This window comes from Pseudomonas sp. S37, from assembly GCF_016658545.1.
Lineage (GTDB): Bacteria > Pseudomonadota > Gammaproteobacteria > Pseudomonadales > Pseudomonadaceae > Aquipseudomonas.
Map to the genome: position 1 here is coordinate 1 of NZ_JACVZC010000018.1, position 57,159 is coordinate 57,159.

The 57,159-nt window shown below is 60.7% G+C and carries 54 protein-coding genes and 1 pseudogene (1 of these 55 only partly in view); 38 read left to right on the forward strand and 17 right to left on the reverse strand.

The annotated features are described in order from the left end of the window. Positions 1–135 precede the first annotated feature (135 nt). Entirely contained in the window at positions 136–750 is a 615-nt protein-coding gene (locus tag IAE39_RS08935; RefSeq protein ID WP_201201388.1) for a LysE family translocator, read from the forward strand. Here the strand turns inward: IAE39_RS08935 and IAE39_RS08940 are convergent. Further along, a complete protein-coding gene (locus tag IAE39_RS08940; protein WP_201201389.1) occupies positions 698–1,429 on the reverse strand; it encodes a metallophosphoesterase in 732 nt (243 codons plus the stop codon). The genes IAE39_RS08935 and IAE39_RS08940 overlap by 53 nt on opposite strands. Positions 1,430–1,504: 75 nt before the next feature. Here IAE39_RS08940 and IAE39_RS08945 point away from each other — a divergent pair, with 75 nt between their 5' ends. The 3 genes from IAE39_RS08945 to IAE39_RS08955 all read left to right on the forward strand — a co-directional run bounded on the left by IAE39_RS08945 (position 1,505) and on the right by IAE39_RS08955 (position 3,072). Further along, the gene (locus IAE39_RS08945; protein ID WP_201201390.1) at positions 1,505–2,020 is read left to right on the forward strand and encodes a DUF3016 domain-containing protein; all 516 of its coding nucleotides are present in this window, start codon (positions 1,505–1,507) and stop codon (positions 2,018–2,020) included. A 75-nt stretch (positions 2,021–2,095) separates the two neighbouring features. Next, positions 2,096–2,833: a carbon-nitrogen hydrolase family protein gene (locus IAE39_RS08950; RefSeq protein WP_201201391.1), complete on the forward strand. Its 738-nt coding sequence runs from the start codon at positions 2,096–2,098 to the stop codon at positions 2,831–2,833. Then, a complete protein-coding gene (locus IAE39_RS08955) occupies positions 2,830–3,072 on the forward strand; it encodes a hypothetical protein (RefSeq protein ID WP_201201392.1) in 243 nt (80 codons plus the stop codon). Before IAE39_RS08950 ends, IAE39_RS08955 begins: the two co-directional genes overlap by 4 nt. A gap of 4 nt (positions 3,073–3,076) precedes the next feature. Here IAE39_RS08955 and IAE39_RS08960 read toward each other — a convergent pair whose 3' ends face one another. From IAE39_RS08960 to IAE39_RS08970, 3 genes are all read right to left on the reverse strand, one after another. Beyond that, positions 3,077–3,577 carry a methylated-DNA--[protein]-cysteine S-methyltransferase gene (locus IAE39_RS08960; protein ID WP_201201393.1) on the reverse strand — a complete coding sequence of 167 codons (501 nt, stop codon included), beginning with the start codon at positions 3,575–3,577 and terminating at the stop codon, positions 3,077–3,079. 71 nt (positions 3,578–3,648) lie between these two features. Then, positions 3,649–4,449, reverse strand: a complete 801-nt coding sequence (locus tag IAE39_RS08965; protein ID WP_201201394.1) for a lipopolysaccharide biosynthesis protein — start codon at positions 4,447–4,449, stop codon at positions 3,649–3,651. A 324-nt stretch (positions 4,450–4,773) separates the two neighbouring features. Continuing rightward, positions 4,774–5,199: a MerR family transcriptional regulator gene (locus IAE39_RS08970; RefSeq protein WP_201201396.1), complete on the reverse strand. Its 426-nt coding sequence runs from the start codon at positions 5,197–5,199 to the stop codon at positions 4,774–4,776. Positions 5,200–5,311: 112 nt separating this feature from the next. Here IAE39_RS08970 and IAE39_RS08975 point away from each other — a divergent pair, with 112 nt between their 5' ends. Both IAE39_RS08975 and osmE read left to right on the forward strand, forming a co-directional pair. Further along, the gene (locus tag IAE39_RS08975; protein ID WP_201201398.1) at positions 5,312–6,547 is read left to right on the forward strand and encodes an NADH:flavin oxidoreductase/NADH oxidase family protein; all 1,236 of its coding nucleotides are present in this window, start codon (positions 5,312–5,314) and stop codon (positions 6,545–6,547) included. Positions 6,548–6,695: 148 nt separating this feature from the next. Next, complete coding sequence (osmE, locus tag IAE39_RS08980) at positions 6,696–7,052, forward strand: osmotically-inducible lipoprotein OsmE (RefSeq protein WP_201201400.1); 357 nt, start codon at positions 6,696–6,698, stop codon at positions 7,050–7,052. A gap of 1 nt (position 7,053) precedes the next feature. Here osmE and IAE39_RS08985 read toward each other — a convergent pair whose 3' ends face one another. Further along, positions 7,054–7,413 carry a hypothetical protein gene (locus tag IAE39_RS08985; RefSeq protein WP_201201402.1) on the reverse strand — a complete coding sequence of 120 codons (360 nt, stop codon included), beginning with the start codon at positions 7,411–7,413 and terminating at the stop codon, positions 7,054–7,056. A 261-nt stretch (positions 7,414–7,674) separates the two neighbouring features. Here IAE39_RS08985 and IAE39_RS08990 point away from each other — a divergent pair, with 261 nt between their 5' ends. From IAE39_RS08990 to IAE39_RS09000, 3 genes are all read left to right on the forward strand, one after another. Next, on the forward strand, positions 7,675–7,989 hold the full coding sequence (locus IAE39_RS08990) for a hypothetical protein (RefSeq protein WP_201201404.1): 315 nt from the start codon (positions 7,675–7,677) through the stop codon (positions 7,987–7,989). Between the two features lie 113 nt (positions 7,990–8,102). Further along, the gene (locus IAE39_RS08995) at positions 8,103–8,294 is read left to right on the forward strand and encodes a hypothetical protein (RefSeq protein WP_201201406.1); all 192 of its coding nucleotides are present in this window, start codon (positions 8,103–8,105) and stop codon (positions 8,292–8,294) included. Between the two features lie 143 nt (positions 8,295–8,437). After that, the gene (locus tag IAE39_RS09000) at positions 8,438–8,656 is read left to right on the forward strand and encodes a hypothetical protein (RefSeq protein WP_201201408.1); all 219 of its coding nucleotides are present in this window, start codon (positions 8,438–8,440) and stop codon (positions 8,654–8,656) included. A 61-nt stretch (positions 8,657–8,717) separates the two neighbouring features. Here the strand turns inward: IAE39_RS09000 and IAE39_RS09005 are convergent, their stop codons facing one another. The 4 genes from IAE39_RS09005 to IAE39_RS09020 form a co-directional block, all read right to left on the reverse strand. Next, positions 8,718–9,026, reverse strand: coding sequence for a hypothetical protein (locus IAE39_RS09005; protein WP_201201502.1), 309 nt, complete (start codon positions 9,024–9,026; stop codon positions 8,718–8,720). A 153-nt stretch (positions 9,027–9,179) separates the two neighbouring features. After that, a complete protein-coding gene (locus tag IAE39_RS09010) occupies positions 9,180–9,548 on the reverse strand; it encodes a hypothetical protein (protein ID WP_201201410.1) in 369 nt (122 codons plus the stop codon). 143 nt (positions 9,549–9,691) lie between these two features. Beyond that, the gene (locus IAE39_RS09015) at positions 9,692–9,832 is read right to left on the reverse strand and encodes a hypothetical protein (protein ID WP_201201412.1); all 141 of its coding nucleotides are present in this window, start codon (positions 9,830–9,832) and stop codon (positions 9,692–9,694) included. Positions 9,833–10,207: 375 nt separating this feature from the next. Beyond that, positions 10,208–10,375 carry a hypothetical protein gene (locus IAE39_RS09020; protein ID WP_201201414.1) on the reverse strand — a complete coding sequence of 56 codons (168 nt, stop codon included), beginning with the start codon at positions 10,373–10,375 and terminating at the stop codon, positions 10,208–10,210. 446 nt (positions 10,376–10,821) lie between these two features. Between IAE39_RS09020 and IAE39_RS09025 the strand changes: the two genes are divergently transcribed. Then, positions 10,822–11,142, forward strand: a complete 321-nt coding sequence (locus tag IAE39_RS09025; RefSeq protein WP_201201415.1) for a hypothetical protein — start codon at positions 10,822–10,824, stop codon at positions 11,140–11,142. Positions 11,143–11,552: 410 nt separating this feature from the next. On the opposite strand, the gene trbK is transcribed toward IAE39_RS09025, so the two are convergent. Then, positions 11,553–11,813 (reverse strand): entry exclusion lipoprotein TrbK, encoded by a 261-nt coding sequence (gene trbK / locus IAE39_RS09030; RefSeq protein ID WP_201201416.1) that lies wholly within the window; start codon positions 11,811–11,813, stop codon positions 11,553–11,555. Between the two features lie 234 nt (positions 11,814–12,047). Between trbK and IAE39_RS29630 the strand changes: the two are divergent. The 3 genes and pseudogenes from IAE39_RS29630 to IAE39_RS09040 all read left to right on the forward strand — a co-directional run. Next, positions 12,048–12,293: pseudogene (locus IAE39_RS29630) on the forward strand (site-specific integrase); the annotation flags it as partial. Positions 12,294–12,328: 35 nt separating this feature from the next. Further along, positions 12,329–13,915 (forward strand): ABC-F family ATPase, encoded by a 1,587-nt coding sequence (locus IAE39_RS09035; protein WP_201201417.1) that lies wholly within the window; start codon positions 12,329–12,331, stop codon positions 13,913–13,915. Between the two features lie 265 nt (positions 13,916–14,180). After that, positions 14,181–15,374 carry an MFS transporter gene (locus IAE39_RS09040; RefSeq protein WP_201201418.1) on the forward strand — a complete coding sequence of 398 codons (1,194 nt, stop codon included), beginning with the start codon at positions 14,181–14,183 and terminating at the stop codon, positions 15,372–15,374. On the opposite strand, the gene IAE39_RS09045 is transcribed toward IAE39_RS09040, so the two are convergent. Further along, the gene (locus IAE39_RS09045; protein ID WP_201201419.1) at positions 15,345–16,382 is read right to left on the reverse strand and encodes an alpha/beta hydrolase family protein; all 1,038 of its coding nucleotides are present in this window, start codon (positions 16,380–16,382) and stop codon (positions 15,345–15,347) included. The genes IAE39_RS09040 and IAE39_RS09045 overlap by 30 nt on opposite strands. A gap of 201 nt (positions 16,383–16,583) precedes the next feature. On the opposite strand from IAE39_RS09045, the gene yghU reads away from it, so the two are divergent. Then, on the forward strand, positions 16,584–17,423 hold the full coding sequence (yghU, locus tag IAE39_RS09050; protein WP_201201420.1) for a glutathione-dependent disulfide-bond oxidoreductase: 840 nt from the start codon (positions 16,584–16,586) through the stop codon (positions 17,421–17,423). Positions 17,424–17,482: 59 nt separating this feature from the next. Here yghU and tssM read toward each other — a convergent pair whose 3' ends face one another. Continuing rightward, positions 17,483–21,085, reverse strand: coding sequence for a type VI secretion system membrane subunit TssM (tssM, locus tag IAE39_RS09055; protein WP_201201428.1), 3,603 nt, complete (start codon positions 21,083–21,085; stop codon positions 17,483–17,485). A gap of 376 nt (positions 21,086–21,461) precedes the next feature. On the opposite strand from tssM, the gene IAE39_RS09060 reads away from it, so the two are divergent. The 16 genes from IAE39_RS09060 (at position 21,462) to IAE39_RS09135 (ending at position 41,793) form a co-directional block, all read left to right on the forward strand. Then, positions 21,462–23,624 carry a type VI secretion system Vgr family protein gene (locus IAE39_RS09060; protein WP_201201434.1) on the forward strand — a complete coding sequence of 721 codons (2,163 nt, stop codon included), beginning with the start codon at positions 21,462–21,464 and terminating at the stop codon, positions 23,622–23,624. Next, a complete protein-coding gene (locus IAE39_RS09065) occupies positions 23,621–24,550 on the forward strand; it encodes a DUF4123 domain-containing protein (protein WP_201201435.1) in 930 nt (309 codons plus the stop codon). Before IAE39_RS09060 ends, IAE39_RS09065 begins: the two co-directional genes overlap by 4 nt. A gap of 48 nt (positions 24,551–24,598) precedes the next feature. Next, positions 24,599–27,367, forward strand: a complete 2,769-nt coding sequence (locus tag IAE39_RS09070; RefSeq protein ID WP_328825601.1) for a toxin VasX — start codon at positions 24,599–24,601, stop codon at positions 27,365–27,367. A gap of 2 nt (positions 27,368–27,369) precedes the next feature. Continuing rightward, positions 27,370–28,308: a DUF6708 domain-containing protein gene (locus tag IAE39_RS09075; protein WP_201201439.1), complete on the forward strand. Its 939-nt coding sequence runs from the start codon at positions 27,370–27,372 to the stop codon at positions 28,306–28,308. 490 nt (positions 28,309–28,798) lie between these two features. Then, positions 28,799–29,338 (forward strand): hypothetical protein, encoded by a 540-nt coding sequence (locus tag IAE39_RS09080; RefSeq protein ID WP_201201440.1) that lies wholly within the window; start codon positions 28,799–28,801, stop codon positions 29,336–29,338. Positions 29,339–29,433: 95 nt separating this feature from the next. Beyond that, complete coding sequence (gene icmH, locus IAE39_RS09085) at positions 29,434–30,255, forward strand: type IVB secretion system protein IcmH/DotU (RefSeq protein ID WP_201201445.1); 822 nt, start codon at positions 29,434–29,436, stop codon at positions 30,253–30,255. Positions 30,256–30,504: 249 nt separating this feature from the next. Continuing rightward, positions 30,505–32,208: an amidase gene (locus IAE39_RS09090; protein ID WP_201201451.1), complete on the forward strand. Its 1,704-nt coding sequence runs from the start codon at positions 30,505–30,507 to the stop codon at positions 32,206–32,208. Between the two features lie 183 nt (positions 32,209–32,391). Continuing rightward, positions 32,392–33,066, forward strand: a complete 675-nt coding sequence (locus IAE39_RS09095; protein ID WP_201201454.1) for a helix-turn-helix transcriptional regulator — start codon at positions 32,392–32,394, stop codon at positions 33,064–33,066. Beyond that, positions 33,063–33,980, forward strand: coding sequence for a pyridoxal-phosphate dependent enzyme (locus IAE39_RS09100; RefSeq protein ID WP_201201456.1), 918 nt, complete (start codon positions 33,063–33,065; stop codon positions 33,978–33,980). Before IAE39_RS09095 ends, IAE39_RS09100 begins: the two co-directional genes overlap by 4 nt. Positions 33,981–34,304: 324 nt before the next feature. Continuing rightward, a complete protein-coding gene (locus IAE39_RS09105) occupies positions 34,305–35,402 on the forward strand; it encodes a carboxynorspermidine decarboxylase (protein WP_060493713.1) in 1,098 nt (365 codons plus the stop codon). A 33-nt stretch (positions 35,403–35,435) separates the two neighbouring features. Next, positions 35,436–36,680 carry a saccharopine dehydrogenase family protein gene (locus IAE39_RS09110; protein WP_016394970.1) on the forward strand — a complete coding sequence of 415 codons (1,245 nt, stop codon included), beginning with the start codon at positions 35,436–35,438 and terminating at the stop codon, positions 36,678–36,680. A gap of 229 nt (positions 36,681–36,909) precedes the next feature. After that, complete coding sequence (locus tag IAE39_RS09115) at positions 36,910–38,247, forward strand: UDP-glucose dehydrogenase family protein (RefSeq protein ID WP_201201458.1); 1,338 nt, start codon at positions 36,910–36,912, stop codon at positions 38,245–38,247. After that, positions 38,235–39,209 (forward strand): NAD-dependent epimerase/dehydratase family protein, encoded by a 975-nt coding sequence (locus tag IAE39_RS09120; protein ID WP_201201460.1) that lies wholly within the window; start codon positions 38,235–38,237, stop codon positions 39,207–39,209. Before IAE39_RS09115 ends, IAE39_RS09120 begins: the two co-directional genes overlap by 13 nt. 34 nt (positions 39,210–39,243) lie before the next feature. Further along, positions 39,244–39,987: a glycosyltransferase family 2 protein gene (locus tag IAE39_RS09125; protein WP_201201462.1), complete on the forward strand. Its 744-nt coding sequence runs from the start codon at positions 39,244–39,246 to the stop codon at positions 39,985–39,987. Further along, on the forward strand, positions 39,984–40,256 hold the full coding sequence (locus IAE39_RS09130; protein WP_201201464.1) for a lipid-A-disaccharide synthase N-terminal domain-containing protein: 273 nt from the start codon (positions 39,984–39,986) through the stop codon (positions 40,254–40,256). Before IAE39_RS09125 ends, IAE39_RS09130 begins: the two co-directional genes overlap by 4 nt. Before the next feature lie 4 nt (positions 40,257–40,260). Then, positions 40,261–41,793: an ArnT family glycosyltransferase gene (locus tag IAE39_RS09135; protein WP_201201466.1), complete on the forward strand. Its 1,533-nt coding sequence runs from the start codon at positions 40,261–40,263 to the stop codon at positions 41,791–41,793. A 101-nt stretch (positions 41,794–41,894) separates the two neighbouring features. On the opposite strand, the gene mqo is transcribed toward IAE39_RS09135, so the two are convergent. After that, positions 41,895–43,460, reverse strand: coding sequence for a malate dehydrogenase (quinone) (mqo, locus tag IAE39_RS09140; protein ID WP_201201467.1), 1,566 nt, complete (start codon positions 43,458–43,460; stop codon positions 41,895–41,897). A gap of 145 nt (positions 43,461–43,605) precedes the next feature. Between mqo and IAE39_RS09145 the strand changes: the two genes are divergently transcribed. Both IAE39_RS09145 and IAE39_RS09150 read left to right on the forward strand, forming a co-directional pair. Next, positions 43,606–44,826 (forward strand): putative DNA modification/repair radical SAM protein, encoded by a 1,221-nt coding sequence (locus tag IAE39_RS09145; RefSeq protein WP_201201468.1) that lies wholly within the window; start codon positions 43,606–43,608, stop codon positions 44,824–44,826. Beyond that, positions 44,817–45,665 (forward strand): TIGR03915 family putative DNA repair protein, encoded by an 849-nt coding sequence (locus tag IAE39_RS09150; RefSeq protein WP_201201469.1) that lies wholly within the window; start codon positions 44,817–44,819, stop codon positions 45,663–45,665. The genes IAE39_RS09145 and IAE39_RS09150 overlap by 10 nt, the downstream gene beginning before the upstream one ends. A 91-nt stretch (positions 45,666–45,756) precedes the next feature. Here IAE39_RS09150 and IAE39_RS09155 read toward each other — a convergent pair whose 3' ends face one another. Next, positions 45,757–46,344 (reverse strand): TetR/AcrR family transcriptional regulator, encoded by a 588-nt coding sequence (locus IAE39_RS09155; protein WP_201201470.1) that lies wholly within the window; start codon positions 46,342–46,344, stop codon positions 45,757–45,759. A gap of 131 nt (positions 46,345–46,475) precedes the next feature. Between IAE39_RS09155 and IAE39_RS09160 the strand changes: the two genes are divergently transcribed. Both IAE39_RS09160 and IAE39_RS09165 read left to right on the forward strand, forming a co-directional pair. Next, entirely contained in the window at positions 46,476–47,531 is a 1,056-nt protein-coding gene (locus IAE39_RS09160; RefSeq protein WP_201201471.1) for a tetratricopeptide repeat protein, read from the forward strand. Positions 47,532–47,610: 79 nt separating this feature from the next. Next, positions 47,611–49,227, forward strand: coding sequence for a response regulator (locus tag IAE39_RS09165; protein ID WP_201201473.1), 1,617 nt, complete (start codon positions 47,611–47,613; stop codon positions 49,225–49,227). Positions 49,228–49,233: 6 nt separating this feature from the next. Here the strand turns inward: IAE39_RS09165 and IAE39_RS09170 are convergent, their stop codons facing one another. Continuing rightward, positions 49,234–51,300, reverse strand: coding sequence for an ATP-binding protein (locus tag IAE39_RS09170; protein ID WP_201201475.1), 2,067 nt, complete (start codon positions 51,298–51,300; stop codon positions 49,234–49,236). Positions 51,301–51,494: 194 nt separating this feature from the next. Between IAE39_RS09170 and IAE39_RS09175 the strand changes: the two genes are divergently transcribed. Next, on the forward strand, positions 51,495–52,181 hold the full coding sequence (locus tag IAE39_RS09175; RefSeq protein ID WP_201201477.1) for a type 1 glutamine amidotransferase domain-containing protein: 687 nt from the start codon (positions 51,495–51,497) through the stop codon (positions 52,179–52,181). A gap of 132 nt (positions 52,182–52,313) precedes the next feature. Next, the gene (locus IAE39_RS09180; RefSeq protein ID WP_201201479.1) at positions 52,314–53,120 is read left to right on the forward strand and encodes a CSS-motif domain-containing protein; all 807 of its coding nucleotides are present in this window, start codon (positions 52,314–52,316) and stop codon (positions 53,118–53,120) included. Positions 53,121–53,142: 22 nt separating this feature from the next. On the opposite strand, the gene hppD is transcribed toward IAE39_RS09180, so the two are convergent. Next, a complete protein-coding gene (gene hppD, locus IAE39_RS09185; RefSeq protein WP_201201481.1) occupies positions 53,143–54,219 on the reverse strand; it encodes a 4-hydroxyphenylpyruvate dioxygenase in 1,077 nt (358 codons plus the stop codon). Positions 54,220–54,517: 298 nt separating this feature from the next. Here hppD and IAE39_RS09190 point away from each other — a divergent pair, with 298 nt between their 5' ends. Together IAE39_RS09190 and rarD are read left to right on the forward strand one after the other, a co-directional pair. Next, positions 54,518–56,104, forward strand: a complete 1,587-nt coding sequence (locus tag IAE39_RS09190) for an EAL domain-containing protein (RefSeq protein ID WP_201201484.1) — start codon at positions 54,518–54,520, stop codon at positions 56,102–56,104. A gap of 33 nt (positions 56,105–56,137) precedes the next feature. Next, entirely contained in the window at positions 56,138–57,025 is an 888-nt protein-coding gene (rarD, locus tag IAE39_RS09195; protein WP_201201486.1) for an EamA family transporter RarD, read from the forward strand. Here rarD and IAE39_RS09200 read toward each other — a convergent pair. Further along, positions 56,988–57,159 carry the final stretch of a TerC family protein gene (locus IAE39_RS09200; RefSeq protein ID WP_201201487.1) on the reverse strand. 1,400 nt of this gene lie beyond the right edge of the window, so only the last 172 of its 1,572 coding nucleotides appear in the window; the start codon falls outside the window, past its right edge; its stop codon occupies positions 56,988–56,990. The two genes, rarD and IAE39_RS09200, sit on opposite strands and share 38 nt — an antisense overlap.

The following is a 57,159-nucleotide window of genomic DNA, read 5'->3' on the forward strand; positions in this document are numbered from 1 at the left end:
CTGCTTCGCAGCCCATCGCGACGCAAGGCCGCTCCTACAAGGGACCGCGTCAGCTTCTGGCATTTGCAATATTGTTCAATACGCCCAACCGGCCCGCCAGCAGACTGCGGTTTTCCCCGCAGAGCCGCCCGCACCATGCAACAGTTCCTGATCATCGCCCTCGCCCACTTTCTTGCCCTGCTCTCGCCCGGCCCGGACTTCTTCCTGGTCGCGCGCACCTCGGTCAACAGCGGCTGGCGCATCGCCAGCGGCGCGTGCCTGGGCATTGCGCTGGCCAATGGCGCGTTCATTGCCATGGCCTTCACCGGGCTGTCGGTTCTGCAGGAAGGCAGCCCGCTGTTCACCGGCCTGCAACTGGCCGGTGCCGGCTACCTGCTGTACATCGGCACGCTGTTCCTGCGCCACGCCGGGCAGACCCGCTTGGGAGCCGTCGCTGGCGAGCAGGCCGTAGACGGATGGTGGAGAGGTTTGGCCATGGGTTTCCTGTCCGGCATCCTCAACCCCAAGAACGCGCTGTTCTACGCCAGCCTGGCCAGCATGGTCGCCAGTGCCAGCATCGGCTGGAAAGCCACCTACGCGCTGTGGATGTTCAGTGCCGTGCTGCTTTGGGACCTGCTGGTGGCCATGGCCATCGGCAACCAACAGGTATTGCGACGTTTCGCCCGCAGCCTGCCATGGCTGGAACGGGCCTCCGGGCTCATGCTGGTGCTGCTGGCGGCGGCATTGCTGCTTCACCTGGCCCGGGGCTGAGCAGCTTCAGGCTGCGCATGTCCATCAAGGTAAAGTGGCCGCTGGCCCAGCCCCCGGTGTCCAGGTGCCAGACATTGCCCAGCAGCTTGGCCTCCAGCACGGGCGTGTGGCCGACCAGCAAGGCACGCAAGCCTTGCACCGGCTCGGTATCGCCCACTTTCAGCCTCCGCCGCGACCACTGGCACACTTCCCGTACCTTGGGGTCGTGGTCCAGCTCCAACTCAAGCCAGTCGCGCAATACCGCCCAATCGGCAAACGGGCTGTCGGCATGCAGCAGGCCAACCAGCCCTGCTGCACTTTCAACCTCTATTGCAATCGGCAACTGCTCGAAGCGCTCCACATAACGCAATTGCTCGTCCCGTGGCAGGTCGAGAAACCAGCTGCCCCCGGCGGCGCGGTACATGTCCAGATCAAGCCGCCCGCCACGTACACGGGTAATTGCCAGCGCTTCATGATTACCTTGCACGGCATGGAACCAGGGCTGCGCCAGCCATTGCAGCGCCGCTTCGCTGTCCGGCCCACGGTCGACCAGGTCACCCACGCTGAACAGCCGGTCCACGGCCGGATCGAACCCCACCGCATCCAGGCATTGCTGCAGGCGCTGGAAGTGCCCATGGATATCGCCCACGGCCAAGTCCCGCCCCCGCAGGTTGGCCATCAGACGCCGAAACCGTCCCATTACAATCTTCCTCTGCTGGTAGCGCCTTGCCAGGGGTAAAATGAAAGCACACGCAATCCGCCCCGGAGGTGCATCATGCGTACCGCCCTCGTGTGTGCCGTGCTCATGGCGCTGTCACTGGACAGCATGGCACAAGCTACCCCACCCGCGCAGGTCGAGGTGCGTTTCGACCACCCGGAAAAATTCCGCGATGCCAGCCTCGACAGCCACGGTTATGAACGTGGCGCCGACGCCTATGTGATGAAAACCCTCACCCAGTACCTGCAGAAGCTCGGCCAGCGCTACCTGCCAGCCGACGAGCAACTGCTCATCGTGATTCGCGACATCGACCTGGCCGGGCGCTTCGAGCCGTGGCACAGCCAGGCCTACGATGTACGCTTCATGCGTGAGATTACCTGGCCAACGATTGACCTCAGCTATACCCTCAGCCAGCCCGGCAAGCCCGAGCAGCAGGCGCAGGAACGGGTCAGCGACAAGATGTACCTGAGCCGCCCGGGCCGGGTCGCCAGCAGCAGTGACCGCCTGTATGCGGAAAAAGCCATGCTCGACGACTGGTTCCGCCAGCGCTTCGCCGCCCACCCGGCGTCCTGAAAAAACCTTCACTGGTACGGGTGTTGGTGCCGATAGTATGCTCGGCCCTTCAACCTGTACCAGGGAATGGTTCACATGAAGCTTTGCGCCGTACAACTGGCGTCGCTCAAGGGCGATGTGCCAGGCAACCTGCAGCGCCACCTGGCGTTTATCGAACAGGCAGCAGCCTTGGGCGCCGAACTGGTGGTGTTCCCCGAACTGTCGCTGACCGGTTATGAGCCCAGCGTGGCACGCCAGGCCGCCCTGCCCGTCACCTCCACACGGCTTGACCCGCTGCAGGCCGCCTGTGACCGGCTGGGTATCACCGTGGCCGCAGGCCTGCCACTGCCAACGCCAGATGGCATACGCATCGGCATGCCGATTTTCAGCCCTGGGGCACCGCGCCAGGCCTATGCCAAGCGGCGCCTGCACGAAGATGAGCTGCCATGGTTCACCTCCGGTGACCAGGCCTTGCTTTTGCCGTTGGGCGAACACCGTATAGCACCCGCCATCTGCTACGAGTCGATGTTCATGGCACATGCCGCTGCAGCCCGGGAGCATGGCGCCGACCTGTACCTGGTCAGCGTGGCGAAAACCGCCAAAGGCATTCATGAGGGCTACACGCACTACCCCGAGGTAGCGCGCGAGCTGGGCATGCCGGTACTGATGGCCAACTGTGTGGGGCCGGCAGACACGTTCATCGGCGCTGGTGGCTCTGCTGCCTGGGACAGCCAGGGCCGCTTGCTGGCCAGCCTGGATGACCACAGCGAGGGGCTGATCCTGCTGGACACTGGCAATGCCAGTGCCAAGGCCTTCCCCCTGGCCACGGCATGACTTATCTGGTCCTGGCACTGCTCAGTTATGCCTGCACCTACTACGTGGTCGGCCTGCTCATCCGTGGCCAGTTGGCGGATGTGGCCGAAGGCCTGCGTCATCGACCCGATGCGCCGACGCCCGGCGAGTACCTGCGCGAGGTCACACACCTTGCACGGCGGGCTCAGCGGCACTACACCCTGATGGCCGGCTCGGTGTTGGCCATTGTGGTTTGCCTGGTCGTCAGCTGGTTCGGCTGACGCCTTACAAGTCCAGCGCCAGGCTCTGCCGGCCTTCCAGCGCCAGCAGGTACTGCTTGGCCGCCAGCCCCCCGGCAAACCCGGTCAGGTTGCCCGAAGCGCCGATGACCCGGTGGCATGGGGCAATGATCGAGATCGGGTTGCGGCCATTGGCGGCGCCCACCGCACGCACGGCACTGGGGTTGCCGATCTGCCGGGCGATGTCGCCGTAACTGCGGGTTTCGCCAAACGGTATCGCCAACAGCGCGGCCCACACCTGGCGCTGGAACCCGGTACCGGAAAAGTCCAGCGCCAGCTCGAAACGCTGGCGCTTGCCGGCGAAGTACTCACCCAGTTGCCGAGCGGTTTCCAGCAATACCGGGCACTGGTCGTCGCGGTGCAGCGCGCCCAGGCGTACACGGTTCTCCCGCTCCTCTTCCCACAGTACGGCGGCCAGGCAATCGCCACGGGCCACCAGGGTCAGCGTGCCGACGGGCGATTGCATGAAAGTGAATGCGCTGGACATCAGCGGGCTCCTGCAGTTGGCGATAAAGCCACTGTACGCATCCACAGTCTTGCCTGCATCCGCTTTCTTGCTCAGTTAATTGCGCAGCCAGCAATGCGTCGTGCCTGGCTGAGGTTGACCTTGGGTATCAGCTCGATCGGGATGCGCGAGGTCGCCGACAGGTTGTAGACATGGAAGTGCTCATTGACCACTTCGCGTGCCATCAGCGTCAGCGATGGCAGTATACGGCTGTCCCAGTGCTGGTCGAGCCCGCACGGCGAACACTGGCCTTGGCCATTTTCATAGAACCGCCCGACACTCTGGTCGAGGTCTACCCCTACCAGCAGCACTTCTTCGAAACCTAGGTGATAGGCCAGCTGCAGCGCCACATACGCGACCGTGCGGGCATCGAAAAAGCCATGGGCCAGGTCTTTGCTGAAGGCAATCGAGCGGCTGCGCTTGCTCCACAACGCGCGGTTGCACACGCAACTTTCACCATGGCCGCGCAAACCGTCGAGCAGGTTCGGTGTGTCGGCCTTGTGCAAGGCATACCGCTCGGTACCGGCCGGCACATCGGCACCAGCATACTGCTCGGGCCACAATGCCAGGCGTTCGCTGTCGCGCACGGCGGTGGCGAAAAAGCCCGGCTGTTGCTGGCGGAAGCTCTTGTCGGTACACACGTAGAAAAACGGTTTGATGCCGTGTTCGGCAGTCATGGCGACCGAGCCGTTCATGGCGATGACGGGCAGATGGGCAAACTCTGCCAACGGGAAATGCCTGGCAGAGGCGCCGGAGGCAAGAATCACTACCGGGCCCTGCTGGGTGTTGCGACACGCCTCGAAACTGGAGAACGCCCCGCGTTCAGCACTCGGCTGCGACGAAAGTGTGTTCATCAATGGCTTCTTTGGACTGGACAGTTCAAGCCACAATACTGATCCGTGTATACCTCGCGGCCGCTTTTACCTAACTTTACTTATCTGAACTTTAGTCAATCGCCAGTCCTTTATCTGGCGGGTTATCAGGGCTGCTGCGCAGCCCATCAGCGCCCAGATACCGGTTTATCCAACTGCACGCCATCACAGCAGACCAGCAGGGCCAGAGGTTGTTCCCCCACTTTTGGGCCGGGAGACCGATCTGCGCCACCGAGGCGACGGACGGGTGCTGGCGGTCAAGGATCCTCCCCAGCCCCGTAGGCACGCAATGGTTCACTTTCAACGTCAAGTCGTCGTGGCGTCGACCTCGCCCTCCTGCCAACCGGCAACCAACCGCTGCGCGTTCTCCGCGCAATCCATCCCCTGCGGCTTGTCTTCAATACCGGCAATCACCGCCAGCAACTGCGCGCGGTTCTGTACCAGCCGCTGCTGCATCGCCTCAATCTCCGCCACCTTGCGCTTCAGGCTCGCCAGCAACAAACCGTGCCCTCCCTTCGTTGCCCCGGACGCGCCCGTAAGCTTGCGCATTTCTTCCAGGCTGAAGCCCGCCTGCTGGCCACAGGTAATGATCTCCAGTGCCCGCACCACCTGCTCCGGGTAATCCCGGTAACCATTACCCAGGCGTCGGGCAGCAATCAGCCCGCTGGCTTCATAAAAGCGGATTCGCGATGCGCTGAGCCCTGTACGTCGTGCCAGTTCACCAATTTTCATTCCGGTTGCATTCCCCTATTGACCTTCAAGTTGACTTTAACCTTAGCCTTCTCGCGAACCTAGCCCACGCGTGCAGCAACCGATGCGTGGTAGCCCTTATTCGGAGATCGCCATGACGCCGTTTCAGCCCTTGACCCTGCCCAATGGCAGTGTCATTCCCAACCGCATCGCCAAGGCGGCGATGGAAGAGAACCTGGCCAACCCGGACCAGACCCCGTCCGACCAGTTGCTGCGCCTGTACCAGGCCTGGGCCGAGGGTGGCGCCGGCCTGTTGTTGACCGGCAACGTGATGATCGACCCCAGTGCCATGACCGGCCCGGGCGGCGTGATGCTCGACGCCAGCCAGCCGCTGCAACGCTTTCGCGACTGGGCACGTGCCGGCCGTGCCCACGGCGCGCAGTTCTGGATGCAGATCAACCACCCTGGGCGGCAGATGCAGGCCAACCTGGGCCAGCCCACCGTCGCACCTTCGGCCGTCGCCCTGGACATGGGCGGTTTGTCCAGGCTGTTTGCGCTGCCCAAGGCGCTGGACGAAGCCGAGATCACGGCCCTGATCCAGCGCTTCGCGCGTACGGCAGCACTCGCCGAAGAAGCAGGCTTCAGTGGCGTGCAGATCCATGCCGCCCATGGCTATCTGCTGAGCCAGTTCCTGTCGCCGTTGAGCAATCAGCGCCAGGACCGCTGGGGTGGCAGCCTGGCAAACCGCGCCCGGCTGTTACTGGAGGTGGTCAAGGCCGTACGCGAGGTGGTTTCGCCAGGTTTTGCCGTGGCAGTGAAACTGAACTCGGCGGACTTCCAGCGCGGCGGCTTCGAGCCTGAGCAGGCCCGCCAGGTGGTGCTGTGGCTGAACGAGTTGCCAGTAGACCTGGTGGAACTGTCGGGTGGCAGCTATGAGGCGCCGGCCATGCAGGGCGATGCCCGCGATGGCCGTACCCTTGCCCGTGAGGCCTACTTCCTGGAGTTTGCCCAGGACATTGCGGCCATCGCGAAGATGCCGGTGATGGTCACCGGCGGCATTCGCCGCCTGCCCGTGGTCGAGCAGGTACTCGCCAGTGGCGTGGCCATGGCCGGGATCGCCACGGCACTGGCTGTCGAGCCTGCCCTGCCCCGACGCTGGCACAACGGCGAAGCGGCCGCCACAGCCGAGCTGCAACCGATACGCTGGAAGCGCAAGGCGTTTGCCGCGCTGGCCTACATGGCGCTGGTCAAGTTGCAGATGCGTCGGCTGGCGGCGGGCAACCGGCCCAAGGCGCATGCGTCGCCGTTGCGCGCCTTGGTGCTGGAGCAAGGCTGCACGTTACTGCGGGTGAGGCAGTACAGGCGTATGATGAAACGCCGGGCGGGTTGAAAGACTGTTCGATCACTGTGGGTGTGGGCTTGGCGGCGCGGTGGATGGCACCGGCTGCGCCGGTGTTCGCGGCTAAAGCCGCTCCTACAGGGAGCCGGGCATTGCACATGCACCTGCCTTCATCGGCGTCCTCTATCGGAGCACTGCCATGAACAAACCCCTTCACGCACTGCTGTTCATCCTCGCAGCGCTTTCTGCCTGCTCAACGAATACCGCGCAATACCAGGACCAACCGCTGGTGGCCAAGGTCGTGAACGGCATGAGCCAGGACCAGGTCATGCAAATTGCCGGTAAGCCAGATGCCGAGTCCGACCGCACCGTTGTACCCGGCAGTTGCTACGACTACATGCTGAACAAGGCTGGCAACCGGCAACCCTACAGCGTCAGCTTCGACGGCAACGGCAAGGTGGACAAGACGGCCTTCATGACCTGCGCCGAATGGAGCAATGCCCAGCACAAGGCGCGCCTGCCTAGCATGGGTGGTTCAAGCGGCTCGGGCTACTGATTCAGTCCAGGCATTCCTTGGCAGCCTGGCGCAATTTGTCGCCAGACAGAAAGCTGCCCTTGTAGAACGTTGCGCGGCTGCCCTCGCGAGAGTCGACCACGTCCAGCACATCATCACTGGCCACGGCACTGGATGCTGTCAACCGGTAACCGTGAGCAATCGATTTTTGCGTAGCCTGTGGTGCCACCGCCTGCCATTTGGGCAGAACGCAGGCCGCGTACTCCTGCGGCGTTTTTTGGGTCAGTTTGCTGGCTGTGGGGTTGCCGGGGGTTGCGCAACCGGCAAGGCTGGCGACTAAGGCAGAAACGATCAAGATACGAAAAGTAGGCATTTGCAATTGGCCAGTAAGGATACGCTGCATTCTAGCGAAGCCCATTCCGAGTGACTAATCAACCAAGGTCTTGATGCAAGTGCCTGGCGCGATTGACACACTGCCAACATACCTACGACAACAAAATGACAAGCTGTCAGATTTACTACTGCAGTGCAACGGTAATTATTTGTCAGCACTCAGGGAACGAATGCAATCTGCCCTGCTTCTGATGAGCAACAGGCCGCAACAACAGGCGGCTTGCCCCACTCACTTACATCGATCAGTGCACGCTTCGCTCAGGAGAATCCTATGCTCTGGTGGTTGGAACTACTCGCCCAATATGCAACCGCAACCGGCCTGGCCGTGCTCTGCATTTTCGTGTTCTGGGCCTTTAGCCTGGCATTCGGCAGGGCCTACATGAAGCTGCTTTCTGGCCTGCTGGCCGCCGCGCTGCTGTTGATCGCCGCGTTGCCACATGGCGTGGACTTCGCCTTGGGCAACCACCTGGCGCCTGGTGATACCAGCGCGTTGCTGTTGTTCATTGCCGATGCATGCGGCGTGATCACGGCAGTGTTGGTGGCTTCGTTCTTTTTCAACCCCGAACGCTTGCTGGATGAGGCCTGAGCGGCATTGAAGAGGCGCACCTGATATTTCTGCCAGTAGCCCGCACGCCTGGAGGCTGGGAAAGTGTAAATGCCAAAGGCCTTACACCACCACTCATCAAGGGGTTACACAGTATGCAACAGAAAGCTGGCAATACGCGGATCTTCTATCAGAACGGTAAGCCCGTCACTCTCATTGACCCGGAAAAGAGCACAAGCATCTGCCGCACCGCCGATGTGGCGCTGGCCGAACATCAAGCAGACGGTAGCAAGTTGCTGGTAACGGATGACAAGGGTTCCGTACTGCAGGTGCACGAGAAAGACTGAGATCTGCGCCCTCAACGGTGATTACCCAGGCTCTTCGGAGCCTGGACGAAAATGCCCCCTTCACAAACCTGTTGCGCTCCAGCCGTCTCAGCAGCGATGCTCAGAAGCTCGCAGCAGCAACAGACAAGGAAGGCCCCATCACCATGGAAACGCTCCACACCATCAAGTCAGACCTGGTCAGAACGGCCGACCACCTGGATCAGCTCAGCCAGGCCATGAGCGGCCACGCCAGGTTCATGGAAGCGCGCGGCAGCTCGCAGGGCGATATCGATGTGGCGGCGCACATCAAATCCATCGATGGGGTAGCGGACGAGTTGCGTATTGTCGCTGCGCGAATCGACGATAGCGAAGGCGCTCGCTGATTGACGGCAACCGCTGCACCCAAACATAAGGTCAGAGCAGTTACCGTTGCTGCGTGCCGGTTCAGCGGAACTTGAGCTTCACCACTTTACTCAGCGCCCAGCCACTGAACACGTAAAACGCATCCAGATAGAAGCGCCCGGCATAGTTGGGCAGCGGCGCGTGATTCAGTAATACGTCCGGATCGGGCGCCGGCGGGAACACGGCATAAATGCCATTGGGCAGCACAGCCAATGCCAGCAGCAACAGGTACGTCGAGGCATGCAGCAACGTTGCGCGGTGACTGGACCTGGCAGACCACTTCAGGCCGTAATACGCCACCAGCCCGGCAACCGGCAACACCCAGAAATGCGTCGGGATCCCGATGAACATTTCGGCGACAACGCTTCTTGCTTCCACCCGCTGTTCTCCATCCAAATGCGCGGATTATTGCGGGCGAAGCCAGCAAATGCAAAATTCGGTTTCGCAACCCGAACAAAAAGCCCGCTCTCGACGGCGGGCTTTTAGTGTTCCAGGGTTAGACAATTATGCTTTTGAACACATCAGTGCGGCATCCAGCAGCCTGCCATGATCATACCAGGCATCACGTTGATAGGCAGTAAACTGATGTTGCGTGCCCGTACCCCGAAATTCGACAAGCCCTTCTGCCTTGTCGGGGTCGGTACTTTCGATGAACAGCTTGATCGAGTTATCACCCTCAACTTCGTAGGTTTTAACATTGCCCTGTAGTTCACCTTTGACACACCCCAGATAGGCGGGTGGGCTTTTGGCCGTAGTGCCAGAGGTATAGTCATGGCTGTCACGCACATCAGGGTCATGTGCACAGCCCGCCAGGAACACAGTGGCAAACCCCGACACCAGTATTGCGCCTGCTAGCGATCTTGAGCTCTTCACGCGACACGCTCCTGCGGCCCCCTCGAAAACAGGGAAAGTAGCCAGGTAACCTGCCCTTTTTAGTTTTCATGGGCCTATGTTACTGCCCAATGACAACCAGGCATTAGCTTAGTTTGCTATATGCCCTTTAGCGTGGCCGTGAATCAATAACGGCGGTATTCCTGCCCGCCACGGTCACCGTCATAGTAATGCCGGTGATGCCTGCCGTCGTGCCAGTAAGGCCAGCAGCCGCTGAGCAACAACAACCCGGACAACACCAAAACCCATGCAGTCTTGCGTTTCATGTGCGTACCTCCGGCCGGGCGAAGCCAGGCCATGCTTACGTTGGACCGCACAGGGTCAAGGCGTTCCTGGTATAGAAGGCCGCTGGTCATCTTCCATGCAAGATTTCATTTGCCAGCTTGCGGGGCTTAAGGGCTTTCTGGCAAATGGCCCGATACCGAGGATGGTTAGCCCCAGAGTCGGGGTCAGCCGATGAAGTTGAGGAACACCAAGGTGGCGGCCAAATCCAGTGCCAGTACGGCAACCACGCTGAAAATCATGTAGTAGCGGTCATCCTGAGTCATTTCTGCGTACTCCGCATGGTCAATGTCTCAGGACCACAGCAATTACCGTTCCAGCATGTGGGTGCCAGGAAACGCCAGGCGATCAAACGAGCATCAGGAAGCCAGAAGGTAAGCCGCCACACCCTTGATCAAATGCCAGGGCTTGCCAAAAGACACCTGTTCAAGCAGCCGGTTGGAGTTGCCCGCAACCCCGGCAATAGCGAAATAGACAAACCATTTCCGTAAAATTCTGGAGCGTTTCTTTTTGGTGAGTCGCAACAATCGGTACATCGTGAATAATGGCTCTGCCAAACGATAATAAAAAAACCCGACAGCGCGTCGGGCTTTGGGGACATCATATTTACGAAATCCGGCTGCCAGCGCGTCAACGCTTGTCGTGAAGCTCGGGCGGCCAAGCGCTGAAGAGCATGTACACGCCAGGCCCACCTATCCAGGTCCAGTTGGTGCCTGGCCAGATTAACGTCGCAGTGATCCAGGCGACGATCAGCGTCAGCCCCGTGCGGCGTCGGCGCCTTGGCGTTAACCACTCCTGTAATGCCCTATGCCTTTCCCGCAATCCCATTACCGCTTTCCTTGTCTGGTAAGGCGTGCAGGATACCACCGCTGCGAAACAATGACCGCCTGCCGGGCGTTTTACGTCGATGCACAACGCAATCATCAAGGTCAGCTAGTATTTTGATGAATACAAACACCGCGAGATGGCGATCATGCTAAAACAAGAAGCGGACGACGTGATTGAGCGTATTAGAGACGACCTGAAAAGGCACGGCGTGCTGATCGGCTACGATCCAGAGCTTACCAATGCTGAATTCGGGTGCGACCTGGACTACCAAGAGGCTCAGGTCAGAGACGATCCGAACAACCGTGTGTTGCGTATCGCGATACATGACGAAGGCCTGTGGGCCCAGCTGCGGCAGGGAACGATACATCGCTGTGTCGTCAGTGATTGTCGAGGGAAGCTTTTCGGTATTCCTATCACCATAGAACCGAGGACCGATGCGTCCTACACCATTCAGTACAAGGTCTAGAACCATGGCAGAGGGCGGCCACCTCCGTCCTCTGTAATCATAAGCGGATCATCATCAGGGTACTGCAGCCTGCCCCTCCGGTGCTGCCAGCCAGCACCGCGAAAATTGCTACCGCTCTGTCAGATGAACGCCGATGGCAAAGGCAACGACAACCAGAACAACCTCAGCTACCACGTATGCGACGTAGAACTCATCCGAAAACATGACCCGATCTCTGAGAGGCCGCTTAGCCCTGTGCTTCGCGGGAGTCGATCAGAGCCATCAGGTAGATCGAAAGTTCAACACAGGCCTGCAGACTTCAGGTCACCGGCATCGAAGCGACATCACATTGCCACCATTGACCGACATGAGGTCGCCGACCACCCCTCAAACGAAAACGCCGCCTGGTGAAGCCGGCGTCTGGGCGGTGCTTACCAGGTCTTCGGCTCTGGCTTCTTGTACGAGCCGCCGGACATGCATTTCTCGATCAGCTCATCACGGGCCTGGTTGTCCGGGAGGGTTCTCCGGTACTCTGGCTGACAGTGAAAGGTGCTCGGCTCGTAAGCGGCAGGGTCGATATCGCTGACTTCTTTCTGTTTCTTGGGTTTCTGTTCGGCCTCTGCTTCGAAGCAGCCGCTGAGGGACAGCGCGGCAACAGCTACGACAATTGCTCCAATAATACTGCGTTTCATGAGGTTCCTTCCTGTGAAATGGCTCGGCGTTATATCAAAGATCAACCCCCTCCCGCAAAACGTGGCGCCGGGCCATCAGGCAACGTCGCCCTATACAACGATAACGCCTCCCCATGAGGTCGAGGGCAACGCGTCAGCGTGATCGCTGATCGTATAGAAGCACACACCACCATCCAAATGCCGAAAGAGCTGTCGACATGATCGCTGCCTTGATGCCTACGATGGTGGCTCTTCGATCCGCATTTGCAGTGGGTACCAGCGCTGAATGAATTGGGGATCAGGCGTCGCCCCCCATACAACTGACGTCACACCTATGCGACAATGTGCTCAATGTACGGCCTCAACCCCCGCATTTATCGCCCAACAGCTGGGTCACAGCGTTCAGATGCTGCTGTCGACGTATGCCCGTTGGCTCAACTCAAGCTCCGACGGAGCGAGCTGGAAAAGCTCAAGATTGGTATCAAATCGGTACCAGATTGAAAACCGGCTCTGTAAGTGACTGATAGGTAAGCTCCTTGATCTCCACCGCTAACATCACCATGCAGTTCGGCTCCAAGCCGCTGTTCGAAAACGTTTCCGTCAAATTCAACAACGGCAACCGCTACGGCCTGATCGGCGCCAACGGCTGTGGCAAGTCGACCTTCATGAAAATCCTCGGCGGTGACCTTGAGCCGTCCGGCGGCCAGGTCATGCTCGAGCCGAACACCCGCCTGGGCAAGCTGCGCCAGGACCAGTTCGCCTACGAGGAATTCACCGTGATCGACACGGTGATCATGGGCCACGGTCAGCTGTGGAAGGTCAAGGCCGCGCGTGACCGTATCTACTCGCTGCCGGAAATGACCGAAGAAGACGGCATGGCCGTCGCCGAGCTGGAAACAGAATTCGCCGAGATGGACGGCTACACCGCCGAGTCCCGCGCCGGCGAACTGCTGCTGGGCCTGGGTATTCCGCTGGAACAGCACTTCGGCCCGATGAGCGAAGTGGCGCCAGGCTGGAAGCTGCGTGTGCTGCTGGCCCAGGCGCTGTTCTCCGACCCGGACGTGCTGCTGCTCGACGAACCGACCAACCACCTGGACATCAACACCATCCGCTGGCTGGAAACGATCCTCACGGCGCGCAACAGCACCATGATCATCATTTCCCACGACCGCCACTTCCTCAACAGCGTCTGCACCCACATGGCTGACCTGGACTACGGCGAACTGCGCCTGTTCCCGGGCAACTACGACGAGTACATGACGGCCGCCACCCAGTCGCGCGAGCAGCTGCTGTCGGACAACGCCAAGAAGAAAGCCCAGATCGCCGAGCTGCAGACCTTTGTCAGCCGCTTCTCGGCCAACGCCTCGAAAGCCAAGCAGGCCACGTCGCGCGCCAAGCAGATCGACAAGATCCAGCTGGCCGAGGTCAAGCCGTCCAGCCGTGTCAGCCCGTTCATCCGCTTCGAGCAGACCAAAAAGCTGCACCGTCAGGCCGTGGTCGTCGAGAAAATGGCTAAAGCCTTCGACGACAAGGTGCTGTTCAAGAACTTCGACATTACCGTCGAAGCGGGCGAGCGCGTGGCGATCATCGGCCCCAACGGTATCGGCAAGACCACCCTGCTGCGCACCCTGGTCGGCGAAATGACCCCGGATGCCGGCTCGGTGAAGTGGACCGACAGCGCCGAGGTGGGCTACTACGCCCAGGACCACGCCCACGACTTCGAAGACGACGTGAGCCTGTTCGACTGGATGGGCCAGTGGACCTCCGGCGAACAGGTGATCCGCGGCACCCTGGGGCGCATGCTGTTCTCCAACGACGAGATCCTCAAGTCGGTGAAGGTGATTTCCGGTGGTGAGCAAGGCCGCATGCTGTTTGGCAAGCTGATCCTGCAGAAGCCGAACGTGCTGGTGATGGACGAACCGACCAACCACCTGGACATGGAGTCGATCGAAGCGCTGAACCTGGCGCTGGAAAACTACCCGGGTACCCTGCTGTTCGTCAGCCACGACCGCGAGTTCGTGTCGTCGCTGGCAACGCGCATCATCGAGCTGTCGCCGGATGGTGTGGTGGACTTCAGCGGTACTTACGATGACTACCTGCGTAGCCAGGGTGTGTTGGTCTGATTGAAAGGTAAGGCCTGGCCATCTTGGGTGGCTGGGCCGGCCTCTTCGCGGCGGTTCGACGCCTCGATAAACCCGCTCCCACAGGAATCACCATGGGCCTTCGGACATGGGGAGATCCCAGTGGGAGCGGGTTTACCCGCGAAGAATCCACCGCCAATCCCACAGGCTGGCACTACCCGACGAATAATTCGTTAGCCTGCTTTCATTTCCTGCACGCAACGGCCATGATGGGACCACGCCCAACCGCCTGCCCGCGAACGAGCCCATGACCGCGCAACAACCTGCCCCCACCAGCAACACCCTGCACATTACCCTGCAGATCCTGTCGATCGTCTTCTACACCTTCATTGCCTTCCTCTGCATCGGCCTGCCGATTGCGGTGCTGCCCAGCTATGTGCACGACCAGCTCGGCTTTGGCGCAGTGATCGCCGGGGTGACGATTGGCCTGCAATACCTGGCCACGCTGCTCAGCCGACCGTTTGCCGGCAAGGTGGCAGACACCTTGGGTGGCAAGCAGGCCATCCGCTTTGGCCTGTTGGGCATTGCCGGCTGCGGGGTATTGACGCTGCTGTCGGCCTGGACCCTGAACCTGCCGCTGCTCAGCCTGGCACTGTTGCTGGGCGGGCGTCTGCTGCTGGGCATCGCCCAAGGGCTGATTGGGGTGGCCACTCTGAGCTGGGGTATCAGCCAGGTCGGCCCTGAGCACACCGCCCGGGTAATTTCATGGAACGGAATCGCCTCATACGGCGCGATTGCCATCGGCGCGCCACTGGGTGTGCTGGCCGTGGACGGGCTGGACTTCAGCGTACTGGGGCCAGCGTTGCTGGTGCTGGCAACCGTTGCCCTGCTGGTACTGCGCAAGCGCCCCGATGTGGTGGTGGTGCGCGGCGAGCGCCTGCCGTTCTGGTCTGCGTTCGGCCGAGTGGCGCCGTGCGGCCTGGGCCTGACCCTGGCCTCGATTGGCTACGGCACGCTGACCACCTTTGTCACGCTGTATTACCTTGAGCGGGGCTGGGCCGGTGCGGCCTGGTGCCTGAGTGCCTTTGGCGTGTGCTTCATCATTTCGCGGCTGTTGTTCGTCAATGCGGTCAACCGCTTTGGTGGCTACAACGTGGCGGTTGCCTGCATGGCCACCGAAGTGCTCGGCCTGGGCCTGCTGTGGCTGGCCCCCTCGCCGCCGTGGGCACTGGTGGGTGCGGGTCTGACCGGTTTCGGGTTGTCGCTGGTGTACCCGGCATTGGGCGTCGAGGCGATCAAGCAGGTGCCTAGCAGCAGCCGCGGTGCAGGGTTGGGCGCGTATGCGGTGTTCTTCGATCTGGCACTGGCCATTGCCGGGCCAGTGATGGGGGCTGTTGCCGTGCACCTGGGCTATGCCTCGATCTTCTGCGTGGCCGCCCTGCTCGCCCTGGCCGGCGTTGGCCTGACGCTGCTACTGGCGCGACGCGCCCGTCGCAACTGAACCTGCAGCCAGTTCCGGCGCGCCCAGCACCTCACTGAAAAACGCGGCGGTTTCACGCTGCAAGGAGTGGTGGATGTGCCGGCGGTCGACGCCGTCGGCGTCCTTGCACAGTGCTGGCATCCGCGCGTACTGCTCGGCATCGCAGTGAGCCATGAACACGAAGTGCCCGGCACCGGCCAACAGCCGATAGTCCGGTGTGACCGGCAGCTTGCGGGCCAGGGCTTCGGCATTGCGGTCCACTGCCAGCAACTGGTCGCTGTCGCCGCTGTAGATCAGTACTGGCACCTGCACCCCGGCCAGGGCATGGCGCCCGAACAGCAGGCTCAGCGGCGCCATCAGCATGGCGGCACCCACGCGCGGGTCGGCCTCGGGCGCGAGTTCGCTGCGGTCGGCAATCAGTATGCCGTGGGTCTTGCAGGCATCGGCGTCGTTCGGGCGCTCCAGGCAGTACTGGCGCAGGCGGTCGAGGTCGGGGCGCGCGCCAGAAAGGATCAACGCGGTTTCACCCCCCGCCGAATAGCCGATCACACCCACTTTGCCGTCATTCAGGTAAGGCCCCACCAAGCCGTCGTCGCGGGCCGCAGTGATCGCGGCACTGACTTGCAGCGGACGGCCATAGAGGTTGCTCAAGGTGCCAAGGCGGCTGTGGTCGCGGGCGTTGTCCCCGGGGTGCACCACCGCCACCACCACGAACCCTTGACGCGCCAGCGAGGTAGCCAGGTAATGCAGGGCCAATGGGCTGCCAGTGTTGCCATGCGACAGCACCAACAGCGGGAACCGCCCCGTGGCAATGGGGGCTTCCTCGGCTACCTCGATCGGGTAACCGTCGATACGGGTACTGCGGGCCTGGCCTAGCGCCGGGTAAAAGGCCAGTGCCTGCATGGGCCGGCTATCGACCGGGTCGGCCAAGGTCATGTGGTGCAAGCCGGCCGCCCACTGCGCAGCCTCGGCATGGGCCAGCAGGCCGCCGAGCAGGGCCAACGCCAACACGCAACGAGGGATAATCATCGGCCGGCAGCTCCTTGCGGGGCGAAGCGATATGCCAGCATAGGACCGGCACGGCTTGCGCCGGATGAAAACTGGATGAAACCCGCGTCATGCACGGTGTGCGTGCGCGCTATGCATTTGCGCGTAACGCCGAACCCGTGGCATAGATGCGGGTCAACGTCTTTACGTGACCGTTTTCGCGCCATTGAAGGAGTTTCATGCATGAGCAAGCCTGCCTACGTGCCACCCAAGGTCTGGCGCAACGACGCAGCCTCCGGCGGCCAGTTCGCCAACATCAACCGCCCGGTTGCCGGCCCGACCCACAACAAGGACCTGCCGCAGGGCAAGCACCCGCTGCAACTGTATTCGCTGGCCACGCCCAACGGCGTCAAGGTGACCATTGCCCTTGAAGAGTTGCTTGCCTTGGGCCATGTCGGTGCCGAATACGATGCCTGGCTGATTCGTATCGGCGAAGGCGACCAGTTTTCCAGTGGCTTCGTCCAGGTCAACCCCAATTCGAAGATCCCCGCCCTGCTTGACCGCAGCGTCGAGCCGCCGGTGCGGGTGTTCGAGTCCGGCTCGATCCTGTTGTACCTCGCGGAAAAGTTCGGCGCTTTGCTACCCCAGTCGCCGTCGGCGCGCACCGAAAGCCTGAACTGGCTGTTCTGGCAGATGGGTGCGGCGCCTTACCTGGGTGGCGGCTTTGGCCACTTCTATGTGTACGCGCCGGAAAAGATCGAGTACGCCATCAACCGCTTCACCATGGAAGCCAAGCGTCAGCTGGATGTGCTTGAACGCCGCCTGGCCGAAAGCCGTTACCTGGGTGGCGAGGAATACAGCATCGCCGATATCGCCGTGTGGCCGTGGTATGGCCAGCTGGTGCGCGGCAACCTGTATGGCGCAGCGCAGTTCCTGGCGGTGGACGAGTACCCGCATGTGCAGCGCTGGGCCGAGGAAATTGCCCTGCGCCCGGCGGTGCAGCGGGGTACCAGGGTGAACCGTACCTGGGGGGATGAGACCAGCCAGGTGCCGGAGCGGCATGCGGCGGCGGATCTGGACTGATAGTAAAAACTCGCTCTATGGGTAACCAAGCTGGTGAGGTTGCCCGTTTGCAGCCGGTTTCAAGGCTGTGAGTTGCTGTTCACAAGCAAGCTTACCCGCTGCGCTTTCGAAGGGGCGTCAGCAAACAGGCTACGCGGCAAGCTGAAACCCTTGAATGGCTGCTGGGTTATCGGGTTGAAGGCCTTTTCCGACGTTAGCCGGTAGCGCATCGTGCCATCTCCGGCCCTGAAGCTCAGATCCACCCCGGTTGCGGTACGTCCATTTAGACCTCCGCGGCTGAGCAAGCGGAACATGGACCAGGGGCCATGGTACTGAAGGTGGTTGCTGTTGCTATTGAGCCTCAGCAATGTAAGCGTACTACTGGGATGCTGCGGGCTGGGCCAATTGATCACAACCCGTTGCCTGGGCCCATGGGTATAGCTTATCTGCTGCCCGCTCAATTCCAGCAAGCTGGTGCGCTGGTTAGTACTCAGGCCCAAAGGTTCGATGTTGAACTGCACATTGAGCTTGCCGCTATTGTCAAAAAACGATTCACGAATGCGCCCGGCTATTTCCAGCTGCTCGAGCACGCACGGCTGCACGAGCCCACCTCGACCTTCGGCGTAGAGTACCTTGGGATTATCTCTGATGAGCGCGTTCAGATACTTATCCTGAAACTGCTGCAGCCTTCCTTGTGGACCAAAAAAAGCCTCGAAGTCATCCAGCGCCGAGTCGGGCGCTCGAACAGTGAAAGGATAACGCCCGGACAGACGCAGTTCGAAGAATCGGTAGACATCGGCATACCAGCGTTTCTCCAGTTCGTACAACGCTTCAATCGTCAATACCTGGGCCGTCTGTTCCGCCAGCTGTGCCACCTGCAGACGCACCGGCTCAGGTAAGTTGCTTGCAACGCGCTGCAAGTGGGCGATGGGGTCCTGATCCTTTGTCGACAACCGATCAAATATTGCTCTCAACGCTTCGCGGCCTGGGTCCGGGCTAGCCTGTATGGTCTTTGCGTAATAATGGACAGCTCTTATTGCATCAAGCGTTTCCACATAAGCGCTCGCACCTTCGCCTTTGGCTTTCAGCATCTGGTCAATATCGGCAAAAGCTTTCCCTATCGCGTCGGTTTGAGACTGCTTTTGCTCGTGTTGAAGCGTGTCAATAGCGCTTCCTACCAACGTGTCGCCAGTGCCCGGAACCTCTGACTGTTGAAGGCTTGTGTTTTCCTGCACAGTCTCCAGCAGCTGGCGTAACGGTTCTGCTGGGCCAATAAATTGCTCCAGCACTGCAACGCCGTGGTTCAAGTCATGGAAGTCGACCACTTTCAGTTGCAGTAACGCGCCGCGCCAGTTGGCGATGTATTCGCTGGTATAAAGGTGTTGCAACTGTTTGAACAATGCGCCACGTTCAGCCTCGGCGTATTCCGGTTGCTGACCATCGCCCAGTGCCCACTGGTCGATCATGGCCGACTCGCTGAGTGCCTCGCTGCGTGGTTTGAAATAGGCGTTCAGCCCCTCTGCGGTAAAAAGCGGGTCCAGGTGCGCGGGCTGGACAGGTTGATAGATGAGATCAAAGCCTGGCCCGATCCGATGGCGCAAATCCACCGCGCCTTGCAGGCCCTGCCGCGATTCATGCTTGAGATTCGCATACAACCGCTGATGCAAAGGCGTTTGGCGCAGCACCTGCTGGACCTTGGCGATTCTGGGGCTGAACTGCCGCAACTCAGCGTCAGCGTATGCCAAGGCATACTGCAGATGAGCCATCAGATCGCGCTGCACCTGCCCTTCCCCAGGAAATGCGCGCTGCCACTCACGCGCCATCCAGGCCTCCACCCACGAAGCACGCCGATGCTGGCGGCTCTCAACCATTCGATACACCCTTAGCGCTGCCATCTGCTGCTCGCTGCCTTCTGGCGCCGCCTCCATCGCATCCAGCAGCCCACTGGCCAGCGCCGGGAGGAATCGACGAGACAGCAAGCCAAGGTACGTTTCATCTACCAGCGGGCCGATAGTACGCCCTTGATAAAGCCCCGCATCCGCTAGGGCTGGCCACGCCGCACGATAGTCACCGAAAAGCCCGACGGCAGCGCGAAGCTGATTGAGCGGCACCAGCAGATTGCGAGCTGTCGGGTCTAAGTGCTCGTCCACTTCAGACAACCGGAACGCCTGGCTCTTCAGCAGGACCTCGGCAGCCATGGCCCTGTTGCTGTCGAAGTAGCGGTAGAGGTTTATACCAACGACCGCAACGACAAGCACAGCAACGGCAGATCCCCTCCAGAACGCCCGGCGCTTGTGACTGGCGAAACGTGCACTGTCCCCCATCAGTCCAGCTTCCGGGTATAGGGCACGCTGGAAAACTTGCCGGGTAAAATAGTCGTTGTTTGAATGCAACTTTTTTGCAGGTCCCGACGCAAGCTGGGCCACGCCATGGGCCAGGGCTGCTTCCCGCATGAAGACATTACCGATCGCCCCCCGCTGCATGGCTGAAGTCAGGTACATACCGCGCACCAGCAGGTTCGAACAGTCGCTATTGCTTTCAAGAGCTTTGCGCAGAAATACCATCAACAGGGTGCGTAAACCTGCCAACTGTGCCTGGAATGACACTAGCGCTCTGCACTGCGTTTCACTTGATGAAGCGCCCAAGGCATCGACGACATGTTCCTGCACGGCCTTGAGCAATTGATCCAACAGCACAAGCATCTGGCTCGGCCAGTCTTCCTGACCGGCTTGGGCGTCCAACTTTACGTTACCACCGAACAACTGCGTACGTTCAGCTGTGGACAAACGGCTGAAGAGTAATTCAAAGCCCTCCAGTAAATCGAGCTTGGTTAGGACAATGTACAGCGGCATGCATGAGCCGAGCGCATTTTGCACTTCGGCCATTCGGTTTCGCATTACGTTGGCAAGCGCCGTACGCTCTTCGGGGGTGGCCTGTAACAGTTCAGCGATATCGACTACCAACAACAGGCCACTAATAGCACAGGTGCCCTGCCTGCGCACCAGCCAGTCAACCAAGTGTGACCACAACCTGGCCTGCGTTCCAACCGGCGGCATGATCGAGTGCGCTTGAGCGTCCGCCTTGCAACCCTCCTGGGTGAGCAAGCCGCCAGGGGGATCAATGATGACGGCATCGTCACTGATCCACCAACTTACGCCTTTCTCTGAGGGCGTGCCTCTCAAACCTTGCGTCTGAGCCTTGTCGATATGCGTCAGGGAAAAGCGCTGCCCCGAGTGCTCGACCAGGCTGCTCTTGCCTGCTCCCTCGGCCCCCAGTACCAGATAGAAAGGTAGCCGATACGATTGCCGACGCCCCTTTGCATGCTTAAGGAAATACGCAAGCTGCCTGTTCATTTCAAGCTCTTGCGCCTGGATAGGCCCCAGGCCGGGATCCGCTTTGGCAGCGGCTATCTGCTGGCGTTCAACCACCAACCGCTGCACACGTGAACGTACCACTATCAGCCAGCAAAGGAGGGGTAACAGCACAAGCCACAGGCTGGCGATGCTTTGCAACTGGACGCTACCCAGAGGGCGATACCCTCGCCAACTCCACGCGGGGCCTAGCCACCAGATTGCGACCAGCAGCAAGGTAATGGCTACGCCAGCCGTGAGCGCCGTGAAGGTGCAACTTCGCAAGGCTTGCGCCAAGCCACGCGGGCTGAGGTATCTGGGGTAACTATCCATTTGAAAATCCTGTTAACGCCATAACTTGCCATGGCGCAAAGTATTCATGCTCCTGGGGACAAACAAGTCTGACACCGGTTGAATCGACCACTGAGATCACGCACTCCGAGCGAAGACTAGAGCAGACTGAAAATCTGCACAACTAAATACCATCTTACACTTTCAGACTCGACCGCAGCGCCATGAGCGGCGCATCGTCAAAAGCAACTACAACCCAATCACCACTTCACAAGAAGAAAGTAACCAAACTTGTAGGAAGCCTCCTACAAACAAAGCTTCAACTTACACAAGCAGAGAAACATCCTACAAAACAATTGCACAAAATAAACTTCCATCCCGCAGTGCATAGGGTTGCACACCATCACCCGGAGAAACTATGCCAAGTCAAACTGATCTGCGTTTTAGCTTTCAGCCGCTTGCAGGCGAAGACGTATTCGAAGTGGTGTCGTTCGAGTTCGACGAAGCGATCAGCTCGCCGTTCCAGCTGAAACTGGAGCTGATCAGTTTCGAGGGCGATGTCGACTTCGGCCAGTTGCTCGACAAACCGGTGCTGTTCACCCTCTGGCGTGGTGAGCGGCCGCTGCGGTACGTGCACGGCCTGGTCAGCACCTTCAGCCAGGGCGAGACCGGCCGTTATCGCACCCGTTACCACGCCCTGGTCGAGCCGGTGCTGGCCCGTGCCAACCTGCGTTCCAACTGGCGCATTTTCCAGCACAAGACCGTGCCACAGATTCTCGAACTGATGCTGCAGCGCCAAGGCATCAACCGTTTCGAGATCAAGAGCCTTGGCGAGCACCAGGTGCGCGAGTTCTGCGTGCAAGCCGGCGAAACTGACCTCGACTTCATTGCCCGCCTGGCCGCCGAAGAGGGTTTTGTCTATCGCTTCGAACACACGCCGGAACAGCACCTGCTGGTCATGACCGACCGGCTGCTGGCCTTCGGGCAGATCAGCCGCGGCGCGATCACGGCCAATGACGAAGATGAAGGGTTTTACGATGACGACGATATCGGCCCCGACCAGGTGCTGTACCGCGCCAACAGCGGCGGTGCTCAGGCCAGGCCGTGCCTGCGCCGCCTGCGTTACAGCGAACAGGTTCGCACCGCCAGCCAGGTGCAACGGGACTACACCTTCACCCATCCGCAGTACCGCCAGGAGCATCGCGCAACTGACAGCAACATCGCTCACCAGTCCCCGCACTACGAGCGCTTCGACTACCCCGGACGCTACAAGCGTGATGCGGTCGGCGTACCGTTCACCGCCACCCGCCTCACAGCCCTGCGCCACGATGCGCGCATGGCCGAGGTGGAAGGCGACGATGAACGCCTGCAACCGGGGCTGAGCTTCACGCTGGTCGAACACCCGCGTGAAGACCTCAACGTGCACTGGCGCACGATCAGCGTGCACCACGAAGGCATCCAGTTCACCAGCCTGCAAGAAGAGGCCGTCAACGCCGATCAGGGCACACGCTACACGCAGGAAGCCGTGCTGGTGCCAGGCAGAGGCGAATGGCGCCCGGCACCGTTGGCCAAACCGCGTATCGATGGCCCGCATATGGCCACCGTGGTCGGCCCGCCTGGCGAGGAGATCTATTGCGACGAGTGGGGCCGGGTCAAGGTCAGTTTTCCTTGGGACCGGGAGAGCAAGAGCAACGAGTTCAGTTCGTGCTGGGTTCGTGTGTCGCAAGGCTGGGCGGGTGGCAGTTGGGGCTCGATGGCGATTCCGCGGATCGGCCAGGACGTGATCATCCACTACGTCAATGCCGACCCGGACCAACCGATGATCACCGGGCGCACCTACTGCGGCGATCAGCTTCCACCGTACGACCTGCCGGAACACAAGACGCGCATGACCATCAAGAGCCAGACCCACAAGGGCGATGGTTTCAACGAGCTGCGCTTTGAAGATGAACTGGGCAGGCAGGAAGTCTTCATCCATGCAGAAAAAGACCAGAACAACGTGGTCAAGCACGATGAAGCTACCCGGATCGGCAACAACCGCAGTGAGCAGGTTGGCCATGACGAAACCCTCACCATCGGTAACGACCGCACGGAAACTGTCGGCAACGACGAACGCATCAGCATCGGCCAAGACGCATTTTTCGATGCAGGGCGCAACCAGATGACCACCATCGGAAAAGACCAGATCCTGGAAGTAGGCAACCATCGCATCGAAAAGACCGCGGCGAACCATACCCTTGAAGTTGGCGGGCACCAGGAACAGAAAATACAGGGCCACATGCATCTGGCTGCCGGGCAGGAGATTCAACAGCACGCCAGGCGTTTCGCGCTGCGCGTGCAGGACGAGATTGTGTTGGAAGGCGCAGGTGGCACGTTCCTGATCAACGAAAGCGGCATAACACTGAAAGGCGTCGCGCTACACATCCAGGCGCCACTGGATATGGTGCCTAGCGGTGGTGGCAACAGCCACCTGGCGACCGGTTCCCCTGCACAAGGCACTGGCCTCGACCACGTCTGCGGCATGCGCCGAGATGGGCGCTGTACGCGTTCGCCCTGCCCTTGCAACAAGGCCAGCGCATGATGGATGAAGCCTACGTCACAGCAGGATGGCCCCGCCAATGCGTCAGCGTCGTGCCTAAACCGAGCTGGCCGCTGCAGGCACCGGGGCATGCCTGGCTGCTACTCAACGGGGAGTGCATACCATCGCTGGCGGATGCCATTCGCCCGTTGTCAGCACCAGGGGAGCACCTTTGGCTACGGCGCGGCACCGCTGATGAATATGAATTGCCCGGCTATCGGGCAGGCCCTCTTCTAGCGCGTGCGAACCCTGGGCTTGTAGCGCAATTTCTCGACACCTGGGGGCCACAGCAGGCGGGCCTGATCCTGTTTGGCCCGCGTGACCTGCCCGCGCTTGCGGGGCAACTCCAACGCGTCAGGCGCTTGACCGCCGCAGACGGCAACTCACTTGCCTTCCATTGGCAAAGCCTGCGCAAGCTCGAAGAGTTGGGCGAAGCGCTTGCACTGCCGCAATTGCGCCATCTGTTCAGCCCTGTGCAGCGAATGATCTGGCATAGCGGGCTCGCGCGCGATTGCTGGCTACAGTTGGCGATCGACGATAGCCCAGATTTCGCTCCAGCCGCCCCCTCCTCGCTGGCCCTCACCAGCGCAGATGAAGCGGCCCTCGGCAGTGCTGCCCACGCCTGGTTCATGCGTCGTGCACGTCATGAGATGGGTCAGCACCTGCAGGCCATGGGCCGGCAGACCGAGCCTTCGGTATTCCACCACCAACTCGCCGACTACGACAGGGAAGCCGGCTATTGCGGGTTCCAGCACGAAGATGACCGCTGCTACTACTTGCAGCTGCGCCTGTTCTTCCCCGAAGAGCCGTTCGTAAAGGACCCCGCCATCTACAACCTGTTGCTCGATACCGAAATCCAGGGACGCCAACGGCTAATGGAGATCAATGACCGCCTCCTCGAAATCTCCAGCCCCATATTGTCGAGATAAGCCAGATGACCAGCACCTATAAACGCGCGATTCAACCCGACCACCCGTGTGCCCCCAAAGTCGGCCAGGCCATTGCCCCGCCACCGTGCGAACGCGGCATTCCCTTGTATCCGGTACGTTACGGCATCGCCGACCAGCCTGGACCGCGAAATCTTCCAGACGCTTGAGGTCGACAGCTACCCGCCCCTGCAAACCGCAAAGGCGTATGGCCTGAGGCTGCTGCGCCCCGGCTGCTATGTGTATCTGTTCTACTTCCAGCACGGGCGAATGAAGACTCGCCACTACCAGGTTACTGAAGACATCCGCTTTGCCCACCTGTGGTGGACCAACGACGATTACAACAGCGACACCCCCGGCAGCCACGCCAGGCCGGATGTGGTGCGCGCTGCTCACACTGTACTGGCGCCCGAAACCCATATTGCCGACACGGTCTACCTGATGGTCAGCGAAGCACTGCTCAGCCATGCCGTACTGTGGCGGATCGAACAAGACCAGGGCGCCCTGCGCAGCAAGCTCGCGATCAAGGTAAAACCGGCGGAGCTGCCCATGCAGCCGCATGTATTCGATGCCGCCTTTGTCGGTAATGCCGTTGCCGAACTGAAAAACACCGGCACCACCGGCATCTTCCCCGCGTTTGCCGGCGCATCTCGGCGGCCGGACTTTGCCGCACGCTACGGCCAGGCGTTGAACAACCTGGTGCGCAATCTGGGCCCACAACCCGGCGTCAGCCCCTTGGCCGTGGCATTGCATGACCCTGTCGGCGTAGTCAGCGAACTGCATCACCTGGTCACCCTCAGCGTCGAGAAAAAAGCCCGCTACGCCGGGCAGCATGCTCATCGCCTACAAAGCGCCAACTTCATTGCAGGCTATTTCAAGGCCGCGGAGGAAGCCGCGGGGCAAAGCGCCGAGACGGCCAGTACCCTTGCCCGCCAGCGCAAGCTGCTGGACTACGACGGCGCGATGCGCTTCCCCGACCTGTATGCCAAGGAGCTGGCCAAACTGGATTACGCCATCGGGCAGCAGGTGAAGGACATTGTCGCCTGGGTGCAACACGTTGGGACCGAGCACCTGTTGAGCCTGGCCCTCAGCAGCTTCGACCTGAAGGTGAAGGCTGTTGCGGATGCCTATGAAGAAGTGGTGTTCGACTGCATCGGTGGGCTGGTGCACTCACACGAGGGGCAGCAGTTGCTGCAACAGGTGGTCATGATGCCGCCCGAACACAGCCCGTTCTGGCTTGCCATGAGCAATGGCAGCCAGGTCTTGGCCAGCCGCATCAAGGACAAGACGGGTGACATCGCCAAAGGCGTGCTTTCAGTGCTGGACAATTACCTTGAAGAGTACGCCGCCACGCCTGCCACCAATGCCTTGCTCGGGCTGCTGCAGGCCCTGCCAGCTTCACATCCGGCGGATGTGCTGGTGCGGCGGTTACGGCATGTGGTGGAGATTCGTTTTAATGCGACGATTGTGATGCATGAGGTCAGTCTTGCGGAATTGATGCGGCAGGCGCGGGAGTTTCAGTTCCAGCAGGCGCCTGGTAGTGAATACCTGAAAACTTGGAAATTGCCGGAGCCCAGAATTGGCCAAGTGGACTTTTCGATTCGCGTGAACATCTATGAATGGGTGAAAGTTGGGGAGACAACCTACGGAAAAATATACAACTCCAATTCGCCCTCTCATGCGTCGCAACCACTTCAAAACGGAAGAAATATTTTTTCCGGTATGCAATCCGTACTTAGCTCTAGCATAGGACCAACGCTAGCAGGCCTCGGAGCATACTTGGCCATTATAAATTTCACCAGCTCAACAAGAAAAATACGGAATAGCGGCAATAAATTATTGAGCTATGCCGATCTGGCAGGTGCAACCACTACACTAATCGGAGCAACTATCGAAATCTCAGCTCTTGCAGCAGCCTTAGGCCATCAAGCTAAAGGAAATTCAGCTTCAGCGATAGGCCTGAGGGTAATATCAACGAGAGTGGGAGTTGCTGTGATAAGCGCGGGAGGGGCTGGCATTGTGTCTGTGACCGATGCGTTGAGGAGCGTCTTCGCTTTACGAGACCAAAACCCCGAACAAGCAGCCCTCTATTTGGGGGCGGCCCTTGCGGGAGGAGTCATTTCTCTAGCTACGTGGGGAGGAGGTACAGCGGCGGCAGCGAGTATGGCAACAGGCGCCAAGGTTGTCGTGCTGGGACTGACACCACTGGGATGGTCGGTAATTGCACTCATTGCCCTCGGTATAGGAATTGCCTTCATGGCAGGCGTAGACATCGCAAAGCACGGACCAGTTGACATTTGGCTAAAGCATAGTGCCTGGGGAAATCACCACAGACGTTATAATAACCAGCAGGAACTCGACGCAATACATAGCTTGTATCATCGTCCTCGACTCGCTGTTGACTGGCAGCAAACATCCGGCTTCCGCGTAGGTACTCTAAGGATCATGTACCAACTACCTGTAGCCAGAGCCGATTTCCAGAGCATATTCGATACCCGTCTTTCTTTTAAAAAGAAGTTGACGACTCTCAAGCCTATCAATGGACCTGTCGCACACACGTTACAGACCAGGTCTTTTGACTTTGAAAGTGAATGCCTCGTAACACCCCTGTATCATGCAGGTAAACCCAGCGGTTGGAGCATTCAAATGCATCAATCAGCGAAAGTTCTATTTGAGTATCTCTTTATTCCCAACCTTGAAAATCCTGAAATTTATTTCCACCATCATGGAGCACCGGAGCCATTAGAATTTAGAGCTGCCAGCCTCATGTCAGACCCGATTGACCCAGCCAAGCTTGAGCCTGTTAAAGCACCCGAGTGACTATGAATACCAAACGAATACCCAGAAACTTTTTATTCGGAAGTACCAAGCTCTATCACGGACTGCATCAGGACCTACCACCTAAACCAGATGGTGTAAGACGCATAAATACAAAGTGCATAGAGCTTGAGACATATGGCAACCACGTACAAGGCGGCAGCGCCGGTTTCATCGGCGTGTCAATACTTATATCCGGAATCATGTCTATTGTCTATGCGATCATCTACTGGCCTGATCGAGAGATGCTCATAGCCATCCTTGTCTGGAGCCCAGCTTTAACGTGCTTCGCGATTGTTTTCTATTTTGCCAACGGTGCGCACCGCTGCCGGGGCACTTTCATTCGCATCAACCGCTTAACCCGCAAGGTGTATTACATTTTCCCTAAGACTCCTCAAACGATGCACGTCATCGACTGGGATCAGATAGAGGGATTTGCGGGATTCATTCCTATTGTTACATCACATGGTTACACCTCACGCCATCCGCTTTACCTGCTTGGTATAGACTACTCAATGAGTCCACCTACTGAAATGTGTATTGCCTGCGGTAATCTCGGAGTCATCGATGGTAATCGCTCTGCACGGACCCTCTGGGCTTATCTACAGCATTTCATGGCACATGGCCCCGAAGATTTGCCACCTCCTCCAAGCCTAACTGCGAAACTTAGTCGGAGAGAAGCAGCCATCCAACCCTATCGAGAATGGCTCCAAGATTTCAAAAAGGAGCTTTGCGAACCATACGGTTGGCTATGGGCCCTTGTTACAGTGCCAATCCGGCTAACACTATTTTTTTTGCTAGCCTGCCTCAACAGTTCAGAGGCATTGATTCAATACAATGTACCTTACGCAACCTTTCCTCATAGCAATGACGTGCTATGTGGCTTTGCCGAAAAGCGCAAACCAATCATCAGACTAAATGGAATCAAGCTTGACAACCAATAAGCAATAACAAGCACCACCTGCACAACCGAGAGATCGATCCTGACCAAAATAAAATTTAACCGTTACTAACCATTAACGCCACCATGAAAATAAGACACCTACCTAAAAACCTTCTCCTTGGAGGTGCGCGCCTTCATCATGGCGCACACCAATCAATTACTCCCGAGCCAGACGGGGTACGACGCATTAATGAAAGATGCATCGAACTGGAAACCTACCTTAACCTTGTTCAAGGAGGAAGCGCGGGGGCAATCGGAGTGACATTATTAGCCTCACCCATAGCTTGCATATCTGCCGGAATAATTGCTGAAATAGTAGTAGGGATAACCAAAGAGATTTTAATAGCCATGCTAATTGCGATGCCTGTGCTGCCTTGTATTGCATTGATATTCTATTATGCCGGAGGCGCGCACCGTTGCCGTGGTGCGTTTATCAGAATCAATCGCATCACCCGCAAAATTTACTTCGTCCCCCCAAGACCCCAAACAAGATGCTTATTTTCGACTGGGATCAGATTGAGGGATTCGTTGGTTTTATTCCTATAGTCACAGCACATACCTACACTTCTCGCCATCCGCTCTACCTGATCGGCATCGACTACACTGAATGTCCACCTACAGAATTATGTATAGCCTGCGGTAATTTGGGCGTTATCGATGGCAGCCGTTCAGCACGTACCCTCTGGGCATACCTGCAGCACTTCATGGCATACGGCCCCGAAGGACTACCAGCTCCTCCTCCCCTCACTGCGAAACTCAGCCGGAGCGAAGCGGCTATCCAACCGTATCGGCAATGGCTTGTCGAATTCAAAAATGAACTTTGCCAGCCCTACGGCTGGCTCAAGGCACCTATAACAATACCAGTCCAGTTAACGCTATGCCTCTTGTACGCCTGCCTGAACAGCTCAGAGGCCTGGATTCAATACAACGTCCCTTACGTCGCCTTCCCTCACGCAAACGACGTGTTATGCGGCTTTGCAGAAAAGCGCAAACCGGTTATCCGGGTAAATGGCATCAAGCTGGACAACTGATGCCTTGACCCTAGCCTTACCAATCAGCGCCTGCTGCGGGCATATCCCGGCCACTCCATGACTGAAGCAATCTGTAAAAAGAGGTCTTCCACCCCATGAAAAGCAACCGGCTTCTGGCGAAACTTGAAAAGCACGCAGAATCGACCGTTAAATCTTCTGCACCCGGCAAAAACAATGCCCTGTACCGGAGCACCACACCTCTCCGACCGGCAGACCCGGACTTCTCGTTACGCAGCGGTTTCATGAACCCTATGTGCGATGCAGCCATGCCCTTGATCGGGCTGACCATGAATCTGCAGGCGCTGGACGAGTACGAGGATATCGAAACCTTGCATCGCCTGGTCCACATCCAGATCAGTAATATTGTGCAAGAGCTGCACCAGCGTTCGTACGAGCCTGTCTTGGTATCTGCCTTCTCGTATGCACTGTGCCTGTATCTGGACGAAACCGTGATGCGCACCTCTTGGGGCCGCAACTCCAATTGGAGCCAGCATCCTTTGCTGGGTGAGTTCCACGATGAGACCACTGGCGGGGTCAGATTCTTCAACTTGCTGGGCAACATGATGCAGGAACCCAAGCGCTGTCAGGAGGTGCTGGAGTTCATGTACCTGATACTTTGCCTGGGGTTGAAAGGTAAATACGCCATCACGCCGGATGGCAAGCAAGTGCTTGACCGCCATATCGCCGAGCTGCGCAAGACAATACGGAAGCTTCGCGGGCCTCTACCCGAGCTGTTTCCGCAGGCTTCGGCCCCTGTAACCCCTGCCAAACCGGGCAGACGTTACTACTGGCCATGGTGGAGCCCATTGTTGATGGCTGCCGGCACCCTTGCAGCCATGTATGGGTATTTCAGCTACCACCTGCACCTTATTACCAACGAGGTGGTGGCCTCGCTGAACAGCATTTTGCAGCAATAACCCGCTTTGTACTTTATATAGAGCAAGCCGATATGCAACTGTGCTGGGAACCTGGGGCTGCTTTGCAGCCCATCGCGACGCAAGGCCGCTCCTACAGGGGGCCGCGTTGCCTCGCGGAGAGAGCACTACAGGCCCCCGACAATGCCCACCTGCATAAAACCATTTGCCCCCGCGCAAACCTGCGTCCGCCATGCCCTTCTTGTACACTCCTCGCAAAAGCCCCCACCTGCACATTTTTTTGGTGAACGCATGATCGAGGTAACCGAGGTTTCCATTGCCGAGCTGCGCGACGCACTCGAGTCGGGCCGCACGACGGCGGTCGAGCTGGTCAAGGCCTATCTGGCACGTATCGATGCCTACGACGGCGCCGACACTGCCACCGCGCTGAACGCCGTAGTGGTGCGCAACCCGCAGGCGCTGAAAGAAGCCGAGGCCTCCGACGCCCGCCGCGCCAACGGCCAGGTGCTGAGCCCGCTGGACGGCATCCCTTACACCGCCAAGGACAGCTACCTGGTCAAGGGCCTGACCGCTGCATCGGGCAGCCCGGCGTTCAAAAACCTGGTGGCCCAGCGCGACGCCTTCACCATCGAGCGCCTGCGCGCTGCCGGTGCCGTGTGCCTGGGCAAGACCAACATGCCACCGATGGCCAACGGCGGGATGCAGCGTGGCGTGTATGGCCGCGCCGAAAGCCCGTACAACGCCAACTATCTGACCGCACCGTTCGCTTCGGGCTCGTCCAACGGTGCCGGCACCGCCACCGCTGCCAGCTTCAGTGCCTTCGGCCTGGCCGAAGAAACCTGGTCCAGCGGCCGCGGCCCGGCCTCCAACAATGGCCTGTGCGCCTACACCCCGTCGCGTGGGGTGATTTCGGTGCGTGGTAACTGGCCGCTGACGCCGACCATGGACGTGGTGGTGCCGTATGCGCGCACCATGGCCGACTTGCTGGAAATCCTCGACGTGGTGGTTGCTGACGACGCAGACCCGCGCGGCGACCTGTGGCGCCTGCAGCCCTGGGTACCGATCCCGGCCGCCTCGAGTGTGCGCCCGGCTTCGTACCTGGACCTGGCGGTGGATGCCGGCTCGCTCAAGGGTAAGCGCTTTGGCGTACCGCGCATGTACATCAATGCCGACAGCGAAGCCGGCACTTCCGAAAAGCCGGGCATCGGCGGCCCGACCGGCCAGCGCATCAACACCCGCGCTACCGTGATCGACCTCTGGCAACAAGCCCGTCAGGCCCTGGAAGCGGCTGGCGCTGAAGTGCTGGAAGTGGACTTCCCGCTCGTGTCGAACTGCGAAGGCGATCGCCCGGGTGCGCCGACCGTGTACAACCGTGGCATCGTCAGCAAGGAATTCCTCCATGACGAACTGTGGGAGCTGTCGGGCTGGGGCTTCGATGACTTCCTGCGCGCCAACGGCGACCCCAAGCTCAACCGCCTGGCCGATGTCGACGGCCCACAGATCTTCCCGCACGACCCGGGCACCCTGCCCAACCGTGAGGACGACCTGGCGGCCGGCATGGATGAATACGTCAACATGGCCAAGCGCGGCCTGAAGACCTGGGACCAGATCGAAACCCTGCCCGACGGCCTGCGTGGCCTGGAGCAGACCCGCAAGCTGGACCTGGAAGACTGGATGGACCAGTTGGGCCTGGACGCCGTGCTGTTCCCGACGGTGGCCGACGTGGGCCCGGCCGATGCCGACGTCAACCCGGCATCGGCGGACATTGCCTGGAGCAACGGTATCTGGGTGGCCAACGGCAACCTAGCGATCCGTCACCTGGGCGTGCCGACCGTGACCGTGCCAATGGGCGTGATGGCCGATATCGGCATGCCGGTGGGGCTGACCTTTGCCGGGCGCGCTTATAGCGACAACGCATTGCTGAGCTACGGTGCGGCCTTTGAGGCGACCGGCTCGCGCCGCATGATCCCGCCGCGCACGCCAGCGCTGGGCTGAGTTTGACAGGGGCCGCTTTGCGGTCCATTCGCGGGTGAACCCGCTCCCACAGGGACCCCACGGTATTCAAACCTGTGGTGAACCTGTGGGAGCGGGTTTACCCGCGAATGGGCCTGAAAAAGTAAATCGCCGAATTCAACTTTATGTGTAAAAATACACAAAAAGTTGATTTTGCGATCTATCATGCCCATTACCCCCAACGAAGAACGCCAGCTCACCCTCACCGTGCTCAAGGCCGCCATCCAGGCCCTGGGCAGCGTTGCCGCGCGCAACATGGAAATCCTCCTGCACGACCTCGACCACCCCGAGCACTCGGTGGTGGCGATCGTCAACGGCCACCTTTCCGGCCGCAGCATCGGCAGCCCGATCCTCGCCGCACCGGAGCAGGACCAGGGTTTCAAGGCGCTGATGCAGGCCTCGGCCGACCAACACGGCTGTGAGCCGGTGGTACTGCCCGACTACCCCACTACGCTCAAGGGCCGTACCCTGCGCAGCGCCACGGCCATCTTCCGTGACAGCAGCGGCCACCCGTTCGCCAGCCTGTGCGTCAACACCGATGTCACCGGCCTGGACGCGGCCATGAACTTTCTCCAGCAGTTCCAGCCCCTGGGTGCCACACCCGCCGTCAACGAGCCCGCCGACATGGAATTGCTGATGAGCGAGATCATCCAGGCCGCGCTGCAACGCAGCGGCCAGGGGCGGATGAACAAGCAGGCCAAGGTCGAAGCCGTACGGGTGATGCAGGAGCGTGGCCTGTTCATCGTCAAGGGTGGTGTCGAGAAGGCCGCCAGTGCCCTCGGCGTCACCCGCTACACCATCTACAACTACCTCGAACAACTGCGCGGAGCCAGCCAATGACCTTGCACATTCCTACCCCCCTGATCGAATCGCGCCCGCTGTCGCTGGCCGCCGGTCGCAACATCTGGCTCAAGCTCGATGCCCTGCAGCCCTGCGGCTCGTTCAAGCTGCGCGGTGTGGGCTACGCCTGCGAGGTACATGTGGCACGTGGCGCCAAACACTTCGTGTCATCCTCGGGGGGCAATGCCGGCCTGGCGGTTGCCTATGCCGGGCGCAAGCTGGGGGTGCCGGTGACCGTGGTCGTGCCCGAGACCACCACTGAACGGGCCAAGGAGCTGCTGCGCCAGGAAGATGCCAAGGTGCTGGTGCACGGCAGCTCCTGGCAGGAGGCCAACGAACTGGCGCTGACCCTGGTCGGCGCTGGCGATGCTTTCATCCACCCGTTCGACGACCCGTTGCTGTGGGCGGGGCATGCCAGCCTGGTCGACGAAGTGGCGGCGGCCGGGTTCAAGCCCGATGCCGTGGTGCTGTCGGTGGGCGGTGGCGGGCTGCTCAGCGGTGTGGTCGAAGGGCTGCAGCGCAATGGCTGGGGTGATGTGCCGGTGCTGGCCGTGGAGACTGCCGGTGCTGCCTCGCTGCACGCGGCCATGCAGGCCGGGCACACGGTAGAGCTGCCGCGCATTGCCTCGATCGCGAGCTCGCTCGGTGCCAAGCGGGTGGCCGAACAGGCGCTGGCCTGCACGCTTCAGCACCCGGTGCACAGCCATCGGGTCAGCGACCGAGCGGCGCTGGAGGCTTGCGAGCGGTTCTTGCGTGATCATCGTGTGTTGGTGGAGCCGGCGTGTGGGGCGGCGTTGGCGTTGGCTTATGATGCCAACGCACTGGGCGGTTTCCAGAATGTGCTGGTGGTCGTTTGTGGTGGCGCTACCGCTACTCTGGAACAGATTCAGGACTGGTTGAAGCAGGTTGATTGAGCTTGTCTGAACCGGCCTCTTCGCGGGTGAACCCGCTCCTACAGGGATATCACCAGGCCTGAGGGCGGCGCGGTTCCTGTGGGAGCGGGTTCACCCGCGAAAAGGCTGGCACAGGCAACGCATCATGGATGGTCCGCCCCTGCCATTGGTCAGGCTGTCATCAGACTGTTCCCTTCTCTCTGTACTACTACCCCAGCACAGCCGGAAAAATTTACCGGTAACCGTACCAACGCAGACGAAAAACGCCTTGCGCCCTTTCGGTCTGCAGCAAGTGAAGGCACAATGCGTGTCCTTTTTTTGGCCGGCCTGGCCGGGGGCCTTTAAATGATCAAGACGCCGTATTACCTCATCGATAAAACCAAGCTGCTCAGCAACATGGAGAAGATCGCCTACGTGCGTGAACACTCCGGTGCCAAGGCGCTGCTCGCCCTCAAGTGCTTCGCCACCTGGTCGGTGTTCGACCTGATGCAGCAGTACATGGACGGCACCACTTCGTCCTCCCTCTTCGAGCTCAAGCTCGGCCGCCAGAAATTCGCCGGCGAAACCCACGCCTACAGCGTGGCATGGGCCGACGACGAGGTCGAGGAAATGCTCGAGAACTGCGACAAGATCATCTTCAACTCGATCGGCCAGCTGCAGCGCTTTGCCGAACAGTCCGAAGGTAAAGTGCGCGGTCTGCGTGTCAACCCGCAGGTCAGCAGCTCCGATTACCTGTTGGCCGACCCGGCCCGCCCGTTCAGCCGCCTGGGCGAATGGGACCCGGCCAAGATCGAGCAGGTGATCGAGCAGATCTCTGGTTTCATGTTCCACAACAACTGCGAGAACGGCGACTTCGGCCTGTTCGACAAGATGCTCACGCACATCGAAGAGCGCTTCGGCCACCTGCTGCACAAGGTCGAGTGGGTCAGCCTGGGTGGCGGCATCCACTTCACCGGTGAAGACTATGCGGTTGACGCCTTCTGCGCACGCCTCAAGGCGTTCTCGCAAACCTACGGCGTGCAGGTGTACCTGGAGCCGGGCGAAGCCGCCATCACCAACAGCGCCTCGCTGGAAGTGACCGTGCTCGACACCCTGTACAACGGCAAGCACCTGGCCGTGGTTGACAGCTCGATCGAAGCGCACCTTCTCGACCTGCTGATCTACCGCCTCAACGCCAAGATGGCCCCTAACGACGGCGAGCACACCTACATGGTCTGCGGCAAGTCGTGCCTGGCCGGCGACATCTTCGGCGAGTACCAATTCGACCGTCCTCTGGCCATTGGCGATCGCCTGTCGTTCATCGACACGGCCGGTTACACCATGGTCAAGAAAAACTGGTTCAACGGTCTGAAAATGCCGTCCATCGTGGTCAAGCAACTCGACGGCAGCGTCGAAGTGGTCCGCGAGTTCGGTTTTGAAGACTACGTTTCCAGCCTGTCGTAAGACCGGCTTTCAAAGTAAGGAGCGAAAGGTAAATTGAAGAAGAACGTTCTTATCATTGGTGCAGGAGGTGTCGCCAAGGTGGTGGCCCACAAGTGCGCACAGCATAACGACGAACTGGGTCGTATCGCTATCGCGTCACGGAACATCTCCAAATGCCAGGCCATCATCGACAGCGTCAAGGCCAAGGGTAGCCTCAAGGTACCCGCCGACATCCAGGCCTTCTCGCTCAACGCCCTCGATGTCGAGGCGACCAAGGCACTGATCCGCGAGACCGAATCGCAGATCGTGATCAACGTCGGTTCCGCGTTCCTCAACATGTCGGTGCTGCGTGCCTGCATCGATACCGGTGTCGCCTACCTGGACACCGCCATCCACGAAGAGCCGGGCAAGATCTGCGAGACCCCGCCGTGGTACGGCAACTACGAGTGGAAACACCTCGAAGAGTGCCAACAAAAGAACATTACCGCCATTCTCGGCGTCGGTTTCGACCCGGGTGTGGTGAACAGCTACGCAAAACTTGCGCAGCAGCAGTATTTCGACAGCATTGATTCGATCGACATCCTCGACGTCAATGCCGGTTCGCATGGCAAGTACTTTGCCACCAACTTCGACCCGGAAATCAACTTCCGCGAGTTTACCGGGCAAGTATGGAGCTGGCAGAACAGCCAGTGGACCAGCAACACCATGTTCGAAGTCAAGCGTACCGACGACCTGCCTGTGGTAGGTTCGCAAAACCTGTACCTGACTGGCCACGATGAAGTTCACTCGATTTCGAAGAACCTCAACGTGCCGAACGTGCGTTTCTGGATGAGCTTCGGTGAGCACTACATCAATGTGTTCACCGTGCTTAAAAACCTGGGCCTGCTCAGCGAGCAGCCGGTGAAAACCGCCGAAGGCCTGGAAGTGGTACCGCTGAAGGTGGTCAAGGCCGTGCTGCCGGACCCAGCCTCGCTGGCCCCTGGCTACACCGGCAAGACCTGCATCGGTGACCTGGTCAAAGGCACCAAGGATGGCCAACCACGCGAAGTGTTCATCTACAACGTGGCCGACCACGAAGAAGCCTATGCCGAGACCGACAGCCAGGGCATTTCCTACACTGCTGGCGTACCGCCAGTGGCTGCAGCGCTGCTGGTTGCCCGTGGCGAGTGGGATGCCAAGCGCATGGTCAACGTCGAGGAGCTGCCAGCCGAGCCGTTCCTCAAGGCGCTGGACGTGATGGGCCTGCCGACCCGCGTCAAGGATGAAAAAGGTGATCGTCCTTGGGACGCTGAAGCCTAAGCGGTAACACAGAGGGGGCGCCAACAGGGCGCCCCCTCTGCTTTTGCAGGCCTGCCCTATTCGCGGGCGCGCCCGCTCCCACAGAAGTCCATTGTAGGAGCGGGTTTACCCGCGAATAGGCCAGCACAAGCTAGCCACACTTCCACATTCAGCGACAACCTGCCCAAGTAACAATATCTACACACCGATGTGACATTTTTTTTCAGCTTTCTTATCAAGGAGCTGTCAAATGAAGGTCACGGTTTTCGGTACCGGCTATGTCGGCCTCACCCAGGCAGTGTGCCTGGCCCAGGTGGGGCATTCGGTGTTGTGCATGGATGTCGATGCCGAGCGGGTCGCCGCCCTCAGCGCCGGGCATTGCCCGATCTTCGAGCCCGGCATGGCCCCGATGCTGGAGCGCAACCTGGCCTGCGGCCGCCTGCGCTTTACCACCGACGCCGGCCAGGCTGCCAACTACGCCAGGTTGCAGTTCGTCGCCGTCGGCACCCCGCCACAGGCCGATGGCAGCGCCGACCTGAAACACGTGTTTGCCGTGGTCGACAGCATCCTCGAACATGCTGACGGGCCCAAGGTGATCGTCAACAAGTCCACTGTGCCGGTGGGTACGGTACACCGCATCAAGGCGCGTATCGCCCAGGCCGTGGCCGATAGCAGCCGCTTTCAGGTCATCAGCAACCCGGAGTTCCTCAAGGAAGGCTCTGCAGTAGACGATTGCATGCGCCCGGAGCGCATCATCATCGGTGGCGCCGAGCCGGCCGAAGTGGAGTTGCTGCGTGAGCTGTACCTGCCCTTCAGCCGCAACCGCGAAAAGCTCATGGTCATGGATGCACGCAGCGCCGAACTGACCAAATACGCGGCCAACTGCATGCTCGCGACCAAGATTTCCTTCATCAACGAAATCGCCAACCTGGCCGAGCACCTGGGGGCCGATATCGAAATGGTGCGCCGTGGCATCGGCTCGGACTCGCGCATCGGTTACGACTTCATTTACGCCGGCTGCGGTTTTGGTGGGTCGTGCTTCCCCAAGGACCTGCAAGCCCTGCGCCGCAGTGCCGAGGCCGAAGGCTTTGAGGCGCAACTGCTGCGCGCAGTAGAGTCGGTCAACGAGATGCAGAAAGGCCGGCTGTTCAGCAAGATCCAGCGCCACTATCCCGGTGGCCTGCAGGGCAAGGTATTTGCCCTGTGGGGCCTGTCGTTCAAACCCAATACCAATGACATTCGCGAGGCTGCCAGCCGGGTCCTGCTGGAAGCGCTGTGGGCCGCTGGCGCGCGTGTACAGGCCCACGATCCGCAGGCCATGGAAGAAATCCTGCGCCATTACGGCCCGCGCGACGACCTGCAACTGGTGCCCTGCAAGGACGATGCACTGGAGGGCGCCGATGCCCTGGTGATCGTTACCGAATGGCAGGACTACCGCGTGCTCAACCTGGACAAGGTGCCACAACTGCTGGCCGACCGGGTGGTGTTCGACGGCCGCAACCTGTTCGAGCCGGAACACATGGCCGCCGCCGGCCTGACTTACTACGGTATCGGCCGTGGCCAGGTGCAGCCAGCATGCCCGTACTGATCACAGGCGTTGCCGGTTTCATCGGTTTTCACCTCGCGCGCCGGCTGTGCGAGGCCGGCATCGAGGTGGTCGGCATCGACAACCTCAATGCCTACTACAGCGTCGAGCTGAAAATGGCACGCCTGCGAGAACTGCGTGGCTTTGCCCATTTCCGGTTTCACACCCTCGACATCGCCAACCTCGACGACCTGCAACAACTGTTCGCCGGGCAGGCGTTCAGCGAGGTCATCCACCTGGCAGCCCAGGCCGGGGTGCGCTATTCGCTGGACAACGCGGGTGCCTACGGCCAGGCCAACCTGGTTGGTTTTCTCAACATCCTCGAAGCCTGCCGCCAGCAACCGCCGCGCCACCTGATCTATGCCTCCAGCAGCTCGGTGTATGGCGCCAATGCCAAGCTGCCGTTCAGCATCGACGACCCGGTCGAGCAGCCGGTGTCACTGTATGCCGCCAGCAAGCGCGCCAATGAGCTGATGGCGCACAGCTACGCGCACCTGTACCGGCTGCCCACCACCGGTCTGCGCTTCTTCACCGTCTACGGCCCCTGGGGCCGCCCCGACATGGCACTGTTCAAGTTCACCCGCGCCATGCTCGAAGGCCGGCCGATCGAGGTCTACAACAACGGCCTGATGAGCCGCGACTTCACCTACATCGACGACATCATCGAGAGCATCGTGCGCCTGCGCCTGAAGCCGCCCCGGCCAGCCGAGGGGCAAGCGCCCTGCCAGCTGTTCAACATCGGCCGTGGCCAGCCGGTGAGGCTGCTGCATTTTGTCGAGTGCCTGGAAGACGCCTTGGGCATCAAGGCCCAGCGCAACTACCTGCCGCTGCAAGCAGGCGACGTGCTGGAAACCTGGGCCGATGTCGGCTCGCTGGCGCGCTGGATCGACTTCACCCCTGGCACATCGCTGGAGCACGGCGTGACTGCTTTCGTTGGCTGGTACCGGGACTTCTACCGGGTTTGAACCGCGCACACACAACAAGACCACAGGTAACCTAATGACAGACGCACTGGACCTCTCGGTACTGATCCCCGCCAAGAACGAGGTCGACAACCTGCCGTCGCTGTTGATGGAAATACGCGCCGCACTGGCGGCCGAAAACTATGAAGTGGTAGTGGTCGACGACGGCAGCACAGACCGTACCCTGAGCGTACTGCAGCAACTGAAAAGCCAAGGCTACACACAGCTGCGCATTCTCCGCCACGACCGCTCCCTGGGCCAGAGCACCTCGCTGTGGCATGCCGCCCAGGCAGCCCGCGGCCACTGGCTGGCAACCCTGGACGGCGACGGCCAGAACGACCCGGCCGACATCCCCGGCATGCTCGCCCTGGTACGCACCAGCCAAGACCTGGCTGGCGGTATAAAGCTGGTAGCCGGGCACCGCGTCAACCGCCGCGACAGTGCCAGCAAGCGCTGGGCCTCGCGCTTTGCCAACGGCCTGCGCAGCCGCCTGCTCAAGGACGCAACGCCCGACACCGGCTGCGGGCTGAAGCTGATCGAACGCGCGGCCTTCTTGCGCCTGCCCTACTTCGACCATATGCACCGCTACATTCCGGCACTGATCCTGCGCCACAACGGTCGCATGCTGGTGCACCCGGTCAACCACCGGCCACGCCACGCCGGGGTGTCCAAGTACGGCAACCTCGACCGCGCGCTGGTCGCCATCCTTGACCTGATCGGGGTGTGGTGGCTGATCCGTCGTACCCGCCTGAACAGCCAGCCGCAGGAGCTCGAGGGATGACCCGCGAAACCCTGTGGCTGATCATCGGCTTCGCCGGCCAGGCAGTGTTCACCGGGCGCTTCGTGCTGCAGTGGCTGTACAGCGAGCTCAAGCGCCGCAGCGTGATACCGGTGGGTTTCTGGTACCTGAGCATGCTCGGCAGTGCGCTGCTGCTGACCTATGCCATCTACCGCCAGGACCCGGTGTTCATCATCGGCCAGAGCTTCGGCTTCCTCGTCTACCTGCGCAACCTGCAGCTGATTGCCCGTCACCAGGAACAGAAGGAATAGCCCTGTGCCACAGCTCAAGACCCTCGGTGCCGAACGCCTGGCCCTGATCGCGCTGGCCGTGGTGCTGGTCGGCGCAGGCATCGGCTGGCGCCAGCCGATGAACGTCGATGAAGAGCGCTTTCTCGGCGTGGCCCTGGAAATGCTGCAAAGCGGCAACTGGTTCATCCCGCACCGGGCTGCAGAAATCTACGGCGACAAGCCGCCGCTGTTCATGTGGACCGTGGCGCTGTTCAGTTACCTGACCGGCTCACCCAAGGTTGCCCTGTACCTGCCGGGGTTGCTGTCGGCAGCGACCATCACCTGGGTGCTGCATGACCTTGGCCGGCGTTTATGGAACCGGCGCATCGGCGTGATCGCCGCCTTGCTGTTCCTGGCCACCTACCAGAGCTACAGCATTTTGCGTACCGGGCAGATCGACAGTTTCCTGTGCCTGTGGGTGGCGCTGGGCTTCTACGGTATGGTCCGGCACCTGCTGCTGGGGCCGGCCTGGGGTTGGTTCTACCTGGCCTGTGCGGCCATGGGCCTGGGCATCATCAGCAAGGGCGTGGGTTTTGTCCCGGCATTGATGCTGCTGCCCTACGCCTGGGCGGTGCGCCAGCGCTGGCACGGCGTGGTGGCCATGCCCGGCCAGGGTTGGCGCTGGAGCCTGGGGCTGCTGTGCTTGCTGGCCGGTTGCGCGGTGTGGCTGCTGCCGTTGCTGGTGTCGATTGCCCATGGCGGTGGTGCGGCGGAACTGGCCTACCTGAAGGAAATCCTGCTGCGCCAGACGGCCAGCCGCTATGCCAATGCCTGGGACCATCGCGAGCCGTTCTGGTATTTCTTCGTCCAGGTCATCCCCAAGTATTGGCTGCCGCTGATACTGGCCCTGCCCTGGCTGGTGCCGGCCTGGCGCCGGCAGCTGCAGAAACGCGATGGCCGCTTCCTGTTACTGCTTGGCTGGGTGGCACTGGTGCTGCTGTTCTTCAGCCTCAGCAGCGGCAAACGCAAGCTGTACATCTTCCCCGCGTTGCCCGGGCTGGTGCTGGCCATGGCGCCGTTGGTGCCGTGGTTGCTCAAGCGCTGGTGGCAGCGCCGGCCAGGTTGGCGCAAGGCCTTCACCGGCGTGGCCATGGTCTGGTTCGCCCTGTGGTTTGCCCGTGGCTTCGTCGAACCGGCCAAGGAGGGCCGCAACCCGCATGACACATTGATGAGCGACGCCGCGCGGGCTACCGGCGGTGCCGAACTGGTGCTGGTCAACTGGCGGGAGGGGCATTGGCTGTTTGCCCGGCAGCCCATCGTGCATTTCGGTTTCACCGGGCAGTCCAAGGCCGACACGGCGGCTTATTGGTTGCGCCAGCACCCTGCCGCCTTCGCCCTGATACCGGCCACCGAACTGGGCCACTGCTTCAGCGCCGACAAGGCGCGCAGGCTGGGCGAGACCTCACGGGCCGAGTGGTACGTGGTGGGCGCTGATGCCGACAACGGCCAGTGCCAAGGCACTGCCCCCAGTCATGTCTATCACTTCAGCTGGAGCGATGTAGGGGCCGGCCCGTTGTAGGAGCGGGTTTACCCGCGAACACCGGCGAAGCCGGTGCCAGGCAGCGAGTTGCCTGCTTCGCGGGTAAGCCCGCTCCTACAAGGACCGCGTATTGCCTGAAATCAAGGCGCCGGGGGATTGAGCTGCAACACCTCGTTGGTATACGCCCACTCCTTCTGCACCTCGTCGGGGTGATCGTTCAGGCGCATGCCATACGACGGAATGATCTGCTTGAACTTCGCCTGCCACTCTGGCGAAGCCACCTTGTCCTTGAACACCTTGTTCAGCACATCGAGCATGATCGGCGGCGCGGTCGAGGCACCCGGCGAGGCACCCAGCAAGCCGGCGATGCTGCCATCCTTGGACACCACCACCTCGGTACCGAGTTTGAGCACGCCACCCAACGCCTCGTCTTTCTTGATGATCTGCACCCGTTGGCCCGCCTGCCACAGCCGCCAGTCTTCCTTCTTCGCTTCGGGGAAGTAGGTGCGCAGCGCCTCGAAGCGGTCGTTGTCGGACTGCAACACCTGGCCGATCAGGTACTGCACCAGGTCGAACTCGCGCACCCCGACCCGCACCATCGGCCAGGCGTTGTGCACACTGGTACTGGCAAGCAGATCCAGCAGCGAGCCCTGCTTGAGGAACTTGGTCGAGAAGGTGGCGAACGGGCCGAACAGGATCATGCGTTTGCCATCGAGTACCCGGGTATCCAGGTGCGGTACCGACATGGGCGGTGCACCGGTGGCGGCGATGCCATAGGCCTTGGCCATGTGGCGTTGTGCGATGGCCGGGTTGTCGGTGACCAGGAACGAACCACCCACCGGGAAGCCGGCATAATCCTTGGCCTCGTCTATCCCAGACTTCTGCAGCAGGGGTAATGCCGCACCGCCAGCGCCGATGAACAGGAACTTGGCGTCGGTGGACGCCTTGCTGCCGTCCTTCAGGTTCTTGTACTCGACATGCCAGGTGCCGTCACCGTTGCGGGTAATGTCCTGCACCTCGGTTGACAGCTTGAGGTCGAAATTCGGCCGGGTCTGCAGGTACCCCACGTACTGCCGGGTGATCTCGCCAAAGTTGACGTCAGTGCCGATCGGCGTCCACGTCACGGCCAGTTTCTGATTGGGGTCGCGGCCTTCCATCATCAGCGGTACCCACTTGCTGATCTGCGCGTGGTCTTCGGAGTACTGCATGGGCTTGAACAATGGGCTGGCCTGCAGCGCCTCGTAGCGTCTTTTCAGGAAGCGGATGTTGTCATCGCCCCAGACAAAGCTCATGTGCGGGGTGGTGTTGATGAACGAGTGCGGGTTCTTCAGCACGCCCTGTTTGACCTGCCAGGCCAGAAACTGGCGCGTCACCTGGAACGACTCGTTGATCTCCACCGCCTTGCTGATATCGATCTTGCCGTCCTTTTCCGGCGTGTAGTTCAGCTCGGCCAAGGCCGAGTGGCCGGTGCCCGCGTTGTTCCAGCCGTTGGAGCTTTCCTCGGCCACCTTGTCCAGCCGCTCGACCATTTCCATCGACCAGCCCGGCTCCAGCTCGTTGAGCCACACCGCCAGGGTGGAACTCATGATGCCGCCACCCACCAGCAGCACATCGACCTTCCTGGTTTCCGCTGCCTGGGCATTGAGCATGCCGATGGCCAACGCCAGCCCGGCCAACGCCAGTCTGGGCTTGATGGTGATCTTCATAACCTTTCCCGCGCCTCGTTACTGTCCGTAAGTTCAGCCACAAGCTTAGCTGACGAATTTAGTCGGGTATGACGGGCGCACAAACACTTGCATTCAGACAGATCTCAAAATACTGTATGAATATTCAGTATCGCAGGTCAGCCCCATGCAACTCATCGCCAAACTCGGCATCCTCGCCGACGCCGCCAAGTACGATGCGTCCTGCGCCAGCAGCGGCGCGCCCAAGCGCAATTCGCGTGGTGCCGAGGGGCTGGGTGCCACCAATGGCATGGGGATCTGTCACAGCTATACCCCCGACGGCCGCTGCGTATCGCTGCTGAAGGTACTGCTGACCAATTTTTGCCTGTATGACTGCCAGTACTGCGTCAACCGCCGCTCCAGCAACGTGCCGCGCGCACGCTTCAGCCCTGAGGAAGTGGTGCGCCTGACGTTGGACTTCTACCGGCGCAACTGCATCAGCGGCCTGTTCCTCAGCTCTGGCATCATCCGCTCGGCGGACTACACCATGGAGCAGCTTATTCGCGTGGCCCGGCTGTTGCGCGAGGAACACAACTTCCGTGGCTACATCCACCTCAAGACCATCCCCGATGCCGACCCACTGCTGATCGAAGAAGCCGGGCGCCTGGCCGACCGGCTCAGCGTCAACATCGAATTGCCCACCGACGCCAGCCTCAAGCGCCTGGCACCCGAGAAGCAGGCGCACACCATTCGCCAGGCCATGGGCGTGATTCACCAGGGCCAGCAGGCCGTGGCCAACGAGCCCAGGGCGCCGCGGTTTACCCCGGCCGGGCAAAGCACCCAGGTCATCGTCGGGGCCGACAGCACCGACGACAGCACCTTGCTGCGCAATGCCGAATCGCTGTATCAAGGCTTTGGTCTCAAGCGCGTGTACTACTCTGCCTTCAGCCCGATCCCCGACAGCCCCGGCAGCGTGCCGCTGGCCGCGCCACCGCTGCTGCGCGAGCACCGCCTGTACCAGGCCGACTTCCTGCTGCGTGGCTATGGCTACAAAGCCGGCGAGCTGCTGGGCCAGAGCGGCAACCTGGCGCTGGACATCGACCCCAAGCTGGCCTGGGCGCTGGCCAACCGCGACGTCTTCCCGCTGGACGTGAACCGCGCGGAGCCGGCGCTGCTGGCGCGCATCCCCGGCATCGGCCTGCGCAGCGTGCAGCGCCTGGTCGCCCTGCGGCGGGAACGGCGCATCCGCTATGACGACCTGATCCAGCTGCGCTGCGTGCTGGACAAGGCGCGCCCGTTCATCGTCACCAGCGACTACCGCCCGGCCCAGGCCGAATTGCGCAGTGGCTTGCTGCGGGCGCGCTTGCGTGAACCGCAGGCGCCGGTGCAGATGGGGTTGTGGGGGTGATTGCGCTCGATTGCGACGACCTGTTCACCATTTGGCGCGAACAGGCCCGGAGGCTGTTGGGGCATGGCATCGACCCCTCGCAGGTCACCTGGTCACAAGGCCCGATGGCTGACCTGCTGGCTGTGCCGGCAGCGCCGCCGGAAGGGCCTGGCCCCTTTCGGGCCAAGGTGCCGGCAGCCTTGTTGAGCCAGTTGGAGCAGGCCTCTTGCTACCGTGGCGAGCAACGCTGGAACCTGCTGTACGAAGTGCTGTGGCGCGTGGCCCACGGCGACCGCACGGCGATGCTGGCGGGCGACCGCTTGGGCAGTGAGCTGCAGCGGCGCATCAAGCAGGTAACGCGTGAAGCGCATCACTTGCATGCTTTTGTACGCTTCGTCCCGCTGCCTGAACAACTGGTTGAACATTTGCAGCTTGATCTCGTGGCCTATCACGAACCGGCGCATGACATTCTGCAGAGCGCCAGCCCACACTTCGCCGATCGCCTGGGGCGGTTGCGCTGGCTGATCGCCACACCACGGGATGGCATTCGCTTCGACGGCCAGGCTTTCGACTACCAGCGGCAGTGCCCCGAGCCCTGGCGCCAATGGTCGCGCAGCGCCGATGACCCGGGTGCCGAGCTATGGCGCACTTACTATCGCCACACCTTCAACCCTGCCCGCCTCAACCCCGACGCCCTGCGCCTGCACATGCCCGGACGGTTCTGGCGGCATTTGCCGGAAGGCATGCTGATCCCCCAGCTGGAAGGTTTGGCACGCCAAGGCAAACAACGGGATGGCCAAGCCCAGGAAGTGGCCACCCAGACCGGCAAGCAAATCAGCAAGCCTGCGCGGTCTTTGTAACCCATGAAAGGGCCTGAAGGACAATCACCACCAGCCGCTCAGCGTTGCCGCTGCCACCGTATTCGCGGGTAAACCCGCTCCTACGCAGATCTCACCTGTCCTTCAATACCCCCCGCAACAACAAATCCAACGCACCCACTCCACGCTCCAGCCGCCCCTGCCCATCATCCCCCTCGGCAATCCAGCAGGCTGCTTCGGCCAAACTGCCATAGATCAACGATGCCAAAGCCTGTGGGTCGGCTTCGGCAATTACGCCTTGCTTCATGAGTTCGCCAATCAATTGCTGCATCGAGGCAATACAGTGCTGCTGCGCGTCCGGCGCAGCACCGCCCAGTACCGCCTTGGCATCACGCAAGACAATCCGCTGAATCTCTGGCTCCAGTGCCATCTCCAGATACGCCCGACAGCGCTGGCGGAATCCCTCCCAGGCATCCTCGGCCCCATCTGAAATGGCCTGCAGGCGCTGGTCCATCTCGCTATCGATCTGCTCGACCACCGCCACCAACAAACCCTTCTTGTCGCCAAAGTGATGGTAAAGCGCCCCTCGGGTCAGCCCCGCCTGCGCGGTCAGGTCATCCATCGAAGTGTCGGCATAACCCAATGCTGCGAAGCACTGGCGTGCCGTCGCCAGCAATGTCGCGCGGGTTTCTTCCATTTCGGCGCGGGTGCGGCGAACCATGCAGTCTCTCCTTACATACACAATGCAGGTAATATCACCATGCGGGCTTGCTGGTGGCAAGCCGCATGCTCGGTTGCATTTACCCCCCGGCTAGCCCAAGCTCAGCCCTTCCCGCCGCCACGGATCGCCCGATGCCCAGACGCAACCGCTACCTGATCGCCTTGCTGTTGTTGATCCTGGTATCGGCCCTGTTCGGCTACCTGTGGCGCGATACCCCGCCAGGCCAGCCGGCCTTGCCTGCGCACAGCTACGCCAAGGCCTTGCGCCAGGCCCACGACGGCCAGCCTGGTGCTGCACGGGTGCTGTACCAGCAGTTGCAGCGTACCGACTTGCCGGCCATCCGCCGTGCGGCGCTGTACACCGAATTGCCCAACTACCCCTCACCCCAGGCATTGAAACTTGCCCGCCATGACCTGGAGCATGCCGACCCACTGGTGCGCCGCGCCGCGATTGCCGGTATCCGCCGCCTGCTGCCAGCGGCGCAGCGCAGCCTGGTGCTCGGCCCGCTGCTGGATGACGACGAACAAAGCGTGCGCTTTGCCGCGGTGGATGCCCTGCTGGGCCTTGAGCCGGATGATATCGGCCTGTACTTCGGCCCGCTGCAGGCGGCCCTGGAACAATACCAGCAGGCGCTGGAGCAACAGCCCGAGGATGCCGACGCCCAGGTGCACCTCGCGCGGCTGTACTTGCACGAGAGCGACTACGCCCAGGCGGCCACAGCCTTGCAACGCGCACTTGCAGTTGCCCCCGACAGCCTCGACGCCCTGGCCACCCAAGTACGCCTGCTGGAGCGCCAGGGCCAGCACGATGCCTCGCGCCAGGTGCTCGGCAAGGCACTGACACTGAGCCCCGACTCGGCCTTCCTGCAGTACGAGCTGGGGCTATGGCTGAACCGCCACGAACAACGTGAATATGCCTTGCTGGCCTTGTCCCGCGCCGTCGAGCTGGACCCGGAAAACGCCGACTACCGTTACACCCTGGCAGTCACCCTGCATGAGCTGGACCAGCTTGACGCCGCGCAAAGACAGCTGGAAACCGTGCTCAACCGGCAGCCGGCCAATCGCCGGGCCCGGGTGCTGCTGATTCAGTACTGGAAGGAGTCCGGCCAATTGCAGAACGTGCAGGTGCTGCTGGCCGAACTGGAACGTCAAAACCCGGACGACCCCGTGCTGCAACAGGGCCTGTAGGCAGTTGCTGAATTCTGTTGAACCCTGAGGCAGGGCATGGGGTCCAGTGGGTATCAGGCTACCCCACAGGAGAGTTGTTTTGGCCAGTTCGTTGGCGCTGGATGAACGTGCCTTGATCCTGGCACCGCCGTTATTGGCGGCGGATACCTCACGCTTGCTCGCCTCCGCCGGCATCGATTGCCTGTGCGCGGCCGATCTGGCCAGCCTGCAGGCGCGCCTGGCAGAAGGCGCAGGGCTGGCGATCATCGCCGAACAGGTGTTCAGCCAAGGCCCCAGTGCGTTGCTGCAGGCATTTATCGACCAACAACCCAGCTGGTCGGACTTGCCTATCGTACTGGTGACCCAAGGCGCCTGGACGGCCGCCGGCGTCAGTAACCACCCGGTGGGCAACCTGGTCCTGCTAATGGCGCCGTTTGAAAATGCCCAACTTCTGCACATGACCCGGTCTGCCCTGCGCAACCGTCGCAAGCAGTACCTGGCGCGCGACCAGCTACAGGGCCTGCAGCAACGCCTGGACACCCGCCTTGCGTCGCCAGACGAAGCGCCTGACCCTGATGAGCTCAGCCGTTTCCAGGCGCGCAAAATGGAGGCCATCGGTCAACTCGCCGGCGGCGTCGCACATGACTTCAACAACCTGCTCACCAGTATTGGCGGCAGCTTCGAGCTGATTGACCGGCGCCTGCGTCAAGGGCGCAATGACGGTCTGGAGGGTGTGTTGCGCATGGGCCGCGAAGCCGTCACGCGCGCCACCCGCCTGACCCATCGCCTGCTGGCCTTCTCTGCCCGCCAATCGCTGCACAGCCAGCGGATAGACCTGCATGGCTTGCTTCAAAACAAGCGCCTGAAGGCCTGCCTGAACCCGGGCATAACCCTGGACGTGCACATCGCCAAAGGCTTGTGGCCCGTGCAAGCGGATGACCAGCAACTGCAGGAAGCCCTGGACAACGTGCTTGTCAATGCCAGCGAAGCCATGCCCAGCGGTGGGCTGCTGCGCATCGAAGCGCATAACCGGCATATTGGCAGCGGGCTTTTCGCTGAAGGTGCCCTGGACAAGGGCGACTATGTGCACCTGCGTATCATCGACGAAGGCCAGGGTATGGCCGCAAGCACACTGGAACATGCCTTCGAGCCATTCTTCAGCACCAAGGCCACCGGCCAGGGTATCGGCCTGGGCTTGTCGATGGTGTACGGTTTCAGCAGGCAGTCTCACGGCCATGTCACCCTGCACAGCCAGCTCGGCCAAGGTACCCAGGTAGACCTGTACCTGCCGCGCCATGTGGGTGAAAGCGAGCAGGCACGGCGGCCGGCAGCGCCTGCTCAGGAAAACCGGCCCCGTCATGTGCTGGTGGTCGAGGACGACCCACATGTTCGCCAGTTACTGTGCCAGACCTTGCGCGAGGACGGCTTCCCCTGCCACGGCGCTGCCAACGCCAACGAAGGGTTGAACGTGCTGCGCTCAAACCAGCCGGTGGACCTGCTGGTAAGCGACGTTGGCTTGCCCGGCATGAATGGCAGGCAACTGGCCGAAATAGCCCGCAGCTTGCGCCCGAACCTGCCGGTGCTGTTCATCACCGGCTATGCGGAAACGGCCATGGCCCGCGAGGGCTTCCTGGGTGCAGGCATGCACCTGATGTGCAAACCGTTCGAGCTCAAGCAACTGCAGGCACAAGTGGTGCAAATTCTCGGCAAGCCTTGAGGCCTTCTATTCGTCAAGCAAGCACAGCGCTTGGTCAGCAAGGTCAGCCAGCAGGAATGGCTTATTCATCAATGCCGTGCCCGGCTGCTCCAGCAACTGCGCTTCGACAGGCTGGTCGGCATACCCCGTGATGAACAGGATCTTCTGCTGCGCAAGCTGCATGCGCATGGCCTTGGCCACTTGCCGGCCACTGAAACCACCCGGCAGACCGATGTCGGTAATCACCAGGTCGAACGGGCCATCATGGCGAAAACATGCCAGTGCGGTATTGGCATCGCCCGCCTCGGTAACATCGAAACCCCGCTCGGTCAGGTACTCGCGCATTACAGCCCGCAAGTTAAGCTCGTCATCAACCAGCAGCACGCGCTCCCCTTGGGCCATGCGCTGCGAACGGGGTGCGGGCTTGAGTTCTTCCGCGACCGGCTCGTGGCACCGAGGGAAAAGCATGCAAACCCTGGTACCTTGACCTGGGGCCGACTCGATCCAGGTATACCCACCTGACTGGCCGACAAACCCGTACACCATCGACAAGCCAAGCCCGGACCCACGCCCGATGGGCTTGGTGGTGAAGAACGGTTCAAAGGCCTTGGCAATATCCACTGCCGCCATGCCATGGCCGTCGTCCTCGACATGCAACGCCACGTAGTCGCCTGGCGGCAAGCCACCCTCATTCGGAAAACAGGTCGCCAGCCGTTCATTGACGCTGCGAATGGTGATAGTGCCACGCTCCAGGCAGGCCTCACGGGCATTGGTACACAGGTTGATCAGTGCTTTCTCCAGTTGCACGACGTCAAGGCTGACCGCCCACGGCGTAACATCCAGTTGCCAGTGCAAACACATTTCTGCGCCCAATGCCCGCAACAGCAAGGGTTCGCTCAGGCGTAATTGCCGATTGAAGACCAGCGGCTTCGGGGCCAATGGCTGATGGCGGGAGAACGCCAGCAAACGATGGGTCAGTTCCATGGCTCGCTGCACCGAATCACGCGCTACATCAACATACGCCTCTACCCGCTCCAGGCGCCCTTCCTGCAGGCGCCGCTGCAGCAATTCGAGGCTGCCGCCGATGCCGGACAGCAAGTTGTTCATTTCATGCCCCATGCCGCCCGCCAACTGGCCAACCAATTCCATGCGCTCGTTGTTGCGCATCAGCGCATCGGATTGGCGCGCGGCTTCTTCGCGGTCGTCGGTGATATCCCGACCGACCGCAGTCAGCAGGGTACCGTCGAATCGCCCGCCCCAGCGAAACCAGCGGTAATGCCCGTCGTGGTGGCGCAGCCGCGTCTCCACCTGCTCGGCGTTGCTGTACTGCAGCAGCCCGCACACTGCCACCTGTACTTCGGTGCGATCGGCAGGATGCACCAGTTCCAGTACAGGCATGCCCAGCACCTGCGCTTCTTCCCAGCCCAGAATGCGGTACCAGGCAGGGTTGGCAGATTGCAGCCTCAACTCAGGGGTTATCGTCATCATCGCTTCGCGCGAAAGTTGCCACAACTGTTCACGCTCGGCCACGTGGCGCTTGATCTGATGCTCGAAATCCTGCGCCTGCTCGCGCCAATGGCGGTACGCATCAACGCTGGCCGTGGTCTCGATAACGGTATGCAGAAACCCCGCCACATTGCCCGCCTCATCGCGCAGCGGCGCATAACCGAACGCGCACCACAAGGGCTCGGCGCTTTCAGCGCGCACAATCTTCAGCGGTGGGTCCTCGACAAAGTTCGAATGCCCATCCAGCGCCTTGAACACCCAGGGCCCGACTGCCGACCACACATCTGCCCAAAGTGCATCGAACGATTTGCCCAGCGCATCCGGGGTAACTGCCCGCAGTGCCCGGTAACCGTCGTTGTGCACCAGGCAGAGGTCTGCGCCCCACACCACTGCGCACGGGAACGGTGACAGGTGCATCATGTCGACGGCAATGCGCAATGAAGCTGGCCAGCGCGGTAATGGCCCGAGCGAGGTACGCCCCCAGTCGAACCCGGCGATCCGCTCGCCCATCAGGTCGGGCGGTGAAGCAACAAGCGTTTTCAGTTTGACCTGCGGTGTGGGCTCGCGCGGCGTTCCAGGTGCGACCAATATCGTGGCTCCAGCAGTGCTCAGGGTTGACTACAGGGCTGCCGGGCCCGGCAGGCTTACCCGTGGATTTTGTTCAAGTTAGCACAGCATGCAGCACGCACCATGGCGGACTTGCAGCTGAGAGCTATGCTGATTAGGTTTTCCTTCGGGCCAGGGAGCACCGGCCCATTCAGGTTGCCGACGGGAGCGTGGTCATGAGCAAGAAAATGCTGGTAGTGCTGACCAATACAGCCAAGTACCCGACCCTCAAGCGGGCCACCGGCCTGTGGCTTGGAGAAGCCGTGCATTTTGTCGAGAAGGTCGAACAGGCGGGCTACACAGTGGATTATGTCAGCCCATCAGGAGGTTACGTGCCGATCGACCCGCACAGCCTGCAGATGGCACCCGACCTGGATTGGCAATGGTATGACAACAAGCAGTTCATGACGCGCCTGGGCAATACGCTGAGCCCTGGCCAGGTAAAACCAGAACAGTACGAGGTCATCTACTACACCGGTGGGCACGGGGTGATGTATGACTTTCCCGACAATCAGCAACTTCAGGAGCTGGCCCGCAAGGTCTACGAAAACCAAGGTATTGTCGCTGCGGTATGCCATGGCGTGGTCGGCCTGCTGAACATCAAGCTCAGCGACAACAGCCTGCTGTTGAAGGACCGCCTGGTAACGGGTTTTTCCAATACCGAGGAAAAGCTGGCTGAACTGGACAACGTGGTGCCATTCCTCACTGAAAACGAACTTGGCGCCCGTGGCGGTAAATACAGCAAGCATGACGATCCCTGGCAGCCCTACGTAGTTGAAGATGATCGGCTGATGACCGGGCAGAACCCTGCCTCCACGGCATTGCTGGCCGAAAAAGTGCTGGAGAAGCTCAAAGGCCATTAATAACCTACACCCGGTTTCTCTATTTCCTATCGCGCTGACCGCACGCGGACTACAGCAGCTCTGCCAATGAATACATAGGCTCAGGGTTCAGCTGTTCACTACGAACAGTCTTGGAGCGGAGAACGATGGCCTATGTCGAACATCATGCACGCCAGGCGCAGCATGCTGGATACGCTGATGCTCATTGCGGTGGGCCTGGTGCCCGTGGTTTCCGGGTTGCTGGTAATGGTTTATCAGCTGGAAGCGAAACTCGCGGAGAACGCGAGCATTTCGGTTCAGGAAGCAGTTTTCAGTGTTGACCAGGCACTGGACAGGATGCACGAGACAGCAACTCGTGCAATGCTTTATGCAGGCAAACCCTGCAATACTGCCCGCAGCGCATTGATCGATCAGGTTGCCAACCGCTCCATGGTCAGGTCGCTGACCCTGCTGAAAGGTAATCAGGCTTACTGCAGCACCACATCAGAATCGCTTACCCACTTTTCATCATTTGCCCAGTCCGGGCGGCAGGTAGAAATTTCATATGGAGCACCGGACACACGTCAGAAGTTGTTGGTCAACTTCCACTTGTTTGACAAGGACAAAGGCGTAATCGTAACCGCCTACGCCATGCAGCTTCGCAACGAACTGGACGGTTTTCAAGACGGCTTCATACTCCTGGTGGAGTTTGACGACCGCTATATCACGAGCACAGGTGACAGCCGAGATGCACAGCGCCCCTCGAAAGTCGAATTTTCTGCAAGTGCGCAGTCAGCAAAATATGGGTATCGAGTCAAAGGCGGTTATCCGCAAGGCTTTACCGCGCAGGAAATCCAGCAATCAATGCTGACGATCCTGCCCTCGCTGATTCTGGTCGGGATCATGACTGGCGCGATTGTCTATCTGGGGCTGCGCAGGCAGCGTGGCAGCAGACGCGACAGCGCCGCCAGCCATGCATGATGGCGACGGCGCCAAAGGCCTATCAGTCGGTGCTCAGCACACCACGACGGACCTGGTCACGCTCGATGGACTCGAACAGTGCCTTGAAGTTGCCCTCACCAAAACCATCGTCACCCTTGCGCTGGATGAACTCGAAGAACACCGGGCCCAGCAGGGTCTCCGAGAAAATCTGCAGCAACAGGCGCTTGTCTCCAGGCTGCGAGGCGCCATCAAGGAGAATGCCGCGCGCCTGCAGTTGGTCAACCGGCTCGCCGTGGCCAGGCAGGCGTTCTTCAAGCATTTCGTAGTAGGTTTGCGGCGGTGCGGTCATGAAGCGCATACCGATACCCTTCAACGCATCCCAGGTCTTGAGCAGGTCGTCGGTCAGGAACGCTACGTGCTGAATGCCTTCACCGTTGAACTGCATCAGGAACTCTTCGATCTGCCCGGCACCTTTGGACGACTCTTCGTTGAGCGGGATGCGGATCATGCCATCCGGCGCGGTCATCGCCTTGGAGGTCAGGCCGGTGTACTCACCCTTGATGTCGAAGTAGCGAATTTCACGGAAGTTGAACAACTTCTCGTAGAAACCGGCCCAGTAGGCCATACGCCCGCGGTATACGTTGTGGGTGAGGTGGTCGATGATCTTCAGGCCCGCACCCACCGGGTTGCGGTCCACACCCTCGATGAAGTTGAAGTCGATGTCGTAGATCGAGCTGCCTTCCTCGAAACGGTCGATCAGGTACAGCGGTGCACCGCCAATACCCTTGATCGCTGGCAGGCGCAGCTCCATCGGGCCGGTTTCGATCTCTACCGGCTGGGCACCCAGTTCCAGCGCACGGGCATACGCCTCATGGGCATTGCGCACGCGGAACGCCATGCCGCATACCGACGGGCCGTGTTCGGCGGCAAAGTACGAAGCGATGCTCTTGGGTTCGTTGTTCAGGATCAGGTTGATGCCGCCCTGGCGATACAGGTGCACATCCTTGGAGCGGTGGGTAGCCACTTTGGTGAAGCCCAGTATCTGGAATACCGGTTCCAGCACGCCTGGGGTTGGCGAAGCCAGTTCGATGAACTCGAAGCCCATCAGGCCCATTGGATTGTCGAAGATATCAGCCATGTTCGTGTCCTCATCTGCAGCGAAAATTATTGATTGCGTGGGATGTCGAACAAAAACGGCGGGGAGCACGGGATGCCTCGCACGCTGCGGGCGAGGAAGCCACCCATGATCAGCTTGAACCCATGATATGTCATATGGACCCATTCTCGGCGGGTTTGATTCTTCGGAAGTGAAGAACCTTATTGTTGTATTCGTAAACCGATTCTACATTGCGTAAAATAGTTTGTCGCGTTTTAGTTGCTCGTACGTGCCGACAAACGGCTATCCTCTCGTTAACCCTTCTATCAGTCAGGTCAGCATGCCCCTTTCCGCAAAACGCCGCGCCGCGCTCAGCTGGCGTACCCTGTTGCCCTGGGTGGTTGGCGTGCTGCCGTTGGTATGCGGCCTGGGCGTGATGAACTGGCAGATCGAGCGCGAAATGCAAGCCAGCAGCCAGGCCACCACTCGCCAGGTGGTAGCACATGTCGAGCGCATACTCGACAGCCTGGCCAACGCAGCCAATGCCTTGCTGCCACTTGCAGCCAGCCCCTGCGACGAGGTTCAGCTCAGGCTGCGCGCCGAGGTTACCCGCAACGCGTTCGTGCGCTCGACCAACCTGTTCCGGGATAACAGCCTTTATTGCACATCGTTGTTCGGTGACTTTGACGAACCGGTCAACCCGGCTGACTACGTCGACGGCAAGCTATGGCTGATGGACGGCAACTCAGTCACTCCCGGCCACCCGCTGCTGGTGTACCGCGCCAACGCCGGCAACCACGGCGCGATCAGTACGGTGGATGGTGATCACCTGCTGACCGCGCTGCGCCTGATCGGCCCTGATGAAGACCTGCACATTCGTGTGGGCAATGCCTGGATGGGCAAGGATGGCATCGTCCACAAGGGTGTACCACCTGCCGCTGCCAGTGCCAATGTGCTGCTGGGCTCGACGCGCTACCCGTTCAGCGTGCAGGGCGGTTATGCCGCCGATCACCAGGGCACGCTGTGGCGCAGCCACTACCCGGCCTTGCTCGCATTGCTGTTGGTACTGGGCGCGGTGGCTGCGCTGGCATGCCGTTGGCAACTCCGTCGCGCCAACTCGCCCCGCGCCGAACTGCGCCGGGCGCTGGAGGCCGACGAATTCCTGCCCTACTTCCAGCCGGTGGTACGCAAGGGCGATTACCGCTGGGCCGGCGCCGAAGTGCTGATGCGCTGGAACCACCCGCAGGAAGGCCTGGTGCGCCCCGACCTGTTCATCCCCTACGCTGAACACAGCGGGCAGATCGTCGCCATGACCCGCGCCTTGATGATGCACACCGCGCAGAGCCTGGCCCCCTATGCCGGGCTGCTGGAAGATGGTTTTCATATTGGCATCAACATCACCGCCGACCATTGCAGCGACTTGCGCCTGCTGGATGACTGCCGCACATTCCTGCAGCACTTCCCGCCAGGCCGGGTGGTACTGACCCTGGAACTGACCGAGCGCAAGCTGATCGAGCCCACTCCGGTGACCCTGGATCTGTTCGAAAAACTCGATGCCATGGGTGTGAAGATTGCGCTTGATGATTTCGGTACCGGCCAGTCAAGCCTCAACTACCTGCGCCAGTTCAAGGTCGACTACCTCAAGATCGACCAGAGCTTCGTGGCCATGATCGGTGCCGATGCGTTGTCGGTGCATATTCTGGAGACCATCATCGAACTCTCGGCCAAGCTGGGCCTGGGTATCGTTGCCGAAGGCGTGGAAACCGAAGCCCAGCGTGACTACCTTGCCCGCCACAGTGTGGATTACCAGCAAGGCTACCTGTTCGCCCGGCCCATGCCCGCAGCCCAGTTCCTCGAAATGCTGGCCACGCAGCCAAGTGCGTCGCGGTTGCCGCAAGGCGCGCCCCCTGAGATCATGCGCGGCTGATCCACCCGCTCAACTTCCGTATTCGAGGCATTCGTGTCAAAAGGCATTGTTTCATCGGTCATGGCGTCCTGTCTGTTCGCCGTGATGTACTTCTATACCTCGCTGCTCAAGCCACTCGATGGCGAAGAAATCTTCGGTTGGCGCACCCTGCTGACGCTGCCCTGCCTGACCTTGTTCATGCTGGTCTCCAAAGACTGGAAACGGGTAGGCGAATTGCTGGGCCGGGTAAGACGCACGCCGGTTCTGTTGCTTGGCATGGTCGGCACTTCATGGCTGATGGGCGTGCAGCTGTGGCTGTTTCTGTGGGCGCCCCTGCACGGGCGCAGCCTGGAAGTGTCAATGGGCTACTTCCTGCTGCCGCTGGCCATGGTCCTGACCGGGCGACTGGTTTACGGCGAGCGCCTGTCCCGCCTGCAGAAGGTTGCCGTGACCTGTGCGGCGCTGGGCGTCGGCCACGAGCTGTACCAGCATGGCAGCTTTGCCTGGGAAACCTTGGTGGTGATGATCGGCTACCCGATCTACTTCGTACTGCGCCGACGCTGCCGCACCGACCACCTGGGTGGCCTGTGGTGCGACATGTGCCTGCTGCTGCCATGGGCGCTGTATTTTGTCATCCAGGGGCCGCTATCGGCCGCCGACCTGCAAGCACATCCAGGGCTGTATGCGCTGATTCCGGTCCTGGGGGCGATCAGTGCTTCGGCCCTGATCGCCTATGTGCTGGCCAGCCGTTTGCTACCCTTCAGCCTGTTCGGCCTGCTCAGCTACGTCGAACCCGTGCTGCTGGTAGGCGTGGCGTTGCTGCTGGGCGAAACCATCGGCCCGGATCAGTGGCTGACTTACCTGCCGATCTGGGCCGCGGTGCTGGTGCTGGTGCTTGAGGGCTTCAAGCACCTGCTGCGTCAGCGTCGCCGCTCGGTGTAAGGCGCACCTGGCGCACCCGCCGTTCTTCAACGGCCTCCACGGTCAGCGTCCAGCCATTCCAGGCCAACTGATCGCCGACCATCGGCAGGCGGTCGAGCAAGCTCATTACCAGGCCCGCGAGGGTCTGGTAATCG

Coding starts and splice junctions, on each gene's coding strand:
- IAE39_RS08935 (WP_201201388.1), top strand. CDS start 136: ATGCAACAGTTCCTGATCATCGCCCTCGCCCACTTTCTTGCCCTGCTC.
- IAE39_RS08940 (WP_201201389.1), bottom strand. CDS start 1,429: ATGGGACGGTTTCGGCGTCTGATGGCCAACCTGCGGGGGCGGGACTTG.
- IAE39_RS08945 (WP_201201390.1), top strand. CDS start 1,505: ATGCGTACCGCCCTCGTGTGTGCCGTGCTCATGGCGCTGTCACTGGAC.
- IAE39_RS08950 (WP_201201391.1), top strand. CDS start 2,096: ATGAAGCTTTGCGCCGTACAACTGGCGTCGCTCAAGGGCGATGTGCCA.
- IAE39_RS08955 (WP_201201392.1), top strand. CDS start 2,830: ATGACTTATCTGGTCCTGGCACTGCTCAGTTATGCCTGCACCTACTAC.
- IAE39_RS08960 (WP_201201393.1), bottom strand. CDS start 3,577: ATGTCCAGCGCATTCACTTTCATGCAATCGCCCGTCGGCACGCTGACC.
- IAE39_RS08965 (WP_201201394.1), bottom strand. CDS start 4,449: ATGAACACACTTTCGTCGCAGCCGAGTGCTGAACGCGGGGCGTTCTCC.
- IAE39_RS08970 (WP_201201396.1), bottom strand. CDS start 5,199: ATGAAAATTGGTGAACTGGCACGACGTACAGGGCTCAGCGCATCGCGA.
- IAE39_RS08975 (WP_201201398.1), top strand. CDS start 5,312: ATGACGCCGTTTCAGCCCTTGACCCTGCCCAATGGCAGTGTCATTCCC.
- osmE (WP_201201400.1), top strand. CDS start 6,696: ATGAACAAACCCCTTCACGCACTGCTGTTCATCCTCGCAGCGCTTTCT.
- IAE39_RS08985 (WP_201201402.1), bottom strand. CDS start 7,413: ATGCAGCGTATCCTTACTGGCCAATTGCAAATGCCTACTTTTCGTATC.
- IAE39_RS08990 (WP_201201404.1), top strand. CDS start 7,675: ATGCTCTGGTGGTTGGAACTACTCGCCCAATATGCAACCGCAACCGGC.
- IAE39_RS08995 (WP_201201406.1), top strand. CDS start 8,103: ATGCAACAGAAAGCTGGCAATACGCGGATCTTCTATCAGAACGGTAAG.
- IAE39_RS09000 (WP_201201408.1), top strand. CDS start 8,438: ATGGAAACGCTCCACACCATCAAGTCAGACCTGGTCAGAACGGCCGAC.
- IAE39_RS09005 (WP_201201502.1), bottom strand. CDS start 9,026: ATGTTCATCGGGATCCCGACGCATTTCTGGGTGTTGCCGGTTGCCGGG.
- IAE39_RS09015 (WP_201201412.1), bottom strand. CDS start 9,832: ATGAAACGCAAGACTGCATGGGTTTTGGTGTTGTCCGGGTTGTTGTTG.
- IAE39_RS09025 (WP_201201415.1), top strand. CDS start 10,822: ATGCTAAAACAAGAAGCGGACGACGTGATTGAGCGTATTAGAGACGAC.
- trbK (WP_201201416.1), bottom strand. CDS start 11,813: ATGAAACGCAGTATTATTGGAGCAATTGTCGTAGCTGTTGCCGCGCTG.
- IAE39_RS09040 (WP_201201418.1), top strand. CDS start 14,181: ATGACCGCGCAACAACCTGCCCCCACCAGCAACACCCTGCACATTACC.
- IAE39_RS09045 (WP_201201419.1), bottom strand. CDS start 16,382: ATGATTATCCCTCGTTGCGTGTTGGCGTTGGCCCTGCTCGGCGGCCTG.
- yghU (WP_201201420.1), top strand. CDS start 16,584: ATGAGCAAGCCTGCCTACGTGCCACCCAAGGTCTGGCGCAACGACGCA.
- tssM (WP_201201428.1), bottom strand. CDS start 21,085: ATGGATAGTTACCCCAGATACCTCAGCCCGCGTGGCTTGGCGCAAGCC.
- IAE39_RS09060 (WP_201201434.1), top strand. CDS start 21,462: ATGCCAAGTCAAACTGATCTGCGTTTTAGCTTTCAGCCGCTTGCAGGC.
- IAE39_RS09065 (WP_201201435.1), top strand. CDS start 23,621: ATGATGGATGAAGCCTACGTCACAGCAGGATGGCCCCGCCAATGCGTC.
- IAE39_RS09075 (WP_201201439.1), top strand. CDS start 27,370: ATGAATACCAAACGAATACCCAGAAACTTTTTATTCGGAAGTACCAAG.
- IAE39_RS09080 (WP_201201440.1), top strand. CDS start 28,799: ATGCTTATTTTCGACTGGGATCAGATTGAGGGATTCGTTGGTTTTATT.
- icmH (WP_201201445.1), top strand. CDS start 29,434: ATGAAAAGCAACCGGCTTCTGGCGAAACTTGAAAAGCACGCAGAATCG.
- IAE39_RS09090 (WP_201201451.1), top strand. CDS start 30,505: ATGATCGAGGTAACCGAGGTTTCCATTGCCGAGCTGCGCGACGCACTC.
- IAE39_RS09095 (WP_201201454.1), top strand. CDS start 32,392: ATGCCCATTACCCCCAACGAAGAACGCCAGCTCACCCTCACCGTGCTC.
- IAE39_RS09100 (WP_201201456.1), top strand. CDS start 33,063: ATGACCTTGCACATTCCTACCCCCCTGATCGAATCGCGCCCGCTGTCG.
- IAE39_RS09105 (WP_060493713.1), top strand. CDS start 34,305: ATGATCAAGACGCCGTATTACCTCATCGATAAAACCAAGCTGCTCAGC.
- IAE39_RS09115 (WP_201201458.1), top strand. CDS start 36,910: ATGAAGGTCACGGTTTTCGGTACCGGCTATGTCGGCCTCACCCAGGCA.
- IAE39_RS09120 (WP_201201460.1), top strand. CDS start 38,235: ATGCCCGTACTGATCACAGGCGTTGCCGGTTTCATCGGTTTTCACCTC.
- IAE39_RS09125 (WP_201201462.1), top strand. CDS start 39,244: ATGACAGACGCACTGGACCTCTCGGTACTGATCCCCGCCAAGAACGAG.
- IAE39_RS09130 (WP_201201464.1), top strand. CDS start 39,984: ATGACCCGCGAAACCCTGTGGCTGATCATCGGCTTCGCCGGCCAGGCA.
- mqo (WP_201201467.1), bottom strand. CDS start 43,460: ATGAAGATCACCATCAAGCCCAGACTGGCGTTGGCCGGGCTGGCGTTG.
- IAE39_RS09145 (WP_201201468.1), top strand. CDS start 43,606: ATGCAACTCATCGCCAAACTCGGCATCCTCGCCGACGCCGCCAAGTAC.
- IAE39_RS09155 (WP_201201470.1), bottom strand. CDS start 46,344: ATGGTTCGCCGCACCCGCGCCGAAATGGAAGAAACCCGCGCGACATTG.
- IAE39_RS09160 (WP_201201471.1), top strand. CDS start 46,476: ATGCCCAGACGCAACCGCTACCTGATCGCCTTGCTGTTGTTGATCCTG.
- IAE39_RS09175 (WP_201201477.1), top strand. CDS start 51,495: ATGAGCAAGAAAATGCTGGTAGTGCTGACCAATACAGCCAAGTACCCG.
- IAE39_RS09180 (WP_201201479.1), top strand. CDS start 52,314: ATGTCGAACATCATGCACGCCAGGCGCAGCATGCTGGATACGCTGATG.
- hppD (WP_201201481.1), bottom strand. CDS start 54,219: ATGGCTGATATCTTCGACAATCCAATGGGCCTGATGGGCTTCGAGTTC.
- IAE39_RS09190 (WP_201201484.1), top strand. CDS start 54,518: ATGCCCCTTTCCGCAAAACGCCGCGCCGCGCTCAGCTGGCGTACCCTG.